41 protein-coding genes, 1 tRNA gene and 1 pseudogene are annotated in these 49,006 nt (G+C 42.2%); 20 read left to right on the top strand and 23 right to left on the bottom strand.

All coding sequences use genetic code 11. From position 1 onward, the window contains the following. Together ABKW31_RS20855 and ABKW31_RS20850 are read left to right on the top strand one after the other, a co-directional pair. Positions 1–396: transposase (locus ABKW31_RS20855; RefSeq protein WP_348618554.1), on the top strand; the 396-nt coding region annotated here is incomplete at its 5' end. A gap of 634 nt (positions 397–1,030) precedes the next feature. Further along, a complete protein-coding gene (locus ABKW31_RS20850) occupies positions 1,031–1,654 on the top strand; it encodes a hypothetical protein (protein ID WP_348618552.1) in 624 nt (207 codons plus the stop codon). A gap of 793 nt (positions 1,655–2,447) precedes the next feature. Here the strand turns inward: ABKW31_RS20850 and ABKW31_RS20845 are convergent. The 16 genes from ABKW31_RS20845 to ABKW31_RS20770 form a co-directional block, all read right to left on the bottom strand. Then, the gene (locus tag ABKW31_RS20845) at positions 2,448–3,401 is read right to left on the bottom strand and encodes a sensor domain-containing diguanylate cyclase (RefSeq protein ID WP_348618550.1); all 954 of its coding nucleotides are present in this window, start codon (positions 3,399–3,401) and stop codon (positions 2,448–2,450) included. An 802-nt stretch (positions 3,402–4,203) separates the two neighbouring features. Beyond that, a complete protein-coding gene (locus ABKW31_RS20840) occupies positions 4,204–4,641 on the bottom strand; it encodes a paraquat-inducible protein A (protein WP_348618549.1) in 438 nt (145 codons plus the stop codon). Positions 4,642–4,691: 50 nt separating this feature from the next. Further along, a complete protein-coding gene (locus tag ABKW31_RS20835; RefSeq protein ID WP_348618548.1) occupies positions 4,692–6,272 on the bottom strand; it encodes an IS66 family transposase in 1,581 nt (526 codons plus the stop codon). 87 nt (positions 6,273–6,359) lie between these two features. Continuing rightward, the gene (tnpB, locus tag ABKW31_RS20830; RefSeq protein ID WP_348618547.1) at positions 6,360–6,707 is read right to left on the bottom strand and encodes an IS66 family insertion sequence element accessory protein TnpB; all 348 of its coding nucleotides are present in this window, start codon (positions 6,705–6,707) and stop codon (positions 6,360–6,362) included. After that, positions 6,704–7,045 carry a hypothetical protein gene (locus ABKW31_RS20825; protein WP_348618546.1) on the bottom strand — a complete coding sequence of 114 codons (342 nt, stop codon included), beginning with the start codon at positions 7,043–7,045 and terminating at the stop codon, positions 6,704–6,706. Before ABKW31_RS20825 ends, tnpB begins: the two co-directional genes overlap by 4 nt. Positions 7,046–7,356: 311 nt before the next feature. Beyond that, entirely contained in the window at positions 7,357–8,526 is a 1,170-nt protein-coding gene (locus ABKW31_RS20820) for a tyrosine-type recombinase/integrase (RefSeq protein WP_348618545.1), read from the bottom strand. Positions 8,527–8,536: 10 nt separating this feature from the next. Then, positions 8,537–8,842 carry a hypothetical protein gene (locus ABKW31_RS20815; RefSeq protein ID WP_348618544.1) on the bottom strand — a complete coding sequence of 102 codons (306 nt, stop codon included), beginning with the start codon at positions 8,840–8,842 and terminating at the stop codon, positions 8,537–8,539. 216 nt (positions 8,843–9,058) lie between these two features. Further along, complete coding sequence (locus tag ABKW31_RS20810) at positions 9,059–10,459, bottom strand: VapE domain-containing protein (protein WP_348618543.1); 1,401 nt, start codon at positions 10,457–10,459, stop codon at positions 9,059–9,061. Continuing rightward, the gene (locus tag ABKW31_RS20805) at positions 10,456–10,848 is read right to left on the bottom strand and encodes a hypothetical protein (protein WP_348618542.1); all 393 of its coding nucleotides are present in this window, start codon (positions 10,846–10,848) and stop codon (positions 10,456–10,458) included. The genes ABKW31_RS20810 and ABKW31_RS20805 overlap by 4 nt, the downstream gene beginning before the upstream one ends. Positions 10,849–10,959: 111 nt before the next feature. After that, positions 10,960–11,955 carry a hypothetical protein gene (locus ABKW31_RS20800; protein ID WP_348618541.1) on the bottom strand — a complete coding sequence of 332 codons (996 nt, stop codon included), beginning with the start codon at positions 11,953–11,955 and terminating at the stop codon, positions 10,960–10,962. A 215-nt stretch (positions 11,956–12,170) separates the two neighbouring features. Next, the gene (locus tag ABKW31_RS20795) at positions 12,171–12,386 is read right to left on the bottom strand and encodes a hypothetical protein (RefSeq protein ID WP_348618539.1); all 216 of its coding nucleotides are present in this window, start codon (positions 12,384–12,386) and stop codon (positions 12,171–12,173) included. 173 nt (positions 12,387–12,559) lie between these two features. After that, complete coding sequence (locus ABKW31_RS20790) at positions 12,560–13,228, bottom strand: recombinase family protein (protein ID WP_348618537.1); 669 nt, start codon at positions 13,226–13,228, stop codon at positions 12,560–12,562. Between the two features lie 86 nt (positions 13,229–13,314). Further along, positions 13,315–13,821, bottom strand: a complete 507-nt coding sequence (locus tag ABKW31_RS20785; protein WP_348618535.1) for a hypothetical protein — start codon at positions 13,819–13,821, stop codon at positions 13,315–13,317. A gap of 303 nt (positions 13,822–14,124) precedes the next feature. Continuing rightward, the gene (locus tag ABKW31_RS20780; protein WP_348618534.1) at positions 14,125–14,466 is read right to left on the bottom strand and encodes a hypothetical protein; all 342 of its coding nucleotides are present in this window, start codon (positions 14,464–14,466) and stop codon (positions 14,125–14,127) included. Between the two features lie 148 nt (positions 14,467–14,614). After that, a complete protein-coding gene (locus ABKW31_RS20775) occupies positions 14,615–15,031 on the bottom strand; it encodes a hypothetical protein (protein WP_348618533.1) in 417 nt (138 codons plus the stop codon). A gap of 517 nt (positions 15,032–15,548) precedes the next feature. Further along, positions 15,549–16,205 carry a PEP-CTERM sorting domain-containing protein gene (locus tag ABKW31_RS20770; RefSeq protein WP_348618532.1) on the bottom strand — a complete coding sequence of 219 codons (657 nt, stop codon included), beginning with the start codon at positions 16,203–16,205 and terminating at the stop codon, positions 15,549–15,551. 678 nt (positions 16,206–16,883) lie between these two features. Here ABKW31_RS20770 and ABKW31_RS20765 point away from each other — a divergent pair. The 3 genes from ABKW31_RS20765 (at position 16,884) to ABKW31_RS20755 (ending at position 23,067) form a co-directional block, all read left to right on the top strand. Continuing rightward, positions 16,884–18,182 carry a PAS domain-containing methyl-accepting chemotaxis protein gene (locus ABKW31_RS20765; protein WP_348618531.1) on the top strand — a complete coding sequence of 433 codons (1,299 nt, stop codon included), beginning with the start codon at positions 16,884–16,886 and terminating at the stop codon, positions 18,180–18,182. 1,043 nt (positions 18,183–19,225) lie between these two features. Beyond that, complete coding sequence (locus tag ABKW31_RS20760) at positions 19,226–20,251, top strand: hypothetical protein (protein WP_348618530.1); 1,026 nt, start codon at positions 19,226–19,228, stop codon at positions 20,249–20,251. Continuing rightward, complete coding sequence (locus ABKW31_RS20755; protein ID WP_348618529.1) at positions 20,248–23,067, top strand: AMP-binding protein; 2,820 nt, start codon at positions 20,248–20,250, stop codon at positions 23,065–23,067. Before ABKW31_RS20760 ends, ABKW31_RS20755 begins: the two co-directional genes overlap by 4 nt. A 571-nt stretch (positions 23,068–23,638) precedes the next feature. On the opposite strand, the gene ABKW31_RS20750 is transcribed toward ABKW31_RS20755, so the two are convergent. The 3 genes from ABKW31_RS20750 to ABKW31_RS20740 all read right to left on the bottom strand — a co-directional run bounded on the left by ABKW31_RS20750 (position 23,639) and on the right by ABKW31_RS20740 (position 28,141). Further along, a tRNA-Ile gene (locus tag ABKW31_RS20750) sits at positions 23,639–23,715 on the bottom strand. A 199-nt stretch (positions 23,716–23,914) separates the two neighbouring features. Next, positions 23,915–25,345 (bottom strand): DUF945 family protein, encoded by a 1,431-nt coding sequence (locus ABKW31_RS20745; protein WP_348618527.1) that lies wholly within the window; start codon positions 25,343–25,345, stop codon positions 23,915–23,917. A 72-nt stretch (positions 25,346–25,417) separates the two neighbouring features. Beyond that, complete coding sequence (locus tag ABKW31_RS20740; RefSeq protein WP_348618525.1) at positions 25,418–28,141, bottom strand: choice-of-anchor B family protein; 2,724 nt, start codon at positions 28,139–28,141, stop codon at positions 25,418–25,420. Positions 28,142–28,154: 13 nt separating this feature from the next. Here ABKW31_RS20740 and ABKW31_RS20735 point away from each other — a divergent pair, with 13 nt between their 5' ends. The 3 genes from ABKW31_RS20735 (at position 28,155) to ABKW31_RS20725 (ending at position 30,537) form a co-directional block, all read left to right on the top strand. Then, a complete protein-coding gene (locus tag ABKW31_RS20735) occupies positions 28,155–29,003 on the top strand; it encodes an MbnP family copper-binding protein (RefSeq protein ID WP_348618524.1) in 849 nt (282 codons plus the stop codon). A 1-nt stretch (position 29,004) separates the two neighbouring features. Next, positions 29,005–30,108 carry an MbnH family di-heme enzyme gene (locus ABKW31_RS20730; RefSeq protein WP_348618523.1) on the top strand — a complete coding sequence of 368 codons (1,104 nt, stop codon included), beginning with the start codon at positions 29,005–29,007 and terminating at the stop codon, positions 30,106–30,108. Positions 30,109–30,207: 99 nt separating this feature from the next. After that, the gene (locus ABKW31_RS20725) at positions 30,208–30,537 is read left to right on the top strand and encodes a hypothetical protein (RefSeq protein ID WP_348618522.1); all 330 of its coding nucleotides are present in this window, start codon (positions 30,208–30,210) and stop codon (positions 30,535–30,537) included. Positions 30,538–30,593: 56 nt separating this feature from the next. Here ABKW31_RS20725 and ABKW31_RS20720 read toward each other — a convergent pair whose 3' ends face one another. Beyond that, positions 30,594–31,262, bottom strand: coding sequence for a hypothetical protein (locus ABKW31_RS20720; RefSeq protein WP_348618521.1), 669 nt, complete (start codon positions 31,260–31,262; stop codon positions 30,594–30,596). 230 nt (positions 31,263–31,492) lie between these two features. Between ABKW31_RS20720 and ABKW31_RS20715 the strand changes: the two genes are divergently transcribed. The 11 genes and pseudogenes from ABKW31_RS20715 (at position 31,493) to serA (ending at position 45,146) form a co-directional block, all read left to right on the top strand. Next, positions 31,493–31,807: a DUF3718 domain-containing protein gene (locus tag ABKW31_RS20715; RefSeq protein ID WP_348618520.1), complete on the top strand. Its 315-nt coding sequence runs from the start codon at positions 31,493–31,495 to the stop codon at positions 31,805–31,807. A gap of 322 nt (positions 31,808–32,129) precedes the next feature. Further along, positions 32,130–35,108: a TonB-dependent receptor gene (locus ABKW31_RS20710; protein ID WP_348618519.1), complete on the top strand. Its 2,979-nt coding sequence runs from the start codon at positions 32,130–32,132 to the stop codon at positions 35,106–35,108. A gap of 450 nt (positions 35,109–35,558) precedes the next feature. Next, on the top strand, positions 35,559–36,272 hold the full coding sequence (locus tag ABKW31_RS20705) for a LytTR family DNA-binding domain-containing protein (RefSeq protein WP_348618518.1): 714 nt from the start codon (positions 35,559–35,561) through the stop codon (positions 36,270–36,272). A gap of 38 nt (positions 36,273–36,310) precedes the next feature. Beyond that, positions 36,311–37,459 (top strand): histidine kinase, encoded by a 1,149-nt coding sequence (locus tag ABKW31_RS20700; protein WP_348618517.1) that lies wholly within the window; start codon positions 36,311–36,313, stop codon positions 37,457–37,459. Further along, a complete protein-coding gene (locus ABKW31_RS20695) occupies positions 37,456–38,283 on the top strand; it encodes a LytTR family DNA-binding domain-containing protein (RefSeq protein ID WP_348618516.1) in 828 nt (275 codons plus the stop codon). The genes ABKW31_RS20700 and ABKW31_RS20695 overlap by 4 nt, the downstream gene beginning before the upstream one ends. An 849-nt stretch (positions 38,284–39,132) precedes the next feature. Beyond that, positions 39,133–40,659, top strand: a complete 1,527-nt coding sequence (zapE, locus tag ABKW31_RS20690) for a cell division protein ZapE (RefSeq protein WP_348618515.1) — start codon at positions 39,133–39,135, stop codon at positions 40,657–40,659. Between the two features lie 75 nt (positions 40,660–40,734). Beyond that, a pseudogene (locus ABKW31_RS20685) lies at positions 40,735–40,887 on the top strand (transposase); the annotation flags it as partial. Between the two features lie 798 nt (positions 40,888–41,685). Further along, complete coding sequence (gene gshB, locus ABKW31_RS20680; protein WP_348618514.1) at positions 41,686–42,660, top strand: glutathione synthase; 975 nt, start codon at positions 41,686–41,688, stop codon at positions 42,658–42,660. Positions 42,661–42,662: 2 nt separating this feature from the next. Then, on the top strand, positions 42,663–43,220 hold the full coding sequence (locus tag ABKW31_RS20675; protein ID WP_348618513.1) for a YqgE/AlgH family protein: 558 nt from the start codon (positions 42,663–42,665) through the stop codon (positions 43,218–43,220). A gap of 28 nt (positions 43,221–43,248) precedes the next feature. Continuing rightward, the gene (ruvX, locus tag ABKW31_RS20670; protein WP_348618512.1) at positions 43,249–43,677 is read left to right on the top strand and encodes a Holliday junction resolvase RuvX; all 429 of its coding nucleotides are present in this window, start codon (positions 43,249–43,251) and stop codon (positions 43,675–43,677) included. Between the two features lie 239 nt (positions 43,678–43,916). After that, positions 43,917–45,146 (top strand): phosphoglycerate dehydrogenase, encoded by a 1,230-nt coding sequence (gene serA, locus ABKW31_RS20665; RefSeq protein ID WP_348618511.1) that lies wholly within the window; start codon positions 43,917–43,919, stop codon positions 45,144–45,146. A gap of 97 nt (positions 45,147–45,243) precedes the next feature. On the opposite strand, the gene ABKW31_RS20660 is transcribed toward serA, so the two are convergent. The 3 genes from ABKW31_RS20660 to ABKW31_RS20650 all read right to left on the bottom strand — a co-directional run bounded on the left by ABKW31_RS20660 (position 45,244) and on the right by ABKW31_RS20650 (position 47,763). After that, positions 45,244–46,683 (bottom strand): HAMP domain-containing sensor histidine kinase, encoded by a 1,440-nt coding sequence (locus tag ABKW31_RS20660; RefSeq protein WP_348618510.1) that lies wholly within the window; start codon positions 46,681–46,683, stop codon positions 45,244–45,246. A 72-nt stretch (positions 46,684–46,755) separates the two neighbouring features. Further along, positions 46,756–47,484 carry a 16S rRNA (uracil(1498)-N(3))-methyltransferase gene (locus ABKW31_RS20655; RefSeq protein ID WP_348618509.1) on the bottom strand — a complete coding sequence of 243 codons (729 nt, stop codon included), beginning with the start codon at positions 47,482–47,484 and terminating at the stop codon, positions 46,756–46,758. 108 nt (positions 47,485–47,592) lie between these two features. Continuing rightward, entirely contained in the window at positions 47,593–47,763 is a 171-nt protein-coding gene (locus ABKW31_RS20650; protein WP_348618507.1) for a hypothetical protein, read from the bottom strand. Positions 47,764–48,047: 284 nt separating this feature from the next. Here ABKW31_RS20650 and ABKW31_RS20645 point away from each other — a divergent pair, with 284 nt between their 5' ends. Further along, positions 48,048–48,872: a mechanosensitive ion channel domain-containing protein gene (locus ABKW31_RS20645; protein WP_348618506.1), complete on the top strand. Its 825-nt coding sequence runs from the start codon at positions 48,048–48,050 to the stop codon at positions 48,870–48,872. Positions 48,873–49,006 lie beyond the last annotated feature (134 nt).

The raw sequence follows: 49,006 nt of genomic DNA, 5'->3' as shown, positions 1-49,006 counted from the left end.
ACGCGCTTTTACCCGATAAAAGCCCCGACAAAAAGTGAACTGAATAGCCTTACTCACCGCATTAGCCAGCGTGTGGCTGGTTTTCTTGAGCGCGAGGGCCCATTAGTGAGGGAGGGTGACAATGATTATCTTGCTTTGGATGGACCGGAAGACGATCCGATGTTGCAAATTTACGGGTATTCAATAACCTATTGTATCGCTACAGGCAAACAGCAAGGACTAAAGGTCTTTACGTTGCGAACCATTCCACCTATGGCAGAGCAAGGGCTTGCGGCAGGCTTTGCCGCAAATGTGGCAGTGTTCAGTCTCCATTTATGTGTCATGAGCAACGCACAGAATAGGTGTAAACTCGAAAGGTTGTGCCGTTATATTTCCCGCTCTGGGGTACCAGAATAAATGTTGATAATAACGACTTACGGCAAGGTTCGTTACCCACTCAAAGCACCCTACAACAGTTGCAGAGACATATATCCTAATCTGCTAAAATTAGGCTTCTTGCTCCTGAATCGCTATGACCACGAACGGCCATTATTGGCACATGGCTGACGGATAGAGGAAGTTGATGTTGAAGGGTTTTAGCAGCAAAATACAGCAATATAATTCTTTGTTCGTATGTCTGCTTTGTCGGATCACCTGTCTTAAATATGACAGAAGTAAAGGGCCGCTTTTCGCTCAAAGCCGAATATCGGCCATGTGCCAGATGCGGATCTTCGCAAAGCCGTTGCCGAACGATCCCAAATAGCTGAAACCAGACTGTCAGGGGTTACTTCACAAGTTTTTTATTTTGGGTGGTTTGAGGAGGTTATATAAGTGATGCGGTGGCCGACAATGGACGATAAACGAATTATTAAATCCTAGATGATGATTATCGAGTAAAGTTGGAGCATCTATTGTTATGTATAATACTTGGTTCTTCTTGTGTTAAAAATTGTCTTTAAACAAACATCAAATTTAGGTAAATTTACCGATAGTTTTATTTTTTTTAACAGATAGAGTAAATGTTTTGACCTCATTTCAAAGAGATTAATGTTTGAATTATTATATAACATCTGAGTTTGAAATGACTATTGGGCCGTCAAGATTGGAGAGTTTAAACGGCCATCCCAGCACTGTGTATGGATTAGATTCAGATCTAAAAATTGTGTATCAAAATCCTGCATCGATTCAATTTTCAGAACAAAACAGCCACAACAATCGTATTAGCAGTGCATCGTCATTGGGAAAGAATATCTTCGATTTTATTCCTGATTTACTAGCGCCAACTTACAAAAAGCTATTTGAATCTGTCACGCATGATAAAAACCCATCTTTGATATCAAGGCAATTTGAATATGAATGCTCTAGCCCAGAGTTTTACCGCGTTTTCTCTATGCACCTATACCCTTTGAACAAAGGCGGAATTTTGGTCATACATTCCCTAGTTATAGAAGAGCCTTACATTAATTCGCAAAGCCAAGAACTAAACACAGTTGTTGAAAGCGATTACATTAATAAACACGGCAGTGTAACCCAATGTGCTAACTGTCGACGCATAAAAAACTTAGCTAAAGACGGTCAATGGGACTGGATACCAAAATGGGTTAAAGAGCCACATATCCCTACTAGTCATGGCATATGCCGCCCTTGTAAGCATCACTATTACCTTAGTGATTGAGATAAGTAAAACAACTAATCGATTTGGTGGCTCACGCGCCAATCAATATTTGACTTAATTGAATAAATGCTCAATGCCTTCTATAGGTAATTTGCTAGAAACGTGGTCATATTTAAATGTGAAGTACATGTTTTATTAATTTTTGGAGTCAATAATAGCTTGGAAATGGTTTTCACACTGCCTGCCAGTGAAACTGTTGGGCATCTACGTCCACTTGTGGCAAGTGATGCGAATGTCTGCTATCTCAGTAAACCAGTAATAGCCGAGAAAGTCTTTGACTGTCTCCTGATCGCTCAAACCAGCTAGTCAACTATCGGGCAGGTCGGTGCCAAAGTCGGCTGTTCATGTTCTATCCAGTGAATGATCCTAATTAGCAGATTGCAGACATTAACGCTTCTCAGACTTACTAAGGTTGGAAGGGAAAAATGTCTACAGATTTAGAGGAAGATCAAGGTACGGATTAGAAAAGAATCTGTCTGCCCGTTTAATACTGTATTTTTCATGTGCTGATGAGTCGATTCCTCGCCTCATAGACCTTACAGTAGCAGCATTCCCAGTCAGTAGACTATGAATGCAAGTAGATAAGATAAGTCGGGTAAGGTGCATATTAACGGTGGTAAGTGAAAGGGTATTGTTCAAAAAAGTGGTTACATTCATGGTGCTTACCGGTTGGTTTTTTGGCGATAGATCTGATCACCAAATGCCATGAATGTTCCCCAACTTTTTAACTATCTTCATGATTTGAATATATTATTCGTAGGGAAACGTCAGACACTGCCCCCAGTTATTTCCATTATTTTTTCTTGTCTTTGTACATCGCAGCGTCAGCTTCTTGGATCATTTCTTCTACCGATTTTGTTGTATCATGCTTAAAATGTTCTACACCCACACTGTATTCGATTTTGTATGGTTTGTTGATTGTTGCATTTGCTTCTGCAACAGCTACCGCAAATCGGGCTAAAATTTCATTAGAATTTTCTTGGTCAGAATTCGTCAGCATGGCAACGAATTCATCTCCGCCGAGTCGCCCTATTACGTCACTATCCCGAAATGTATCAAGCATTATTTGAGCAAACTTGGTTAATACAAAGTCACCTTCATGATGCCCATAGTCATCGTTAATGATTTTAAATTTGTTTAGGTCAAATAGTAAAAACGACATCGATACTTGGTTTCGTCGGCACATTTTTAAACTATGATCGACAAGCGTTAAAAAACCGCGTCTGTTGGAGATCAACGTCAGCTCGTCCAGCGTGGCTAATTGTATCGATTTTATTTCTTGTTCAATCATTGCACCGAGATCTTTGAAAAGCTGCTGATCCTCTTCATCCATGGTTTTTGGTGCTTGATCGATAATACATAAAGTACCTATGTTCAATCCCTCCCTAATTTTCAAAGGGTAGCCCGCATAGAAGCGAATATTAGGAGCTTCAGTTACAAGTGGGTTGTCAGAAAATCGCACATCCTCACTTGCATCTGGTATTATAAATAATCCATTTCCATTTATTGCATGTCCACAAAAGGAAATATCTCTTGGTGTTTCGGTAGCTTCAAGGCCCTGCTTAGACTTAAACCACTGACGATCCTCGTCAACCAAACTAACGAGAGAAATAGACACGCCAAACATTCGTTTAGCCATACGAGTTACGCGGTCAAATCGTTCCTCGTGTGCAGTATCAAGCACTTGTAATGTTCTCAAAGCATGCAATCGTTCTGCTTCATTTTCTGGAATTTCAGGCTTAATCATTACGTAACCCTTAACATGTAAATAACTTTTGAATAACGTAAGAATAAACGTTGCGACTGAGTTATTCAATAAGCCGAAACTTTGTTTGTTTTAGACTTGCGAAGCTGTTTATTGAACAGGGTGATTTTGAATCCTTGAGGGCATGAAATTTGGCGAACTGTGGTCTATTACTCAACTGTTTTCACATAATTCAGAATTCAAAACAAGCGCCTCACACTGTTGTTTGAGGACCAGTTTTGAATATTGCTTTGTGCAAATACAAATAAACTTATCCACACCAAGATACCAAAAAATAGGGCAACTTTAGCTTGTTGAAAAGCGTTACCTCTTGAAGCACCACAACAATCAGAGCCAAGGTAGTTAGAAGCTGTAGGTCAGAGCCGATGAAATATAATCCATTGGTAAAATCGATATTTTATTATCGACGCTCTGACTGTTCGCTTTCTTGGGCATAGCAGTCGTTCGGCTAGGTTAGCTCCAATGACCGTTGATCGCTCAAACCGGCCCATCCAGATTTCCAGCTTTTCAGGATTTCAGTTTTTCAGCCTCGGTCGTTTGCAAAAAAAAATCGAATAAACTGCGACCCCACCCACCCCTGAGTGGGCGAGTGCGGGCACCTTTGCAGGCCAGTAAGAGGGCAGGGGTCGATTTTTCGGGGCGTTATCATAATTTAACAGGATGAGTGAGCACATGCGGACAAATCTCAACCACAAGTAAAATCAGATCGACTATCGGTGGGTTTTATGCAGGAGAGTTAACGGAAAGGGGGAGGTTTAGAGGTAGGTTGCGGCAGCGTCAGGTATCAACTCTTTCGCTTGGCAAGCAACGAAATGCCCAAAGAAGTCAGCACAGCAGCGGTAAAAAGATACAAGCCCCAAGCCACTTCTATCTGCCCGATCCCGATGCCTTTTGCTATGACAATATGCAGTGCCAGAAGAAAGACGTCAGCCATGGCGAGCTTGCCCAGCGTTGATAGCACCGGTTGCGCAGCGTCCGTCAGCAGGTTGAAATGTATAAGCGCCATGCCTAAGCACTTCAGCAACGGTGCAACCAATGCGAAGAATGTCACTACCATTGCAAGCAAGATATCCGTTTCCAATAGCTTCTGAATACCCGATATCACGGTCAGTGTATCATGCTCGAATACTGTTTTTCCGCCCAGCCATGAAGGCATGTGCCATTGCGGCAGCAGTCCAGTGGTGATTAATGGTGAAAACCATGCGATGGGAAAAGCGATCAAGAGGGTTAGGTTTAAGTATTTAATGAATGGTGTCAGTCGTTAGAACCACACTAGCCTAAGTTCACTTTCCAAGGAAGTAGTTCATTTGGCTTAGCTTGTCCGAGCATCATTTTTTCCATCACATGCATAAGGTAATCATAGGGTTTGATACCATTTGCCTTCGCCGTTTCAATAATGGAATACAGCACTGCACTGGTATTGGCGCCATTTGCCGTCTGACTTATCAACCAATTTTTGCGCCCAATCACAAACGGCTTTATTGCTCTTTCTGACCTATTATTGTCTATGTCAATGCAGCCATTTTCTGTGTAACGAATAAACTTATTCCATTGGTTAATGGCATAGTGGATAGCTCTACCTATTGCACTTTCAGGTAACACCGCTAGGCTTGATTTATCGAGCCATGTTTTAAATTGTGTCAGCAGGGGCACTGCCTTTTCTTGGCGAATACGACAGCGCTCCTCCACCGATTGAGCCTTGATTTCTTTTTCAATGCGATACAGCTTTTGAATAAGATTCAGCGCCCAATCTGCTTTGCCTATTTTTGCTTGTTTGCCTTGTGCCTTCTTAGCCTCCACGAATTTACGGCGAATATGCGCCAAGCAAGCAACGAGTATCGCTTGTGTTTTGCCATAGCCCTGATAGCCGTCCACACTCAAGTAACCTGTGTAATCGCGTAAAAAGTCGACCGCACATTGACCCGCTCGCGAGGGCTGATAATCATATAGCACGATATTCGGGGTATCATCGCCGCAGATGTTGCCTTGAGGCGAGTCTGCACCGCAGTTATACACCCACATGTACGATTTGATATTGTCATCGTCCACCACCGTCATCGTGGTTTCATCTGCACGGATATAATTTTGCCGTAGCAGTGTGTCATGCCAAGGTGCATAAGTAATGGGTTTGAATAAGGCAGCGATGTTAATCAGCCAATCCGACATGGTTTGCCGTGATAAATGAATGCCCAGTTGTTTGAAGATGGCTTCTTGTCGGTATAGCGGCAAACCATATTGATATTTACTCGTGATAATTTGCGCAATTAAGCTCGGCGTTGCATAACTTTTAGGTAAAATACTGGGCACAGGTGGCGCTTGTTTGATTGGGGTTGTTGTTCCACTCTTCTGGCAAGCGCGGCACGCATACTTTAAGCGATGATGCTCGATCACTTTGGTTGTAGCGGGCACAAACTCAAGTTTTTCAGTGATATCTTTACCCATGAGGTGCATGTCGCCATGGCAGCACTCACAGACTTTGTCCGACTCGTTAATATCGTGAACGACGACTTCACGTTCAAGGCTGTCATCAAACACCTTGCGATTGCGCTTTTTACGCTTGGCCGTATATTCGGTATATTCGTCTTCCTCAAGCGCTTCTGCTTGTGCCTGTTGTGCGATATCCTCGGGCTCGTTAAACAACTCCCCCTGACCAGGATAAGCTTCATTTTTGCTGGCGAATAACGTCTGTTTAATGAGCTTGAACTGTTCTTGTAAAAAGCCTAAATGCTCACGCTGTAAGCCAATTAATTCTTTCGCTTCGTCCACCGACAAGCCATCCGCTTGGTCTTTTTCATTCAAGCGCTGAATACGCTTTTCGCGTTTATTGTAGGACTGTTCGGGGCTTAATTTCATGCCACGTATTATACCGTAACATGCCTGTAAGTTGTTGTTTTAACTTAGATTAAAAGGTGATCGTTAAACGCTGCTTATGATCGGTTGTTATAAGCCCGCCGAGGCATAAAACAACGGCTGATGACCTTCAATCGTGAAGCCGCCTAGTAAGCTATTGAGTTGTTGCTCGCTCAAGTAAAGGGACGTTTGCGTGTTGCTTGGCCACTTAAAGGTGTCTTTTTCTAAACGCTTGCTCCACATGGCTAGCCCAGTATTGTCCCAATATAAAATGCGCAAGCGTTTACGGGTGCGATTGGTGAACACAAATAGCGCCCCTGACATCAATGGCACATCAAACTGCTGCTCGACAATTAAGGCAAGGCCATTAAATTGTTGCCTGAAGTCCACGGTCTTGGGATAGAGATAAATGGCTGATGGGGCTACAAACATTCTCATACCGCCAGCTCCTTGAGCAAGGTGGCTAACCAAATAGGATCGCATTGGGTAGATAACGACAATTGTGCATGCGGGGTGTGTAACACCATTGCGCTTGTCACCGGCCTCACCTGCGCTTTAATAAACTGGCCGGTTGGCGCTGACACGGGAGTATTCGACGGTTTTGGTAACGCGTCTTTATTCGTCTGCATGGGCGACGCCAGCCCCATGGCATGTCGGCGAGAATAAAAGGTTTGTGTATGGATATTTCGTTGTTGGCAAAATTCTTTTGTTGTGCCTGCAAATTGAGCATGTGCGTCCATGATTTGCTGCCATTGTTTTGGGGTACGTTTGGTCATCGGATAGGCCTCCATAGTTGAAAACCTTATTGTCTGCTAGCCGAAGACGCTAAACTATGTGTGGTTTTAACGACTGACACAATGAATGGATGGTTTGTCATGGTTTGTTTCCTTATAGATTGAGTGAATGGTAGGTGCAGAGCCCAAGTAGATGTGCTGCTCATTACCTCCCGAGTTATAGAGGCGCTAAAATCTCCTTGCTAAAGTGCGTTACAGTTCTCCGCTCTCGAACGCTGAATCCGGGCAGGGGAGTAGCCATCCTTGGCCCCCAAAAGTCCCGTGTTGACCAGCTCTGGCACCAGATTGTGCCCTCAGAGACCCGAGGGTTGGCCCAGTCGCGGCGACACCGAGTTGGCCGCCTGCTGCAGCGTACTTGGTGCGAGATGGGCGTAGCGCTCCGTTACTTTTGGATCAGAGTGTCCAAGTAGTTGCTGTACTTCATATAGCGAGCGGCCTTCATTAACCAACATTGAAGCATATTGATGTCTCAGATCGTGTATACGAATGTTACTCAAGCCTGCTTCCTTGCGAAGGCGCGTCCAAGCTTTTTTGATGCATCTGTATTTCTCACCCGTACCTAAGTTGACGAAGATGTGCTCATAGTTGTTTTTAGTATCTACTGCACACAACACCTTCATTGCCACATCGTTGAGGGGGATGTAGCGCTGCTTTTTTGACTTAGATTGAAGCTGGGGGATGCGCCATTGACGATTGTTGTCGATATCACACCACTTGGCATTCAGCGCCTCGCCCAGTCGAGCCCCGGTAGTCAATAGGAACAGCAAGATATTGCAGACCATGCGATTCCCATCGTTGTAGAGCACTTGAAGCAGGCGGCCCAAATCGTCTTCATCAAGATACCTCTCGAGCCTATTATCTGCGTTAAACAGCTGTACTCGCGCCAAGGGATTGGCAGTGATCACCTCCCAGTCAACAGCAACATTAAGTATGCGTCTTAATAGCTTCAAGTAATGATCACAAGTCGCAGGTTTAAGTCTTTGCTCCATCAACTTTGCATGAAATCGCTGTGCATCGGCCTTTTTGAACTTGTCCAGTTGTATGTCGCCAAATACACCACGAAGATGTGTAGTAAACATCTGCTCATCGTTCTTCCATGACCGGTTATGCTGCTTAACATGCGGTAGATATTGCGATTCAAAAAATACCGCAAACGTAGTGATGGTAGATTTTTTCTGTACCTCCTTGGGGTTATAGCCTTGCAAGAGCTTGGCTTTCAGTTGCTTGGCAGTGGTGCGAGCTTCAGCCAATGTCATCTCGGTTGTGAGGCCAAGCTTTTTGTGCGCTGTTTTCTTCTGCTCATTTTTGTAACGCAGATAGAACGTGCCAGTATCACTAGTGGTCGCGCGTATTTCAATGTAGAGTCCTTTGACGCCGGCATCGCATAATTCGATACGACCTTTACCTTCAGGGCATAGTGGTAGGCTCTGAGTTAGAGCCTGAGTTAGTTGGATTACAGGCATATCAGGCCCCTTATTTGTTGATTATGTAAAGACGATGATTGCGACCGTTTTTTTCGCCAGTATCCGTCAGCGGTAAACCACCGAGCTTAACGAGATGGCGAACATGTTTGCCCAATGTGTTTCTCTCGTGCCCGTCAATGTTTTCCCATATTTCTGTTCGAAAGAGTTGTTTGAGCGTCTTTAGTAATTGGTTGTGAAAGCCCTCGTGACAATAGATATATAGCGTTAAAAGAAGGTCGATGAAAATGGCCTTATCGTTGTCTGTATGGTCACAATTGTCGATGTAGCTAATGATGTTTTCTTCATGATTTGGCATAATATTTTCCTGAGTTTTAAAATTTAGAGTTGACGGCAGAGTGATCGTAAAAACCTAAAATCCTCTGCCAAATCCAATCGAGATATTTCAAAGGTGCCGGTGGGTTGGGTGGGGTAGCAAAATTCGCCAGCTTTTTTCTCCGGGATTTGATGGTTTTTAAATCATCTAACGAAAATAAAAGTTGAAATCTGCTACCCCGTCACCCACCACTTAGCTCTAATATTTCGAGTCATCATCCTCGTCGTGTATAGGTGTTTTTTTCGGCTGATAAGGCTTAGTAGGGGGCTGCAAAGCTTCACTAATTGGTGGCACCAACCAGCGTACTTTGCCTTGCGAGCGGGTAGATTGCCCTATCCGTTGCCGTAAAAAATCGCCGCATTCTTTTGCTTGTTGATTGGTAGGGTTCTGGATACCGACAACCTTCAGGAGTTCGCCTGCTGCTAGCCGTGTCCAGCTTTCTTTAGGCGCATCAAATTGCAGCTCACTTTCTAGCAAGTCTTCGATGGCAGTGCGTTTTTTATGGTGGGAATTTAACGCCTCTAATTGGTCTTGCTCTTCATCAGTTAGCCACCATTGCGGTGATTCTTTGCCTTTAAACATCTGTTCGTAGACTTGTGCCCACATTTGTTGCATGTCGATTGTATGATTGTGGTTAATGTCAATGCAGGGGAGAGTCCACCATCTGGTATTGCCGGTGGGATCCACTAAGAATTCGGCTCCATTGACCGTGGCGGCAAATGCGGTTCGTCTCGGAAATAATGACTCGCGTTTTCCATAAGGTACGCGGATTTTATCTTCTTTATTGGTGATGAAACCTTTGAGGCGCGACACATCTTTTCTAAAGGATGAATCGAGTTCGCCAATTTCAACTAACCAATGTCTAACTGCATTTATTAAGGAATCTTTGTTGTTGGTATCCATGTGGTGGTCAAGTAAAATGCAATGACTTGCTAGCTTCTCGTCATCGATAAGCTTGCCTATCCAGCGCGTTTTGCCCAAGCCTTGCGCGCCTTGCAGAGTTAGCACCCCTCGACTACTGAAATTATTTGGCATCGCAGCGGCTGCAATAGCACTTAGTAACCACTTGGTTATCAGTAAGCATTTAAAGTCGTTTGGAAATTCGTCTGCCACTGTAATGGTTGCACAGAGTTCATAGATTCGGTCTTTTTTATCCCATTCTTTTGATTTAACCCACTGCATAACAGGATTGACTTGGTTTCTGCTGGCGATTGCAAAAATGAATCGCTCAAAGTTGGCAGAATAAATGCCATTTAGCACAGCTAAGCTAGCCAGTTCGGCTTCTGCCACATTGCGATAATTGTCGCTACTGGATTTTAAGCCCGGTATAGAAATAATAACGTCTTTTGTTATCACGTCATAGGCAACGGTCACACCATAGAACTTGAGCATATATTCAATGTTTTCTATGGTGCCGAACGGTTTGTCAGAATCGTTAAGCATGGGAAATTTTAACGGATTTATTTTTTCGGGAGCTTTATCTGCCGCATTTGGCTCAGAGGTTAGTGCTCCAATTATTTTGCCCGAAACTAAACTGCGTTTAGGCGGCTTAACGTTTTGAGGCGAGGTTGTTTTGTCGCTGGTGTCTTTAAGTTTCATAAGACACCCCACTTTATGCCTACATCCTCAGTTTGTTTGCCATCCCCTTTAGTAATAATAACGACTTTTGTTATCACGTCATAGGCAACGGTCACACCATAGAACTTGAGCATATATTCAATGTTTTCTATCGTGCCGAACGGTTTGTCAGAATCGTTTAGTAGGGGAAACTTCAACGGATTTATTTTCTGAAGAGTTCTACCTTCCGCATTTGGCTCAGAATTTGATGCATTTGGCTTTTCTTTGACTTCAGGTTTTGGGGCAAGGCTTGGCTTTTTAGTGCTTATTTCCTTGTTACCATTATCATCAGGTTGAGTTTCAGGTTTGATACGATTTGCTATCGATTCTGTGCGGGCGACATTATCTTGCAGTGTTTTGTTTCCAGTCATTGTTTTCTCCATTATATTTAATACAGAGACGCAATTTTTTGCGCTCTTATATAGTAGAGATTACTGGTAACGCGAAATTGGGTAGGTTATTGAAATATATCAGTAATTAATTTATTCATCGTCGTAGTCCTGCGTGTTACCGGTAATGTCATCTTGATACTGAACTGTTTTATTGTCATAGTTCAAGTCATATTCAAGACTTTGATGCTCTCTAAATTCCACTTTAAATCTCGGTGTGTATGGTTCAAATTTTCCCTGTTTGAGATAAAAAGGGTCGCCACTTAATCCGGTGATTTCATTCAGCAACGTTCTCAGGCCTGTGAGTGCCTTGCGATAGCTTGGACTTGTGAAATCATGTTTTCGCTTTTCTTGTGGTCTGTAGAAGTCCTCAAGTATCCCAAATAATTTATTCGGCTGAGTAAGTTTTCTTCCTTGAAATGGCGAATTTTCGCGCTCTATTTTGCACAGGACTCTCTGCGCTACTTTGAATTCCATGTACGAGAATTTACTTTCTGTTTCCAAATCCAGTCGATAAAAAATAAGAACGGTAATATTATTCCAATGAACTTTTTTCTCCTTTTTGCTCGGCTGGAGGTCAGGAAATACAGCATAAAGCGATGTTCTCTGAATAAGTACTCGCTCGAAGTCGTCTCTTAATGCATCTGCAATTAGCTGGATTTTTGTGGGACGATTGCCGCGATATTTTCTGATTTCTAATTTGAGTTGCTGATAAATATTGTCTGCTTCTTGAATTTGCTCTATCACCAACATACGGCTTCGATTTAACTCGGGTAGAAATGCGTCGATTTGTTCCTCCGTAAGCAATGTATTGCCTATAGCATCCCACTCGGTGTAAGAATGCGTATAATTTGGTGATTTATCATCCCTGCGAGGTGACTCTCTTTCCTCATCTAGCTCATCAATAAGGTCTTCACATACCTTGACTTCCATTCTTTGTATATTTTCAAAGTAGCTAACCGAAGCATCGTCATCGAAATAGGGCAAAATGAAGAGGACAGCCTGCCAGATTGATACGGACTCACTTTCACAAAATTCATCGTTGAAAGTGCTAAACCAACGTAACTCCTTTAAAGAAATTCCATTCATATGTTTTGTTTGCCTTAATAAAAGTTGCGTCCCTGCAACATACTTACTTAGGTTTTAATTACTTGTCAATCTTGAGTAGAAATGCAGGGGTGGGTGGGGAGGCAAGTTCCGAAAAGTTTTTAGCGAACAGACAGCTGAGTCATTTTGACTAAGCCACTTTTTTGGATTTTGCCGGTTTGCTACCCCACCCACCCCAGCTCAGGTTGAGCCAGAATTTACAACAACTCTCTCCTCTTGCGCTCTAATACGTCGCCCAAATACTCCTCCAAGACACCTTCTGCATATTGGTCAAACTCACTGTCCAATATCTGAATGGCGATGGATTCATACAAGTCGTACTGCTCTTGCTGGGTCATGGACGCCTCTTTGCAGTTGGCATAGGCTAGCTCCAGACGCGCAGATACCTCCGATAACTCTCGGCTATTTTTCATAACGATACGTCCTTAGTTAGAGTGGTTAGCCAGAACGGCCCAGGTGATGACAATTAATGCTAATATGGGGAAGCAATAGCAGACCATGAGGATGGCAACGACATACGCCATTTCTTTACCATTCAGAACCATTAAGATAGATATTATTATTATCATGGCGGTAGCAATGTTTATCATATCGACCTCCTAAGCTTACTGACAGTAGGCACTGAGAATGCTTTTCCTCGATGCGTAGTCAGCCCTCGTGAATTTAATGCATTTGCAATTGACTGACACGTATCGAGTTGTTCCATCTCCACCAAATGTTGTATCACCTTGACGATTTTAGATTGCCACACCCGTTGAGCTTGCACCCGTTGCTGATTGGCGTTGCCGACATCACGATTTCTCAATAGTGAAAGTTGTGGATTGCCCATCACCACCCCCCTGCGTTTTGCTTCGGTCATGGCCTGCTTGGTTCTGACTGAAATCATCCTTGCTTCATGTTCGGCCATTGCGGCCAGTATGTGAATGGTGAGGTTGTCAATCTCGGGTAGGTCACACAACTTGAACCGTATGCCACGTTTTTGCAGACTGGTGACGAAGTGTAAATCCCGCGACAGCCTATCCAGCTTGGCCACCAATAAAGTCGCGTTGGCCAGCTCGGCATAGTCGGCTGCTTTGGTGAACTCCGGCCTGTCGATGCGTTTACCGCTTTCGACTTCCATGTATTCAGCTACTAGTTCACCGCCAAACTGCTGCAAGAAGTCTTTCACCGCTTGTTTCTGAGCATCGAGGCCCAGTCCTGAACGGCCCTGTTTTTGAGTGCTCACCCGAAAGTAAGCCACATATCTAATGGACATATTTAACTCCTGATGGAAATGTTGCATATCGCTAAAGGGACCTTTTGCGTGATGTGAAAAGGCCTTTTAGCGGGGTTATGGGGAGACTACTTAGAGATGGATTTGGCGCGGGTAGCTTTTAGTTTCAGCTCGTTTTCGGCACGCACTTTTGCTTTGATTGCATCACGCTCGGCCACCACATCGGGCAGGCTGACCTTGTCCTTTATGAGTGGCTGCATACTGTCGGTAAAGGCCTCAACATCGCCAATATTATGTAAGCGTTTAGAGTCTTTGAATGGTATCAGTATGTTTTCTGCTTTTAGGGCTGCGGACAGGAATCCGGCGTTATTGGCACTTTGGGATTTATACAGCGGGGTAAATATCCGGGCGTTGAAACTCTTGTCTGGGCTGGGGCGTTTTTCGATGGCACTCAGCACGTCGGTCAGCGCTATCCATTCGCTTGAGAACAGGCCGCCGGTTTCATTGTTGGTGATACGCACAAGTAGGGTTTTGCCTGCGGTATCGTAGCCAATGTTGTAGGTTAATGTATGTTCGGCAGGTGCAGATACTTTGCCGCAGGTCGAGATTTTTAGGATGTCGATTTTTGCTGTCATGAGAGCTTCCTCTGAGGGTTACGATAAGCAACGATTGTGCTTATTCAAATAAGATACCTAGAGAGCCGCAAAGGGGGGCTGAGTTTGTCAAAAGGGAAAGTGCGGTTTTTTTTGAGCATAAAACAGATCCACGCGTGGCTACTGACGAATGATCCTATATAGCAGAATACGGATTGTCAGTTGATTTATTTAGGGGGCGGCTTCGAGCGATCAGGAGACAGTCGGCTACTTTCGTGGCTATCTCTGGTTTACTGAGATAGCAGACGTTCGACACTTAGAATATCTTGTCTGTTAAGTAAATTTTTATAACGACAATCGGGTCTTTAAAAACACAAAATAATATGGTTCTTCTTTATCAATGTCAGGTGGCGTGCACAATATTGGGACTACACATGAAAAAGATATACTATCTATATTATCCCAAATTTCGGATGGTACAGCTTTAGGGAAGCTCTCAGAAGACGACCGCGCACTAGAATTACAATCTTCAATAGTTGTGTGATTTTTTATATTTACAACTTTAGTTAAAGCTAGTCCTTTGAAATTTTTAGTCGCAAAAGATGTCACCTCAGCAACGCACGCAAAAGCATTATTTGTCCTAAAAACAAATAAAATAATTAATCCTAGGTAATGTATTTTTTTCATGAAAAGTCCCTATAAATATTTTATGTGACATTTTAAGGCAAAAATTCAACACTAAAGGCGTTAAACAAATTTCAAATATTTTTACTCGCAGGAGCGTTTAACTGAAGTTGCATATATTTGAGCCCTAGACAAAGTAAAGTGTGAAAAACTACCTTACTGTGCTTTTTGCTAAAGCTTTCTCAAACTCTGCGAGAACAGCTTCTACGCGACCTTTTGCTGCGACTCCATTGGCGATCATCGTTCCCCAACCGCCATTGCTAGAAACTGCTGAAACAACAGGTATGTTGCTCTTCATAAGTGCTATGTCAGCCTGCATAGTTATACCTGAATCCACAGTGAATCTAAGCTCGAAATCCGCCTTGTCATCATCATCTGTCACTGTGAATCCGAACTTGAAAAGGATTTTAGAAACCTCTGGAAGATATTGTGTAGCCCAACCGTCAAGATGTTTGGGAATGTAAACTATCCTATTGCTTGAGCTGAAATCAAAGCCACTTGTCATGCCACTCGAAGTGCAACCTAAGAGGATAGCTGCACACAAAAAGAGTATTGAATTTTTAATCATCTGTTTATTCTCACGTTCTTAAGATTGCATGACAGAACTGCTTTTATATTGGTAATTATTTTGCCAGTCAACTTCTAACTAGAACTAATTTGGAATAATCAGGTACAGAACCACATTTATTTAAATGTATATTTGGACGCAGGAATAACCGCTGATTTAATAAATAGTATAAATTGGCTATTCGTGTCAGATGTTCTGCCGACATCTGTCCCTTGTGCGTCTGCAATATACAATAACTGCTAACTCGGCTAGCGAGCCATGATTGGCTGCAAATGGCACTGAGCCGAACTTCGGCAATGAGCGATAAATGGTTATACGCGTTGGCTAAGTCGTATGACAAGTTCACGTCCACACCTGCCTTTGAAATACAGCAAGACCGGCGGTTATAGAGTTCAGCATGCAATGTAATTTAACTCCGCATTCAAAAATGAAATATTGCAATTAGCGCTCGTTAGCATTCTCAAATTATGGGCAATAAAAAGCCCGCACGAAGCGGGCTAGTCACTAAGAGTGCTGTTTACGCTTTTCCGCGGCGCGACCAACCAAGGCCAGCGAGGCCAAGACTGAATAGTGCGAGGATGCCAGGAGTGGGTACGTGTGATGATGAGTTTACATCAAATGCAATTTCTCCCAAGGTTGTGGTGAGACCGGATCCATAATTTGAGATGACTTGGAGGCGGACATATGAACCAATTGAGTCAGTGAGGTCAAACACTTGTGCTGCCTGCGACGACTGGACACCATTAAATGCACCAACTGCTGTTGCTGCTGCAAAAGAACTGTCTACGGAAGTAAAGATTGCAAAGCTGTTAATAGCTTGCCCGGCGTTCGCCTGGCTCCAGAAAGCTAGCTGCTCAATCGAATACTGGCTGCCAAGGAAAAAGTCTATTACACCGATAACGACATTATCAGCGCTTGCCCAGGCATTAGAAAAATCGAAACCAGCGTGGCTTGGATTTCCAGAAATATACGTGGCAAAGTCGGTTGTGCCGCTAACAAACGCAGGTAAACCAGAACCATCGGAGAGGAAATCAACAGAATTTGCCGGAATTGAACTAAAGACACCTAATGTATTATTAGCAACACTCTCGGCGGACAAAATAACGCCCGCAGAAGCACCCATAGGCCATAGCAGCGGAGTCAGTATCAGCAGCCGTTTAATAAAACTTTTCATTACATTTTTACTCTTGGTTAGTGTTAGTAAAACCAACGTGCAACTATCATTCCAATCGCCATACCTTGGTGCTTCCAGTGATTCCAGCCTACGTTAGAAATAGAAGTTGTAAAAGAACCTGACACTTACTAGATGTCACAAAAGAGGTGAAAGCGGAATTGCCTAATTTCGGCTTCAATTCCCATTTGAGTCAGTCAACAAACGAATGACGAGTAATGACACAAAGGGATGATTAGAGAATGACATCTGACTGTCTGCATACCTTAGCAAAACAGAAATAGTCTAAAAAATCCTGACAGTCCGCAAGTGGCACAAACGCGAAATTCGGCTTTGAGCGATCTATAGTCGACGACGTTCAGGGCTATTGCTGGTTTACTCAGAAAGCGATCATAGGTCATTCAAATTTGCACTAGAAGTTTGTGCAAATTGCGGTCATTTGATATCCGCATACTGACTGGCATAAATTACGCTAAAATTTATCGATTAATTATCTCCCTGATCTTTTAAACAGCATCTTGTGTATTTTAAAGATGTTGATTAGGATGCCATAGAATTATTGTCAATAACTTCTATCTACTTTCAATCAACTAAAACTTCTGTATATGTTCTATATGCAAATTATAAAGGTCCACTTACCTTATTATTCAAAACAGTTCATTTTCGCAAGGTGGTAATGTCATGTTTTTTTCAAAAAAAAGTATTGATTTTAATGTTTATGAACAGACTCAAAAGAAATGCGCTCAACTTGCTTTTGATTTAATAGCTGTTAAAACAAACACAGCCTTCATATCTTTTACCCCCGACGGCAAAATCATTGAAGTGAGTGAGAAATTCTCAAATATCGTTGGTTATAGCAGCGATGAATTAGTGGGTAAAGAACACCGTTTTCTGTGTACGCCAGAGTTTTACAACTCCCCTGCTTACTCGGCCTTTTGGTCAGATTTGTCTAAAGGCAATCAGCATTCAGGTACCTTTCATCGATTGGGTAAATCGGGTAAGAAAGTGATTCTTGAAGCAACCTACTTACCAGTAAAGGATGATGATGGTAGAGTTTTGCGCGTAATTAAACTTGCCACTGACATCACTGAGAAGCAACTCCACCTGTCGGATAAAATTGCAATCATTGATGCTCTAGATCGCTCGCTTGCTGTCATTGAATTCACTCCCGAAGGTATTATCCAAGCTGTAAACCAAAACTTTTTGAACACGATGAATTACCAAGAAGCTCAGGTGTTAGGCGAGCACCATTCAATATTTTGTTTTGACGCTTTTTATCGAGAAAATGCCGATTTCTGGAAAAATCTCAAAAGCGGGAAAGTATTTTCTGGCCGATTTGAACGCAAAAATATTAAAGGCGAGAGTATCTGGCTTGAGTCAACATATAATCCAATTAAAGATGAAACAGGTAAGGTTTACAAAGTTATTAAGTTTGCATCAGATATTACCGCAAGAGTGTTAGCAGCAAATCAGGCAGTGGATATTGTTGCGGCGACCTCCGAAGAAACATCCCAAATTACTCAAAATGCAAGCAATGCATTGGAAAATGCAGTACGTTCTTCTGAAACTATTGCCGTTCAAGTAAAAAAAGCCAGCGAAATAGGTTCACAACTAAGCCTTCAGTCTAAAAGTATTGCTGACATCGTTAGCACTATTCACGGCATTGCCGATCAAACTAATTTACTCGCGTTGAATGCTGCCATAGAAGCAGCTAGGGCTGGAGAATCCGGCCGAGGTTTCGCAGTAGTTGCTGATGAAGTTCGAAAACTGGCGGGTAGGACAGCTGAAGCTACTAACGAAATATCCTCCGTCGTAAAAAAAAATTCAGATTTAATCAGCCAAATTGATTCACAACTTTCTGGAATTAATAGTATTAGTTCAGAGGGTCAGGAGAGAATCATGGAAGTATCATTAGGAATTACAGATGTTGCCCGAGGAGTCTCTAATTTTGTGGATGTAATACAAAAATTGAGATTATAGTTCAATTTTAAACTTTGTATGATCAGTTTAATATCTTCCTATTCTTTAGACACATTTACCTTAGCAATTTAAGTAATATAAACGTGTTATGAATAAAAATTTTACTGAAGCTATACGTTATATTATGCAGTTAAAATAACTAACCATTGGGTTCAAAGAACAACTTTAAATAGAATCGATTGAATTACCACCTTAATTTGTTCGCACAGAAGTTCTGTGTTGAGATAATCGCGCTCAGCAAAAGATACAAAAACCCTAGGGCTGTTATCGAGAAAATTAAAACTTGTGAAGTAAACCCTGACAGTCTCCTTTCTGCTAATTGGGATCGTTCATTGGGTAGAACGTGAACAGCCGCTTTTGGCACAAACTACTCATTCAACTCAAACAATAAAGCCGCTCTTCAACGTCATTAAAATGAATATTTACTCACAGCCCATGCAGGTCATTCAGTTTTTCAGCTTTTCAGTTTCTCGCCACCCCACCCACACCCAAGTCGTCGAAATTTCAGCAGCCCAAAATCCACAACAAACCTCACCGCCTGTGCTCCACAGTCACGCCCTGCGCCAAAATTCTGCGCGCTGAGTAAGGTCTGTGATGGGCCGAGTCGAAAATCACGCAGCGGGCCACTGAGCAGAAAATTGCCGCAGATGGATGTTTTTGAGAAAAAGTAGTGATCCAAAAGATATTCAGTCACCTGAATACAAAAAATGACGATGTCGTCGAGCTATTGCCCCAAAAAGTCGAGCACCGCCTCAGATAAGTCTGTTTGAATAAAAACCGTTCATCATCATAAGCAATATTCAGAACTGGTTTGCACAACAGCGGGAAGCGCTTGTTCTAAATTCTGAATTATGTGAAAACATCTGATTAATAGACGAAAAATAGCCGACTTTCACTCCCTTTAAGATATAAAAGAGATGTAAATATGGAAAATATGAGGCAAGATGTATTTTTATTTTATGAAAAATGACGTTTTATCCTACCTATACTCAGGCCTAATTATCGAAGCCATACTGAACAAAAATTCCGCGAGAATACAGTAAATGAATAAACCTGAATCGAAACAATGCAGTGATTCGGTAAAACAAAGTCTAATAGCAGCCTTTTGGAAACATCATCCTGTAGCAGACCAAACTGCCGAAGAACTTTGTGCTGAAACATTGACGTTTTATGACGAGGTGCAGTCTGACGTCATTAAGCTTACGCCAGCCGGAAACTATCAGGTAGCGAAACGCGGCGGTATAGCGCATTGGAGTGGCGATGCGATGGGCCGACGCACATTTAGCGAACGCTACGTGCAAAGCGAGCACGAATGGCAGGCAATTGCTGATCTACCTGTTTCACTTACCTCAATTGAAACTGAAATTGTGCATGCTGCCGAACTTTTATTGGACAGGCGCCGTTGTAATCGACCTGTTTACGTGACTGTATTTTCACCGCTGACCCAAGCGTTTATGCTAGCAGGAGAGTTAGAGCTGCAACGCTGTTTGCAACAGCATCCCCCGCTATTGCGTGCCGTTTTAGATAAACTTACCAGAACAACCCTGTTATTGTTACAAGCTTACCGTGACATTGGCGTGACACATTTTTATATTGCGATGCAACATCGTTCGCATGCAATACTTCCGCAGGCTATGTATAAGGACCTTAATGACTCCTCTGATGTATGCTTTTTAAATGCCGTGTTGAGTGGTCACGGTCAGACTCGGTCCCAGCAATCTGCGCTTTTCCCAACAGCTATCTTACACCTACATGGTAGCGAGGTTTATTTTGACACTCTACCTGCACACCCTGAACTTGCTGTGCATTACGAGCTTACACCAGAAAATCCAAAGCCTCACAGCTTCGTTGAACAACACAATAACTCACTGGTATTGGGTATACCTCTAGACGTATGGCAAACAAGTTCCCCTGCTGTATTCGCTGAACAAGTGAAGCCAATACGCGCTGTCCTCGAGCAACCTAGCATATTATTTACGACGCCTTGCGTGGTTCCGCAGGCGGTGCCTAACACGGAGGTCGCGCGCTGGGTGAGATTATTTCGTCAATATGCCAATAGCTTTCAATGAATCGACTGTGTCCAAATAGTCTATCTACCCCGACACCTTGGACGATGGGAGATCTTGAGCTAGGCGTTTTCCAGCGAGTAGCGAAAATAGCTAAGCAGTTTGCCGATGAATTCGCTATTTATGACACTGACGAGAGAGTTACGTATCGTCAATTATTGTTAGAGGCTGAACTGCTAGCCGCTCAGCTCAATGAAGTACTCACATCATATACCGCTGCATCTATGAAAAATCATAGACCCGATGAGCTTGCACCCATTGGCTTATTATTACCCCCTGGGGCCAATATGGTAAAGGCTATGTTGGCGATATTAAGGTTGGGGCGCCCTTATGTTCCACTCGATACATCCTATCCGCGTGAACGTATTCTAGCCATTGCGCACCATGCTGGTTGTGCGCTCATTTTAACCGATCGGCAAGGTAGTTTAGTTGATGACATTAAAGTCGTGTGCCCGGTGTTGTTATGGCCAAAAGCGATAGAAGCGGGTGTGGAGGTCAATGTATTACCTACCTTACCTAGTGCACTTTGCAACGCTTATATTTTGTATACTTCGGGCAGTACTGGCAAGCCTAAAGGTGTATACCAGGATCAGCGTGGTTTGTTGCATGATGTAATGCAATATAGCCAAGCTATTGGCATCAGCCATAAAGACTGCTTTACCGGTTTTTATTCACCCAGTGTGAACGGTGCTATCCGCGATATCTGGGCAGCTTTACTCAATGGCGCCTCACTCGTACCAGCACAGCCACAAGTCTTGGGTTTTGTTGGCATGGAGGACTTGGTTGCGAACTATGGCGTTACTGTTTTTCATGCCATACCGCCCTTACTGCGCGCATTTTTGGCGAGTGAACCTGACCCCAGACAACTGTTATCTGTTCGTGTATGTTACATTGCAGGAGATAAGTTTTATGCACGAGAGGTCGCCGATTTATATCGCGTTTTTCCTTCGCATTGCCAAATTTATACCGGTATCGGTTCAACTGAATGTGCCACCCTCTATCGACATTGGTTATTGGACGCAACAACATCACTAACCACTGAACTTTTGCCCGCTGGCTTCGCTATCGAAGACCGCACAACATACTTAATTGCTGAGCCTATAATCAATCCATCTGCAACCGAAATAGAAAAGGGTGCTACTGGATTTGTGCAGGTAGGCAGTGCATATTTGGCGCGCGGTTATTGGCATGAACCAGACCTTACTCAGCAAGCATTTTGCCAAGACGCGGCGCAAGATAAAGTGCGTTGGTTTATGCCGGGAGACCGCTTTCGAGAATTATCTGATGGCTTATATGAGTATCTGGGTCGCGCTGACAGCCAAATAAAAGTGCGTGGTTTTCGAGTTGATGTAAGTGAATTAGAACGTTTCAGCCACGCTTGGCTCGCTGATAGAATGGGTGTAACACATCCTGATGTTTGTAAAGTGGTAGTGTGGCAGCCAAACGTTCTGGAGGAACCAGCATTGGTTTGGGTGTTTGCCACCGACGTTTTAGATGTGCTGGAGAGCGAGACACAACAACAGAAATTAGCACAGGAGCTTCAAGCCGTCCTTGCTACCCAGTTTAGCCATGCTGCTCAACCGCAAGCCCTGTTGTGGCATGACAAGCTGCCACGATTGCCGAATTACAAACTTGATCTACAGGCATTGAAAGACTGGGTGAGTCAACAACTGATGCAAGTTTACGCTAGCAAACAGCGTGTAAGCGATCAGTTAACGCTTATGCAGCAGGTATTAGATGGGTTTCAAGTTGCAAAAGAAAATGCAACGTGGGCTCAACAGCTTATCACCACCTGGTGTGATTTTTTTAAAGTTGGCCTCACTTCCGATATGGTTTCCCACAGTTGGGAGCAAGTCAACGCAGACTCACTTTCAATAATGAATTTTTTTTCCGAACTAGATAATCGCCTGGGCATCCGCACGGCTTATCAGGATATTCCCTTGCCGTTTAGTTTAGGCAAGCTATATGACTTTATTGCCGAAAATTACAACTTTTCAGAAACAAACAAGCTTATCACGGCTGATCTAGTAGTAGTGCCACCGTTTGTGGGCTTGGCAGGTTTACCCGAGTTTGACCATTTACTTTCCGCTAATATTTGTTTAACCAAAGTGCCAACCACGGCGCTTTATAACCCTATTGGTGAAATGCAACCAGATTTAAATGAAGTTGTGGATAAGTTAGTCACGTACATACAGCAACTACGCCATGAACGACCAATATATTTTTATGGTGTAAGTAGTGGTGCAAAACCGGCATTTTTCGCCGCATGCCGACTTCAAGACTTAGGCATAGATGTACGGACTATTTTTGTTGGTGACGCTGGGCCACTTGGACGTGCCCAACATTTTGGTTCTGAACGTTTGCGCGCATTTTCATGGTTAACCTCAGATATACCAAAATTTGAAGGTAAGGTGATTGAAATAATTGCCATGAAAGATCGTCCTGAACCCAAAAATGGCATGCCAATTGAAGAATGGAATCAATATTCACCTCTGGGGTGGTTTGCCTATGCACGCGACATAGCTTACTTACCTGTACCTGCAGACCATGTGGCGTGTTTGACAAGTTTGCGTGTGATGGATGCCATTAATGCAGAAGCAACAGAGTCAACGACAACACAGGTTTCTTATTTTTCCACTGACGTGTCGGCAGCCCCGGCGATTAAAGCTTACGCCCATAAGTTGTTACTCGCGCAAAATGCTCTCCAACAAGCTGAAGCGGTTTGTTGGTACGAACAGTTTTTTATGCTTTCCCCGGAACTGCGCCATATTTACCAGTTTAATCTGGCGTTAGCGCGTAGACGTGCTAATCGATTCTAAACTGACGTTTAAATAACACGATGGAACCACCAATACTCTACTATGTTTCAATATCGAAAAAGCTAAGTCAGTTTTATCGATACTCTTTACCTTATGAATAAAATCCTTGTAATTCAATTCTTCGAAAGCAACTTATCGGTGTTATTATTTAAAACCCATAAAGTACTTTATGCAGCGAAAGCCGCTGGTCGCAATAAAACCGTCGTTGTCTGATGCCACTATTAAAATGAAGTAGTTAACAGTCAACCTAACACTTATTTAATTAAATGTGACACTAAACCTCTGGGATGGTCATTGGCCCAAACCGTAATATCAACACCACCACAGCCGAAAGTGGCAGTTTTGCCGCCGCCCAAAATCCACCACAAACCTCACCGCCAGCGCTCCGCAGTTACTCCCTGCGCCAAAACTCCTCTCGCCTCATACGTCTGTGATGGTCCGAGTCGAAAATCACGCAGCGGGCCACTGAGCAGAAAATTACGGCAGTTGAATTATTTTAGTGAAAAATAGTGAGACCCGAAATCTATAAGTCGGCGGGTCTGAGATAACTCTATGATTTGTAAGGTAAAAATGGTGGCCCAACCCTGACTTGAACAGGGGACCTGCCGATTATGAGTCGGATGCTCTAACCAACTGAGCTATTGGGCCATTTTGTATTGCAGTTTGTCTGTTAGTTTGGCGCAATAAGGTGCCTGAGCTAACAAAGCGGTGCGCAGTATAAGCAGTTTTATTAGCCTTGTCATTAGTTTGCGCGTTAATGACTGACTGTTTGGTGGATTTTTGTGCGCTTAGTGTAATTAAAAGCCACCTGCGTAACAGGTGGCCGGCACAATATTGGTTTTGCGTTTTATGGTATCGGTAAGGGGATAGGGTTGCCGTTTATATTGGCTTGGCTATCTTTCAACTCTGCAACAAGTTGGTATCCTTCTGCCGTGGCCTCTAGTAAGCCCTGTTGCACTAGATTTTGCAGCATTATTGGCGCTTGTTGCATAGCAATTTCATTGATTTGCTCAGGTGTTGCTTGAGCTAATTCTGGATTGGCTTTTAGTTGTGATTCTAGTACTAACACAGCAATCATCTGAGCAACACTTTGTTCTATTTCAATATGAGTACTGGCTTGAAGATGACTTAGCCAGAATGCATTGTCGAGTAAATTGTCTGGCAAGTGGGTGATGTTAACCAATTTGGTGAAAAGCTGACCGTTGAATTTACCTTGTTCAAGGTTGCCACTGACTTGTGCGATGTTAAATTCAGGTGAGGCAATAAGTAAATCAAGCAGGTTATTGTTCAAGAAATCCATTAATTGTTGCTGCACTACGTTTGGATCGCTCTGTGGATTTTTTACGACATTTTGTATTTGTGCTTGATAGGCTTTAATAAAGTCTGAGCTTAGGTTTTTCATATCCACATTGAGGCGCAAGTCTTGGCCTACTGAGCCCATCACGTCATAGTGCTCAACGGAATACGAAGAAAGAATATGGAATATCTTTTTGTTGCGGTCAGTGACGCTCTCACCACTTAATAAGGTATTTTGAATATTACTATTCAAGGAGGGATTTTCACTATCCGTAAAACTCATACTCGCGATAGTGACTTTCACTAGGGAGTCATACATTTCACCAGAAAAAATTTGTTCCATGTTAGCTTTGAGCTGAGAATCGACATGGATATTATCAATTTTTGCTTGTTTGCTAGTACTATCGATACTGACTTTATCAATATTGGCAATATAAGTGATATTGTTGCCATGTACATCGCCACTGCCTTGGTAGCCGCTAAAGCTCAAGCTGACCGGCTCGTCATTCTCAGTGGTTTGGATGTTAAAAGGCACGATATGGTCGCTGATAGCCGTTGAACCAAGTAAGTCGGTTTTGGCGTTAAATACATAAAATGCTTGGTCTGCGGCAAAATCTAGATTGCTACGCAAATTTTCGCCCTGATAACTTAGGCTCCATGCTTCTCGGCCAAACGTTAGGCTTTCACCCATTAAAACCGGCCCATGTTGGGCATCAAAATTTAGGTCAAATGTAAAGGTTTGCTGCTCTGCGTCCATTTCGGGAAAGCTCACAGATACTGTTATTACGGCGCTTGAATTGAACCAGCCTGATTTAACTTCTTTTACCATCGCTTTGTATGGAGGAATATCATTAATTTGTGCGACATGAGCGTTTAAGCTGTCGATGACCGAGAGGCCGATAATTTTTGGTGCTATGGCAATACCAGTAACGGCGGCCACTGCAAGGCCAGCCCATATGATGACAACAGGTGATTTTTGCAAGTGTATTTCCCTATATCGTAGGTTAGGTTAATAAATTGGGTGAGTAATATTAATTGCGTTTTTGTAAGGTTTTTAAGACGGTTGGGACCGCTTCCATCGAAGCGCTAAAATTAGCATAGCTAAGCCGAGTAATGCAAATAGACTGCCGCCTCCAGAAGAGGAGTTTGTATCGTTGCCAGTGCTATCAATCACATTAATTTGTACGCTATCTGTCGTACTAAGACCAAAATCGTCAGTAACGGTGAAGCTGAAAACTAAGGTACCAGCGCTTGCCGGTGCGGTAAAATTGCTATTTGCCGTTGTTGCATTGTTCAAGGTAACCGCGGTGCCCGAGGTTTGCTGCCATAAGTAACTGACTGCACGGCCTTCAGGATCACTGCCAGTACCTCGAAGTTGGCTAACTTGGCGCGGATTGAGTTGCAGGTTTTCGCCCGCGTTAGCTACCGGCGCTTGGTTAGACTCATCGTCGTAAATGGTAACGCGCAGGGTATTTTGTTCGCCTAAAAAGCCACTGTCTGCAGACTGTAGCACTAATAAAAACGATTCATCTGTTTCAGCCAGATTATCGTCAATCAAACTAAATTGGAGATTACGCAGACTGCTATCACCGTCGTCCCACACGAGGCTTCCGGCAGTGAGTATTACATCTTGATCAAGCACTGCGGAGTCTGACTGAACAAAATAGTTGATAACAATTTGCCCACTACTGCCTCCCAAGCGTTCTAATTGTATTTGTACCGCGCCGTCATTTTCTTTTACTTCAAGCTCACGTTGAACAAAATTGATGTTACCGGTTCGCGCTACACCATTGATTTTGACTTGGATAATGTTTGGATAGCTCAAAGCCAAACCGTTACGAGGATTGACCAGTCGGACAAAAAAGACCTCTTCTGATTCTTCAACATCATCAGTATTGATGGTCACCGGGATAAACTGTGGGGCGTTATCATTGGCAGACCAACTTAATTCGCCTTGGGATATTTGTCTATCAGCTGTGGTTGCTGAACCACTAATAATTTCATAAGCCACACTGCCACTGTCAGAACCGCTTTTATTTACTGTGATTTGGTTAGACTCGCCTTCGTCAAGACTTAACTGACTAAGTGAAAAAGCGACGCTGTTATTGTTGGTCGTTAGGGTATCGTCACGTAATACAAACAAACCACTATTAATATCACTGACTAAAATTATACCACTGGGTAAAAATGGATAAACGCCCCAAGCGCCATTAAAGGCCGCATTATTTGACACAGGATAGGTATCGAAGAAGCCAATTTGGCTTGGGCTTGCGGCTTGAGTGATGTCGAGTACTGTCATACCACGTTCATAATTTGACATAAAATAGTGATTACCGCGCACAAAACCATTGTGATCGATGGCACGGGTGGGGCCTGTCCAAGTGCCGACTAAGCTAGGCTGTGTAAGGCTGCTAATCTCAAAGATGTTCAATGTGGTATTAATATTATGACGTTGCTCATCTAATTCATCGTGGACAATCACAAATTGTTTGTCTTCTGTCCACCAACCAGAGTGGGTATATTCCGCTAAGGGATAGTTACTACTGCTTAGCTCTACCGCTTGGTTGGCACTGCTGTGATCCCAAATTCGCAGAGTGTTTTCATTAAAATCTAATAAGACATTGCAGCCTATATCGGTGGCGTTAACACAGTCAGTTTGCGCGCGACTGTCTGTTATCAACAACGAGGAGGCGTCGTGAGTGTAATCATTGCGACTGGCGCCAGCCATTTGGTATTGCAAAGAAAGTGATTCAGGGTTGAGCAAACTGTAGGATCTGAATGCGCCGTTTGAGCGATTAGAGCCTGCAACGTGTAACAAGGGCTCAGTTCCTGTCAGTGCTATATTCAAGCCGTAATCAACATTACTAATATAGACATTGTGAGCTGAAGCATCGAGAGTTTGGCGAGTGACTAAACTGATACTTTGCGGCAAACCAGATAAATTAATGATGGTTAGCCCTTCACTTACGTTGTCTGCAGTTGCATAGGCGTAAGCCTGCCAGCGATTGGCGTTGCTATCGAAATATTGCCATACTTTTATATCGCGCCACGAGGTTGCTTGGCCACTAATGCTGCCGACAATAACCGGGCTTTCAGGTTCGCTGACATCAACCACACTAATGGCATTGCTCAGACCAATAATGGCATATTCTTTACCGGTGTTTAAATCTATGTGACCCCATATGTCATTGCCCGCGTTTGGTGAGCTAGGAAATTCGCTTAGGGCAAGGTGAGATAACAATGAGATGTTTTCACAGGCGAAGCCAGCGGCACTGCCATTGTCACAGTTGCTGGCAGTTTGACTTTTTTGCATTAGATTTAGCGCACTAAATCCTGAGCCTTTTGCCAGTAAATTTACTTGCGGCAGCGACTTACTATCACGTATTACATGAAAGCCTTGCTGGCTTAGTTGCTCAGCAAAGTCTGCAGGAACCCCACTGAGGCTAGTGATAAAAGTATCCGGATTTTGATTTTGATACTGATCAATTTGATCAAAGCCCCCTAATACCGTTACAACTTGGCCACTGATGTAGAGTAAATCTTGTTCTGTACTTATTTGATACTGACCTTGAGCGACCAGTATTTTATCGCCCTTTGCAGCTTGTTGTGCAGCATAAGTTACTGTTTTGCATGGCCTAAAACGATTGTTACAAAGACCTTCGTCAATGCCATTATTGGCAACAAATCTCGCTTTGTCATGTTCAGCATGAGCCAGAATACCTTGACTGAATGCTAGGGTAAGCAGCATTATGCCGCCTTTGAATAAACGTGTTAGCACAGTTATTACCTAAATGATTAAGCAAAATATATTATCAATAAGACCGCAGAATTTACATAAACGCTTCAAATATAGTTTGTTATTACTGTTTATTTTTCTGTCCACCAGTTGCACCGACGCTGCAGACAAACCCAAGTTAAGTGAGATTAATGTGCAAGTACTTTATAAGCAAGAGGCTTTAAGGTGCGCAGAAGCAATAACGATTGGTGAACGTAAGTGGGACATAGAGCGCTTGGCTTTTTTTGTGAGTGAGCTGAATACTAGCCAAAATGGTATCGAACAAGCACTACTACTGCATGATAACGAATGGCAAAATGATGGTGTTGCCTTGCTAGAGTGGACTGATTGCAGAGCACAACAAGCAGATTCTGAAGATCCAGCGTCTCCATTGACGGCTGTATATCATGCTAAGTTGCAACTCGCCCATCCGCAGGACTTTGCTCTAGGTAGTCATTTAAGGTTTACGGTGGGCATTCCCTTTGAATTAAATCATCTCAATCCACTTAGCCAAAAATCTCCCTTGAATATACCTTCTATGTTTTGGTCGTGGCGGGCAGGGCACAAATTTTTTCGGGTTGATATGCAAGGACAACAGCAAAGTTGGGTGTTTCATTTAGGGAGTATTGGTTGTGTGGCCGATTCAGCTATGCGCTCGCCAAGTATGCAATGCAAAGAACCAAATCGAATCGAATTTGATTTGCAGAAACAGCAGCAGGGCCAGGTTTTAGTTTTGCATCTAGACCGGCTATTAGCAGGGCTTGAGTTAAATAATCAAAGTGCATGTTTAATGCAGCCCGAGCAGCCAAGTTGCCAAGTATTAATGACAAACTTACGTGATAATCAGGTATTTGAATGGCGTTAGCATGGTTAAATTAAAGGCTGGATTTGCGTTTATATTAGCCCTAGTGTTGTGTTTGATGGCCTGCAAACCCGCACCACAATCCTATCAATGGCATTTACCTGCGGGTTTTCCAGAGCCCATTGTGCCACTGGATAATCCGATGAGCGAGGCTAAGGTTGAATTAGGTAAACGTTTATTTTTTGATGTGGATCTGTCATTTAATCAGTCAACTTCTTGTGCTTCTTGTCATCAGCCTCAATTTGCTTTTGCCCAAAACAGTCAATTTTCTGTTGGCTCAACAGGCCTGGTTTTGAGGCGTAACTCACAAGCTTTAATTAATGTGGCCTATAACAGTAATCTTACCTGGGCACATTCTGGTTTAAACAGCATCGAACAACAAATTTTGATCCCACTATTTGCCGAAGATCCTATTGAACTGGGGATTACAGGACATGAGGATGCAGTACTTAGTCGATTTGATAGCCCAGCCTATCAAACTTTATTTAAGCAAGCTTTTGGCAATGAAGGTGCCAGTTTTGCGTCGATTGTCAATGCGCTTGCTAGCTATGTGCGCAGTTTAACTAGTTTTAATTCAGAATTTGACCGTTATGCTTACCATGCTGAGGATGATGCCATGAGTGAGGCGGCGAAGCGGGGTATGGATTTGTTTTTTTCTGAGAGGTTAGAATGTTTTCATTGTCACGGTGGCTTCAACTTTACTCAGTCTAGTCAGCATCAAAATCAACGACTCGATTTACGTCCATTTCATAATACTGGTTTGTATAACGAAGATGGTTTGGGGGCATTTCCAGCAAGTGACCAAGGATTATTTGAAATCAGCCTCTTAGCCAAAGATATGGGCCGCTTTAGAGCACCAACCTTAAGAAATGTTGAGCATACTGCACCTTATATGCACGATGGCAGTTTGGCCACATTGGCCGATGTGATTGATTTTTATGCCGCAGGTGGGCGCGGAGCTGGAACCGAAAGCCCTCTAAAGAGCCCATTTATCAGAGGTTTTGATTTACAAGGTAGTGAAAAACAAGATTTAATAGCGTTTTTAGCGAGTTTAAGTGACGAAGGGTTTTTAACCGGTAAACCCTCAACAACTAAAGAAGCCGATTAACAGCACAACAATAAAGTGCAAGGCTGAAAAAACTTTGATATCTTCTTAACAATTATAGACTAAATTTATTTAGCATCCCGGCGTAGTTTGGAGAAAACGATGAATGAAAAACCTTTTTTGGTAAGTGGCCGCAATACACTTATTCATAAAATTAGAAAATTAGATTTATTGGTTACCAATGGTGAGGATCAACCCGCCGTTATTGTGACCCACAAAGCAATTAAAGAATTTACCGGCGAGATCCCTGATAATAAACGTGACGCCAAAATGAGAGACATGGAATTAGTTGATGTCACCACGCTGGAAATTTTTGGCGAAGAAAAAACCTTATTATTTATTCAAACCATTAATGGTAAAGAATATAAGGTTGATTACAGTAAACATGGCACCCCCTTGTTTATTAAAATTCATCAAGAGAATGCTTTCTAAATTTCACTAATTCTGCGTTGATAGCCCTAATTTTTGGGGCTTTTTTATGTCTTATATTAAGCAGGCTGTACAGAGTTAAACCCTAAAATAGGCGTTTTAAAGCCTCTTATTTGAGTGTAATTAGCTTGGTAGATGGCTAGCTGACAAATATCGATTGGGGTACATTCAGAGGCGTTAATAGAATGCAGTAATTTGCTCATGCGCAGAGCGACCGCGATTAATTCTGAACAAAACCACTGCGACAAATCTTCAACGTTATAACTAAGATATTTAAAAAATGGCAGATTATCAGTGGCATCAATAGTGGAGCCAAATAATTGCCAAATGTCATAAGGTTTATGCAGTTGAGCGCGCAAAAATGCCATACATTCGCTCTGGTTTAGGCTAAAGGTATGGCGATTCTGTTCACTCAAAGGTAGCCACCAAATATTGCCATCATAACTTGCAATTCGCTCGCACAGACGATTAATCATAACGCCTGAATTACCGCCATAATAAGTTGATTCAAAAATTTGATGCACAGGCTTTTGAGGGTTATCAGAAGGCGTTTTAGTTTCAATTACGATGGCTAAATGGGTGACGACAGAACGAGTCGTTAGTTTGGCCCAGCGTGAAAAAATGCTATTACCCCCAAAAGCAATAATATCGCCAGGCCGAATGAGTTGTTCAAGTTGTTGATAATCTTTGCAGTGAAACTCAGATATCAGAAATGGTTGGCTTGGCAATGATTCGCCTCCTTGTGTTGTAATGAACAAATGTAACAAAAACACCCTACTGTGCGACAAGGTAACAGATAAATGCGTTGGTTAATCACACCAAACTTGCTTTTTATACCTTGGTCTCAATTAGCCGCTACTCGCCTATTTTAGACCAACTTTACTCACCTGAGCATCTACTTTAGATAGGACCCCGCAACAAAGTCTGCGGTTTTATTTAATTAATATCGAGGTGCAAAATGAAAAAATCATTGTTGATAGCCAGTTTACTTACCGGTGTCTGTTTAGTGAATATGACTCAAGTTCATGCAATGGATAAAAATATGGAAGAAAAGTTGGTCAAAGTATGTGAAGCCGCCAAAAGTGATAGTCGAATTAAGCTACAGCAAGCCATTTCGAATGTATCGACAGGGTATAAAGAAATCGCCGAAAGTTTAGTGTGTAACGGTGTGGATCCTATCACTTTTGCCTTAAATAACGGCGCAGTAAAAACGGCCAAACTGTTGGCCAGTCGTAGTCACAAAGATTTTGACGAGATGTTGGCTAAATTATAAATGTTGGGCCATTTTATCTGCACTCTGATAATAGAATTTAGGGAGTGCAGATAGCATTTTTGCTAGTTTGTTTGTTGGATTCTTTAATTACGACTAACATCTTACAATCTTCTCCATGAGTGCTATTTTTTCACTGCCGTTGAAACCCACTATTTCATTAAATTTTTAGCCCTCAAACGTTTGGTTTTAGCACACCGAGCGCTGGTTTTATCCCTAATCCCGCTTCTGAATTGAACTTTTTGTTAGCGTCGCACCATTGCCTAGCTGCTAATACTGCTAAGCGATCAAACATAATTAAAAATATTCATTCAGGGAGTTTTCCATGGGAAAAATCACATTTAGAAAAAGTTTAGCGGCGCTCGCCGTCGCGGCTTCTATCGGTCTATCTGCTTCGGCCTTTGCGGCTGACACGGGCGGATTAAAAATTAAAATCACTGATGCAAACGGCAATGCAGTTGCTGGTGCCACAGTTAAAGTTAATACCCCAGAAAGTTTAACCAGTAAAGAAGCAGTGTCTGACGCTGATGGTTTTGTTCGTTTAGTCGGTCTTGACCCCTCTCACAAATATCACGTTGATATTGCAGGTTATGGTTATCGTCCATTAGCCGCCGACCAAGTACGTGTTGTAACCGGTAAGAACTTGAACTTAAATTATGTTCTTAGCAGTGAAGATATGGAAAAAATCGAAATCACTGGCGGCCGAGTGGCAACTATGGATACCACCTCTTCAGTAGTGGGAGTCGATATCACCTTAGATATGACCGAGTCTTTGCCAACAGGACGTAGTTTTCAAAGCTATTTGCAACTGGTTCCGGGTGTTAAGCCCAGTATTGGTGGCAACCCTGCTTCTAAATCTGGGGTTAACTATTCTGACGTTCCCGATTCACGTTATGGGGCTGCCGGAAGTTCTTCAGATAACGTTTATTACATAGATGGTGTTAACGTAACAGATAACTCCACAGGTACCTTCGGAGCAAACTTTAACTCTGAAATTATACAGGAACAGCAAATCATCACTGGTGGTATCCCTGCCAAGTATGCTGGCGGTTCGGGTTTGGTTTCTAGGGTCACCACTAAATCTGGTAGTAACGAGTTCCACGGATCTGTTAACTACTATATGCAAAATGACAGCTTAGTTTCTGATTATAAGCCCGACAGTATTGCAGACAAAAGTTTCAAAAATTTTGATACAGCAGTTACGCTTGGCGGCCCCTTAATTGAAGATGAATTATGGTTTTTCGCTTCTTATCAAATTAAGAATGCAAAAACAGACGTACCGGACCCTGCTACTGGAAATGTGGCTCGCTCAGTTGAAAATGAACAGAAACTAGGTTTCGCTAAGTTAACTTGGCAGGCTACTGATGATGATCGTTTGACTTTGACTTACTTCAACGATCCAACAAGTATTAGTGGTTCTGACGTAGTTACTACTGCCAATAACCGAGACAGAGCAAGAGAACAAGGTGGTGACAACTACAAACTTGATTATTCTCATTCTTGGGATGACGTCATTATTAATTTAGGTTACCAAGATCACGAAGGTGAGTTGTCGGATATTGCTGCTGACCAGTCCACTTTAAATGACGTAGCATTTTTAGGGGGAAATTCCACACAAGCTCAGCAGGATTTAGGTGGTTTGGGTTCAAACACCGTGCGTTTCCGCAATAAAACCGGTGGTTATGTCAACGTCGAGTACTATCTAGATACCGCGTATGGTGAGCATAGTTTCGAATTTGGCTATGAAAGAGAAACTAATGAGAACTTCAGTAACTCTATATATACCGGTGATGGCGCGCAATATACTTCAATTGCCGCACAAAATGCGGGCGTAACTTTAGATCAGTATACCGGTCCAGGCTGGACAGGTGTTAAAGATGTGGCGTCTGCTGACTATGAGCGTATTGTTGGAAAAATGTTAGAAAGCAGTGATTCTGGTTTCTATCTTGATCTACTAGACAGCAATGCGGATGGTAATATTAGTAACGCTGAACTAGGTGCTTTGACATTTACCAGTACTGCCGGTAACCCCAATGGTCAGGTCAATAACTACCGTATAGCTCAGACTCAACAGGCTCCGTCAAAACTTCAAAGTAAGGGCCAAATATTTTATGCACAAGACAGTTGGACCTATGAACAATTCACTGTTGTAGCGGGTTTACGTGGCGAAAAATGGGACCACATAGCAGATACCGGTGAGAAAGTATTTACTTTCGACTGGGACTGGGCTCCACGCTTAAGTCTTGTATATGACATTGATGGTGACGGCGAGAGCAAAGTATGGGCGTTTACTGGCCGTTACTATGATCCAGTGCGCACTAACATGACGTCTTTCGCAGGTACATTGGCGGGAACGGTTAGAGAAGAGCAAATATATGTTGAAGATCGTTGGTTAACATTCCGTACCCGTGGCGGTGCGAAAGAGCCTGATGCGATTTTTGCACCAACCACTAAAACGCCTTATACCGATGAAATCATGTTGGGTTACTCAAAAAACATCACTGATGATATGAGCCTGACAGCGACCTATACCGATCGTGAAACTAAAGACATATTGGAAGATTACGATCTTGATTTATACACAAATGTGTACAAAGACACCTTCCTTGAATTGCCTTTATCTTATTTCGGTTACGACACTGCGCCTGCTGCAAACTATTTCATAGCCACCTTAAAAGGTGCTGTACGTAAGTATCAGGGCTATGAATTGACCTTCCGTAAACATCGTGCATTAGATAATTGGACTTTGTTGGCGTCTATTACTCATAACGTTGCAGAAGGTAATAGTAACTCTGATAGTAATGCTGATTATCAAGGTGATTGGAGTGTACTCGACCCGCGGGCTCCTAACCAATATGGTAAGCAACCTGGAAACATCGATAATCAATTTAAACTTGCTGGTAGTTATTTCTTTGACAACGGTTTTGAAGTTGGTGCGATTTATAACTGGAACTCAGGTGTAAGGTACAGCGAAACCATGGCAGTAGGTAGCCGTCATTTACCAATCTTAACTGATACCGCCTATGAATTTGGTGGTTGGACTGATACTTGGATTGCAGATGGAGCTGTGGGTTCTCATACCACTCCTTCATATGGCACTCTAGATGTACGAGTTAAGTACACTATGGATGTAATGGAAACGTATAAGGCAGAATTCTTCCTTGATATATTCAATGCATTGGATGATCAGGCTGTTACTCGTGAACAAGATCTTGTAAACGGTGGCGGTGGATTTGAATTTGGTGAAGCTCAAGGATGGGTTGAGCCAAGAAGATTCTATTTAGGGGCTAGGTTGTCGTTTTAATCATTAGTCCAGTTTTTATATAGTTAAAGATAAAAACCCGATAATTTTATCGGGTTTTTTTTAGGTTAAATTTAGTCGCATCCTTGATTCTGATTTAATTAGCCTAAAATTCAGCGGCGTTTGTACCTCGAAGTGAGTAATTCGTCACATATCAACATACACAAATTAAAAAACGACTAAACTTAAATTGTCGGAGTAGTGACCCGATGAATACATACTAATTTTAGTAACTATGTATTGATTCCTGGAACAGTCTGGGCTGAGTTGTAAAACTTGGCCCATTCTTTTTGGTTAAAGTAGTACTAATTATTATCCTAAAAAGCTTTTTATATATTCATTTTGTGGATTCGCGGCAAAGCCGTCCTAGATTTCCGTCATTCATCTCATTTGTATTCGATATTAGTCCCAAGATTTGTATAGTTAATCCCATCAAATTAAACGGATATTGATATGTACAACTGTATTGTCATAGATGATGAAAGATTGGCTAGGGAACGCATTGTGTCATTTGTAAACGAAAGGGCCAATTGGCAAGTAGTGGCGCAAAGCGCAGAATATGAAGAAGCGCAGGAGTTGATCACCAGATTGCAACCTGATATGTGTTTTATGGACATCAATATAATTGGTGGTAGTGGGGTTGAGTTGGTGAACTCTTTGCGTCACATCGTACCATGTCAATGGGTCTTTACTACCGCACATAGTGAATTTGCCTTGCAAGCTTTTAATATTGGTGCTCTTGATTATTTGCTTAAACCCTTTGAAAACTCGCGATTAGAGACAACCTTGCAAAAGGTAGAACGATTCAAACAAGCGCCACAAAAGAAATCGAAAAAATTATTGGCAGTAAAATCAGTTGGAGCCGTCGAGTTTGTTAATGTCGATGATATAATTTGGATTAAAGGCTCTGCCAATTATGTTGAGTTACATTGTAAGGAGCGCATGTTATTGCACCGAGAAACGTTGGCCAACTTAGAACAACAATTGAGTCCAGAAAAATTTGTCAGAGTGCACCGTTCTGCCATGGTTAATATAGAGAATATCAATTCATTAAGCAGTGAACTGGGACGTTTCTCGTTACTTCATTTGAGTAACGGTGACGAGGTTAAAATAGGGCAGGGGCATCGGGCTTCACTATTTGAGTATTTAGGGATCGATAACCACTAGTCGACGTCAAATTTGCAACCACAAACTAAAGAGTTAATTTGAAAAAAAGTGCTGATAATTTCTTAACCCCAAAAAATAAACCATCCTTTTTGTTGCTGCACACATTAGGATGGTCTGCTTACGTTATGATCTTTGCCGTTGATAATTTGTTTTTTTATCGTGACTTTAATAAGTTAGGTTTAGACGTGTTTTATCCGCTATTTTTAGCCGGCTTGTTTGCATCACTCTTAACTTGGCCGTTGCGCTATGTATATCGCAAGCTATGGCGATTACCACCGCAATGGTTAATTGTGGCTATCGTTTTCTGCAGCTTAGTAGTGGCGGCAATATGGACCCCCTTAAAAAATCTTTCGATGTGGTATTTTTATGAAGATTTTAATGTATTAGGCCTACTCACAGGCGGAGATCTTGATCCACTGTTTAAGTGGTATATGTTATTTATGTCCGTCAGCTATGCTTTTTTCATGATACTGGTTTGGAGTAGTCTGTATTTTGGCATTAATTACCATTATCGATTAGTCAACGAAAAGCAACTGCATTTAGATGCTGTGAGGCTCTCTCATGTGGCACAAATTAAAATGCTGCGTTATCAAATCAATCCCCATTTTCTATTTAATACCCTAAATGCGATATCAACCTTAGTGTTGAAAGGAGACAAGCAAAAAGCCAATGGCATGTTAACTCGCTTGGCTACTTTTTTGCGCTTTTCACTGGATAACGATCCAGAAAAGAAAATTACACTTTATGAAGAATTAAAAGCACTCATGTTGTATCTCGAAATTGAAAAAACGCGCTTTGATGAGCGTTTAACTGTCAAATTTCAGATAGAGCCGCAAACAGAAGCCTTGTTAGTACCAAGTTTATTGCTGCAACCTTTGGTCGAAAATTCAATTAAATATGCGATTGCACATATGGCGACTGGCGGCGTGATTTCGATCAGTGCTTACTGCAAAAATAACTCCTTACATCTTGAAGTTGCTGATAATGGTCCGAGTAACGACAATGCACAAAAAGCATTGGCAAAGCATACGATGAGCGTCAAGAGCGAAACCAAAGGTGGTGTCGGGGTGCAAAATATTATTGAACGTTTAAGGGTGCTTTATCCCAATAAACATGAATTTCAAGTGTATAAAGAAAAACAGAAAGGTTATCGTGTTTTGATTGTCATGCCCATGGAGTACCCATGACTCGTCAATTAACGGCCTTAGTGGTAGATGATGAACCTCTGGCCATTGAGGGATTATGCATGCGCTTAGCCTTGGATGGCCGAGTTAAGGTTGTTGCGCAATGTGCATCAGCCAAACAGGCTTTGCTCGATTTTGACCAGTGGACACCGGATATTATTTTTTTAGACATAGAAATGCCAGAAATGAGCGGTTTAGAGCTGGCCAAGCATATAAAACAACATGCGCAAGTGATGCCTAAAATTGTATTTGTGACTGCTTTTCGTGAGTTTGCCATTAATGCCTTTGACTTCAAGGCTTTTGATTATCTGCTTAAACCCTTCACCGACGAGCGTTTATCACAATGCATTGATAACTTATTTGAAACCTTTGCGGATAGTGAATTAATTCAACAGCATAAGAAGTTAGGCCAGTTATTAAACCGCAAAACGGGCAACTCAATCGATGGTTTATTGCAAAATTTAGAAGTCACAAATCAATCGTCTTTAACTGAGTTACAACATACTATTTCCCTAAAAAACGGCTCAGAATGGCTTAGAGTAAAACTCGATGCCATTATCTGGATTGAGGCCGCTGGAGACTACATGTGCGTGCATACCCTTGAAGGCACACATATTATTCGCAAAACTCTTAAGCAATTTGAACAAGACTTAGATGCCAAGTATTTTCCTCGCATCAATCGGTCAGCAATGGTTAACATCACTAAATTAGTTAAATTAACACCCAATTCGAATGGCGAGTACATGGCATTGTTATCGTCGGGTGCTTCGGTCAAAGTGAGTCGAAAATACAAATTTCGTTTAGAAGAACTAAAAAAGCAGTTGTAGGATAATGCATAGCGTCGCTAGTTCGTTTGTCGCTCGAAATATTCTCAAATTTTATACCCCTGTAACGGTAGATACTGATCTAAAGAGTTTTGGCTATTTGCATTCTAAGGTTGGAACAGGCCTATTTTATCTAAACTCAAAAAGGGTCGAGGTGGTTGGATTTAGACGATTCGTACTACTTCTTTGTGCCAAAAGCCGACATAAGGTTCTAGTCTAGAAAAGGCTTAAATCGACCTAAAGCTGACGTTAGAAAATTCGAACTAACAGACTATATTGAGCGAAGAATCATCATACGATTAATCAAACTTGACCTCAGATAAGTCTGTTTAAATAAAAGTAATATTCAAAACTGGTTTGCACAACTTTAGGAGCCGCTTGTCTTGAATTCTTAATTACGTGGAAACAGTTGATTAATAGACGAAAAATAGCCGACTTTCACTCCCTTAAGAATATAAAATAGATGTCAATATGGAAAACATGAGGCATCATGTATTTTAATTTTAGGAAAAATGACGTTTTATTTTACCTATACTCTGAAGCCTAGGCGTTGCCACATTGTACTAAACAGGTTGTCGACTTGAATATCGGCGCGTGTGAGCAAATCTGTTGTTAAAAATAGAGGGGGTTGTGTCAGGGGGCATTTTATAGCCCTTGAGTGGTTTCGTGTTTTGTCTAGATAACAAACATTTTACCATAATAAGGCTATTTTTATTTATATTATTCAGTTGGTTATGCTGAATTTGGCGTTCAAGTTGAACTCCGAAACTTGAGTCTCTAATACAAATCCATTTGATACCCATACAGAAATCTAGCGTACCATACCATCATGTTGATAAACTCATCAGCTCCATGATGAAGATGATGAAGACGATGAAGACGATGATGATGAAGACGATGATAGCACAACATCGCGTCGCTCGGCGGTGCTTCTCGACAGGCCCCGTGGCAGCGGCTTATGAACTCAAGGTGGACGCGGGGGAGGTGCGACGAGATGACGCGCAAGTCGCTCTGGCGGCAAAATTTGATGCCCTGCACGAGTCTCTTGCCTCGCTCCCACCAGTACCCGTACGCACCGACGATCCGACAGAGAGCAGTTGTACAAGCAGCAGTCCACTGTTACTGTTACTGGCGCGATCCCTGGCATCCGCCCAGTCCTTTCTTCGAAAGAAGTTCCATTTGTGGTCTTTTGGTCCACCACCGCGAGGCATGTACATTCATGGACCGGCCGGGGTCGGCAAGAGCCTTCTAATGGATCTCTTTTACGCGTCGGTTACTGTTCCTGATGATGATTCTTGCTGTAATAATGACAGCCACAGCCACAGCCACAGCCACAAACACGCAAAGATTACCAAACGCCGCGTCCACTTTCATGAATTCATGCTAGACGTCCATCATCGAATCTTTGTCTACAAACAGAAGCACCCTCGAGGTGATGCGATTCCCATCATTGCGCAACAATTGGCACAAGAAGCCCAACTCCTCTGTTTCGATGAATTTCAAGTGACAGACATTGCCGATGCCATGATTTTGAAGCGACTGTTTTTACTATTATTATTGGATTGGAATGTCGTGGTGGTGGCCACCTCGAATCGACCCCCCGATGCCTTGTATGAGGGAGGCATTAACCGATCCCTCTTTTTGCCATTCATCGACATGTTGAAACACACGTCCGACATTATTTCCATGGAGGGTTCCCGCAAGGATTATCGACTCGAACCTCGAGCGGGTGGTCAATCCTATTTTTGGTCAAACAAGGATGTTCATGGCGATAATAATATTAATAACGACATACAGGCGCAGTTGGAAGAAATATTTGGTGGCACTTCATCCGGAACTGAGGCCGAGATCATTCCCGTCCTCTTTGGTCGCACCGTCCAGGTCGCCCGATTGAATGACCGGTGCGCCTGGTTTGACTTTTCCGAGTTGTGCTACCAATCGCTCGGGGCGGCCGATTATACTTCCCTCTGCTGCCGATTTCCGGTCCTCATCATGGACCGAGTCCCCCAACTGGACGCCAATCACCTCAACGAAGCGCGACGATTCGTGACCCTAATTGACGCGTGTTATGAATCTCGCACCCGCTTGGTGCTGGCGGCACAAGTCCCGCTCGACGAATTGTTTGTCGATTTTGAAGCGCAAGTGCAAAGCAGTGATGGAGATGAAGAATTGTTTGTCAGTGAGAAGGGGGGAAACTCGAGTTCCTTTGCGACGACCATGATTCGCACCAAAGAGGGGGAATATTTCGAGTGGTCGGCGACGGGTCTAATTGGCGTGTCACTGGCACAATTATCGTCCGCCAATGATCTCGCCTTTTCCTTTCGACGAGCCGCGTCTCGGTTGGTAGAAATGGGTGGAAAGGAATGGGGACGGCAATGACGAAAGGTCTTTACCTTGCAAACCATTGCACCTATAGCAGAGCAAGGGCTTGCGCCAGGCTGTGCCGTAAAAGTGGCAGGCTTCCGTCTCCATGCAGGTGCCATGATGAGCAACGCACAGGATAGAAGTAAACTCGAAAGGCTGTGCCGTTATATTACCCGCTCTGGGGTATCGGAAAAAAGGTTGGCAATAACGACTTACGGTAAGGTGCCCTACCAACTAAAAAGTGCCTTACATCAGTTGCAGAGACATCATCCTAATTTGCTAAAACTTAGGCTTCTTGCTCCTGAATCGCTATGACCACGAACGTCTGCAATTGGCTCAGGTTGTGTAAAAACTTCAACAACCCAATTAATTACGCAATGCTACGTAAAATGTAAGTTTCCTTAGTTATGAAACTTGGTCAGATTTTAATGTAAGATACATATTTACATCTATTTTTGTTCAAATAATGGGCTGAAAATAGTTTTTACACAGCCTGCGCTCAAAGCCGACCTACCAAGATTTGCACAAAACAGATGTTTTTCCAAATTAGCATAAATTGTGATTTCCAACCCTAGAATGCAAATAGCCAGAGTTTTATCACTGCTAGCTGAATCAATATGTTTAATTCTTGATTTTTAAGGATATCTGCAAGTTTAGTTCAAACCATAGTAATAATTATCGGCTCAGAATACATAAAGCGACCTTTGAACTGACATCTTTTATTTTTACCTAGCTACTCCGGTTTGAGCTATGGACTGGGTTAATTGTTGTTTGTGCTTCTCAATTCTTTAGAATGCGTTTAGTCACAGCGGCATAGAGTAAGTGAAAATAGTACTAAACTAATAAAATCGATAAGTTAGGTCAAATATGGCATACGCATAAACTACGGTTATTTTAGTGTTACAAGCTTGCTTGCTCAGTGTAAACTGGGGAGATTAAAAGTGAGTCTAGTGTATTGAATTTTTGTAATTCAGCACAAAATAGACCAACCTACACATCATGATTTTCACTTACCCATTTTCGCAACGTTAAGGATTAAAATTGACTATTAAACTCGGTATTGTGATGGATCCTATTGCCTCCATCAATATTAAGAAAGATACCAGCTTTGCCATGTTGTTAGCTGCTCAAGCAAGAGATTACGAAATCTTTTATATGGAAATGGCCGATTTGTACTTGCTTAATGGTAAACCTATGGCGACGATGAAGCGTTTGTCGGTGCAATATGATGCGCAAGATTGGTATCAATTTACCGGTGATATTACACAATCTTTGGCTGAGCTTGATGTCATCTTGATGCGCAAAGACCCGCCATTTGACGGTGAGTTTTTGTATGCAACTCAGATGTTTGAATTAGCCGAACAAGCCGGTACATTGGTGGTTAATAAGGCACAAAGTTTACGTGATTTTAATGAGAAACTGTTTACTTCATGGTTTCCAGACCTTATTCCAGATACCTTAGTAACCCGCAATTCGAGCTTGATCAGAGAGTTTCATCAGAAGCATCAAGATATTATTTGTAAACCCTTAGATGGCATGGGCGGTACGTCTATCTTCAGAGTAAAAGAAGACGGCAACAATTTAGGCGTTATTATTGAAACCTTGACTGAATTAGGGTCTCGGTACGCGATGTTTCAGCGTTATTTACCAGAGATTAAAGATGGTGATAAACGTATTTTGATTGTAGACGGTCAAGTGGTTCCATATTGTTTGGCACGTTTGCCCACTAAAGGTGAAAACCGTGGGAACTTAGCGGCTGGTGGTACGGGCAGGCCACAACCTTTATCTGAGTCAGACAAAAAAATAGCCGAGGCGATAGCGCCTCTGTTAGTAGAAAAAGGCCTAATATTTGTTGGTCTGGATGTTATCGGTGACCGCATTACTGAAATTAATGTGACCAGCCCTACCTGCGTGCGAGAAATAGAGGCCGCTTACGACATCAGTATTACCGGTATGTTATTTGACGCCATTGAAGTGCGTTTGCAGGCTAGTCCGCGTCTTGGGAGTCAGTCATAATTATGCAAAGTTTGCAAAATCACTTGTTGATCGCCACCCCAAGTATGGACGACCCTTTCTTCTCACGCACGGTAACCTATATTTGTGAACATAATGAAAATGGCACCATGGGCTTAGTGATTAATCAGCCCATTGGTATGACATTAAAACAGTTGATTGCTCAAACTGATGAAGACGCTATCGTATTAGAAGAAAAAGCCAACGATATTGTTTTATCTGGTGGGCCGGTAAGTCAGGAGAGAGGCTTTATTTTACATACGACTCAGTCAGGTTGGGAGTCTAGCTTGTCGCTGACAGACGATATTATGGTGACGACGTCTAAAGATATATTGGGCTCTTTGGGCAATAGCAATGGTCCAAAAAAATCGTTGGTGGCCTTAGGATATGCTGGCTGGTCAGCCGGTCAGTTAGAAGAAGAGTTGCAAACTAATTCATGGTTAACGATTGAAGCTGATTTAGATCTTTTATTTGAAGTACCCATTCACAAAAAATGGGAAGCTGCGGTACATAAATTAGGTATCGATATTTGGCAACTTGGTCCTGATGTGGGTCACGCTTAATGACTCATATCATCAAGAGCAATATGACATGACGAAGTTAGGACAACGCACCGTGCTTAGTTTTGACTTTGGTACTAAGAGTATCGGTGTCGCTGTTGGGCAGGAAGTTACTGGCACAGCATCGCCTCTTGCCGCTCTAAAAGCCTTAGATGGTATTCCGAATTGGGATGATTTAGCACAAATATTTGCTGAATGGTCTCCGCATTTGGTGGTTGTGGGTTTACCCTTAAATATGGATGGCTCTAATCAACAGGTAACCTTTGCGGCGAAAAAATTCGCCAATCGACTTAATGCAAAATATCGTGTGCCGGTAGAAACCTGTGATGAGCGGCTGACCACAGTAGATGCCAAAGCTCGACTATTTGAATTAGGTGGCTATAAAAAGCTGGATAAACAAAAAGTCGATAGTGTGTCGGCTTGTTTGATTTTTGAAAGTTGGTTCGAGGCACAATTTTAACCAATAGCGTTCATTAATTTCTGCTATTTAGCTTCAAGCCGCATATTACTTAAAATGCGCAAGCGGTTCTGAGACACCGCGATGAGCATAATGCATAATTCATAACTAAAAATCTCAGAATATTTGGCGCTTTTGCCCCTCTATGTCTTTCTAATTGGGCTAAATTCTGCTATTTTCACAACAAATAGACGTCCAGATGTCTGAATGTATATCCTCTAAATCGTAACGCGGAAACCCTAATGAGCAAAGTGTCACTGCCAAAAGATAAAATTAAGATCCTATTACTTGAAGGCTTACATCAAAGTACTTTAGATACCCTTAAATCCAATGGTTATGAAAACATTGAGTATTTAAAAACGTCACTACCTGAAGATGAATTGATAGAAAAAGTAAAAGACGTGCATTTCATCGGTATTCGTTCTCGCACCCAACTCACTGAAGCTGTATTTGAAGCGGCTAATAAATTAGTGGCAGTAGGCTGCTTTTGCATTGGCACCAATCAAGTTGATCTAGACGCCGCACAGAAGCGCGGTATTCCGGTATTCAATGCGCCTTTTTCCAATACACGTTCGGTTGCTGAACTCGCCCTTGGGCAGATAATTTTGCTACTACGTGGTATTCCTGAAAAGAATGCCAAAGCGCATAAAGGTATCTGGGATAAATCGGCCAATGGTTCTTTTGAAGCGCGTGGTAAGACCTTAGGTATAATTGGTTATGGCCATATTGGGACTCAGTTAAGTATTTTGGCTGAACATCTTGGTATGCGAGTGCAATTTTTCGATATTGAAGACAAGCTTGTTCTGGGTAATTCAACCCAAGTAAAAACATTAAAACAATTACTTAAAACTTCTGATGTGATTAGTTTGCATGTACCTGAAACTGAACAAACACAAAATATGATTGGTGAAAAAGAGTTTGCCCTTATGAAGGATGGCGCCATTATCATGAATGCTGCCCGTGGCACTGTCATTGATATTGATGCCTTGGTGGCAGCCTTAAACAGCAAAAAACTCTCTGGTGCAGCGATTGATGTATTTCCAGTTGAACCTAAGTCTAATGACGATCCCTTTGAGTCGCCATTAATGGCCTTTGATAATGTTATATTAACGCCACACGTTGGTGGCAGCACGCAAGAAGCGCAACAGAATATTGGTATTGAAGTAGCGGGCAAACTGGCCAAATACAGCGATAATGGTTCAACGTTGTCAGCAGTCAATTTTCCAGAAGTATCATTGCCTTCACATACTAATCGTTCAAGGTTATTACATATACACCACAATACACCAGGCGTATTGACCAAAATTAACCAAGCTTTTGCTGAAAAGGGCATCAATATTGCCGCGCAATATTTGCAAACTAAAGGCAATATTGGTTATGTAGTCATTGATGTTGAAACCGATGATGCTGCAGAAGCTTTTGAACAGTTAACCTTAATTGAGGGAACCCTCAAAACCCGTATCTTACACTAAGCATTGAGTTGATTTTCAAAGGCCCAGTAACATGATGTATCAAGTTACTGGGCCTTTTTCGTTTTTAATACTGCGATACTAAGTGATGGTACAAGATCTAAAGCGGAAACTGGATGCAGAAATGCACACCCTTACCCAGTGAAGAGTGACAATCAATATTTCCCTTAAGGACTTTCATTACGATATTGTTGCAAATATGCATGCCTAAACCTGTTCCGCCTTTATCTCGTGCTAAAGTAAAAAATGGTTTATAAATATTCTCAATCGTGGTTTCGCTCATGCCAATGCCGTTGTCATGGTAGTCGAGTTGAATTTTGGGATTGTTTGTCTCTGTGTGCAACAAGCTAGCCTTGATATGTATACGTCCATTGACACCGATCGGAAAGGCATGTTGAGCTGAGTTCATAACTAAATTAATTATTATCTGACTGATAGCCCCAGCATTGCTGGTGATGCTTAGCTCAGTGGGTATATCAATACAAAACTTATGCGGTTTTGACTTTAAACGAGGTTTAAGCGAAAGCAATAGCTCAAAAACATAGTCACAGACGTTAAACGTGCGAATATCTTGACTGTGTTGGTCCACTGACAGCTGCTTAAAAGATTTAATCAATAAATCTGCACGGCTTAAGTTGCGAGCAATAATAATTGACGCTTCAGCGGCATCATTAAAATAATTGATCAACTCAGACTTTTTTAAATTTTCACTATTTAACTTGTTGAGTATAATTTGTTGCGTATCGGTCATATAAGTTGATGCCGTTAATGCAACGCCGATGGGCGTATTCACTTCGTGAGTTAAACTCGACATCATGGTACCCAGCTCAGCCATACTCTCTAATTCAATCAGTTGACTTTGAACGCGGGTACGTTGCTCTAAGGCCTTTTTAACTAAGGTATTGGATTCACGTAATGAAACCTGTCGAGCTTCTAATTGCTCATGTAAATTAACATGCTTGCGTAAATCCATCGCCTTTGTTTTAGCATGAGTGAGCAAAGCAGCAATAGTGCGGGCGCCTTGTTGTAAGACCGCTAATTTTTCGTTACTTGGTACTATTTTTTTAACAGAAAAAATGCTGATTAAAGCAATAGCAGAGCCGACAGAGTTAACAACGGGCAGGGTCCAGTTTGACTGGATATCACACTGATTCGCGGCGTCAAGCAAGCCAATCCAAGCTTCTGATTGAGTAAGGTCACCATGAATCAACAGTGATTTTTTTAAGGTTTCACCATCTTCTTCTATATGATTTTGCGCATAATAGTGCCTAATACATTGCTGCATAAAACCATTGAACTCAGTTGACGTTGCACCTAATGGTCTAAAGGACTGCTGGTGGCTAGAGTACAAAACTACCTGACAAAGACTACATTCAAGTATTTTCTCAAGGCACAATGTAATTTTAGTAATGCCTTGCTCTAACATCCCACCATTGAGGATTTCTTCCATGGCAGACACACGAGCTTGATCTAAAAAACGCTGGCTAGTAGGGTTTATTTTAGTGTTAGCATTATTGCTAACCAATTGTAAGGAGTGCATGTTTTCTTTTTATTTTTATTACATGTAACACTAAGTTAACAGATTTAGTTGATATGTAAAGATTGCAGAAGGTTATAAATCTCCATGTATCGCTTGCAATGCAGCGATAGCGGCCACTGCAGCGGTTTCAGTCCTTAAAATGCGAGGGCCCATTTGAATGGTCTGAAATCCTGATTCCTCGGTTTGATAAATTTCTTGTTCTGAAAATCCTCCTTCTGGGCCAATTAAGAGTCTTACTCCTCTATTCGGCACCCGCACATGCCGAAAACTACTTTGTGCCCTTGGATGTAAGGTCAAACGAAGTTGCTCTGTAGACTGGCTAATCCAAGCTTGAAATTCAACTGGAGGATTTAGTTTAGGTAATATATTTCTGCCACTTTGCTCACAGGCAGAGATAATTAATTTTTGCCATTGTTCATGTTTTTTTAACCATCGTTCACTGCTCAGTTTTACACCACAACGTTCGGTAATTAAGGGGCTTATCTCACCCACGCCCAATTCAACAGCCTTTTGGATAACCCACTCCATTCGATCACCTCGTGAAATACCTTGGCCCAAATGAACAACTAAGGGTGACTCAACTGAAAGGGATAGCTTTGAATCAATACAAACAATAACTTTACGTTTAGTTATGTCCACCACATGGGCACTGTATTCGGTCCCATCACCATTAAATATTACCAGTGCTTGGCCCACTTTTGCCCTTAAGACATTAGCCAGATGATTGGTGGCATCTTCTGATAAAACGATGTGCTCGTCGACGGTCATTAAACCAGGGTGAAAAAATCGTGAAATACGCATGTAAGTTAAGTCTAAGAGTGGCAATTGCTAAATGTTATCAACAAATCGGCAGGAGGTTAAACGGAATAATCCCGCTAAGGGTTCCGACTTAGCGGGATTAAATAAGTGTTAGTTAACTTCTATTACATTGCTTGTGCGCATGCTCACATGTGAATGTGGTTTTTGGGCCATGGCGTCAGCCCCTTTACGCGCATGCTTGGTATTCTTACCTGTTTCTTTTGAAACAGAAAAAGCCAGCAGTACAACAATAGAAAAAACTAAAAAATATATTAGCAACATTTTCAATTCCTTTAAAAACATTAAGCTGCCCGAAATTTTCGGAAACAGAAGTATACCACTAACATTTTAGATTGCTCAAAAATGTTTATAAAAAAGTGCCGACTTAACAAAATGTGTTTATTTAATCGACCAGTACAATTTAAGCTAAGTTAATGACGATTTTATTAATCTAATAAAATTTATAAGCATGGCATTTGTTGTTTTTACAGTTTCTTTATTATGCTTTAGAATGCCCCTGCAAGACCCAAACACCTTGGAAGTAGCACTTACAACTGGAGTAACTTATGTTTGATTTTGATCCACAAGAGGTATCTGGCTTAGTTGATACCTATGTCATCCCTTGGTCCATTAATATAGTAATGGCCCTAATAATTTACGTTATCGGACGAATTATCGTCAAAATTTTGGTCAACTTGTTTGGCAAAGTAATGGCACGCTCCAAATATGACGATATGTTGGTGGATTTTGTTAAAGCCATCTTAAACGCCATATTGATGTTATTTGTAATAGTGGCATCCTTAGATAGATTAGGGGTTGATACCACTTCATTGGTGGCTATTTTAGGTGCAGCTGGTTTAGCGATTGGCTTGTCACTACAAGGCTCACTACAAAACTTTGCAGCTGGCGTTATGTTGCTGGTTTTCCGTCCTTTTAAAGCGGGAGACTTTGTTGAAGCAGGTGGTACAGCTGGGGTAGTTAAAAGTATCAGTATTTTTACTACCATAATGACAACACCTGATAACAAAGAAATTATTGTTCCCAACGGGTCTATTTATGGCGGCAATATCACTAATTTCTCGGCTAAACCTACCCGTCGTGTCGATATGGTTATTGGCATTAGTTATGACAGTGATTTAAGAAAAGCGAAAGCTATTTTGAATGAAATGGTCGCGGCAGACGAACGAATTCTGAAAGATCCTGAGCCAAAGGTTGCTGTGTCTGAATTAGCCGATAGTAGTGTTAATTTTATAGTGCGTCCTTGGGTTGCATCGGCAGATTTCTGGGCAGTGAAATGGGACTTTACTGAGGCAGTTAAACTAAGATTTGATCAAGAGGGAATTATTATTCCTTACCCTCAAATGGATGTGCATTTGCATAAAACTGAATAAATTCAGAGCAATAAAAAAGCCAGAACTGTTGTCAGTTCTGGCTTTTTTTTGTTTTTATGTCCCATCCTGAAATACGTTGACATAAAGAGGACTTCTTTATGGAAACATCAAGTAATAAAAGCGCTAGACGGTCA

The organism is Paraglaciecola sp. 25GB23A (assembly GCF_040012495.1).
Lineage (GTDB): Bacteria > Pseudomonadota > Gammaproteobacteria > Enterobacterales > Alteromonadaceae > Paraglaciecola.
This window is presented reverse-complemented; position numbering and strand designations above follow the sequence as displayed.

Excerpts from the sequence above, each read along its gene's own strand:
- ABKW31_RS20845 (WP_348618550.1), bottom strand. The coding sequence starts at position 3,401 with ATGATTAAGCCTGAAATTCCAGAAAATGAAGCAGAACGATTGCATGCT.
- ABKW31_RS20835 (WP_348618548.1), bottom strand. The coding sequence starts at position 6,272 with ATGAAATTAAGCCCCGAACAGTCCTACAATAAACGCGAAAAGCGTATT.
- tnpB (WP_348618547.1), bottom strand. The coding sequence starts at position 6,707 with ATGAGAATGTTTGTAGCCCCATCAGCCATTTATCTCTATCCCAAGACC.
- ABKW31_RS20825 (WP_348618546.1), bottom strand. The coding sequence starts at position 7,045 with ATGACCAAACGTACCCCAAAACAATGGCAGCAAATCATGGACGCACAT.
- ABKW31_RS20820 (WP_348618545.1), bottom strand. The coding sequence starts at position 8,526 with ATGCCTGTAATCCAACTAACTCAGGCTCTAACTCAGAGCCTACCACTA.
- ABKW31_RS20815 (WP_348618544.1), bottom strand. The coding sequence starts at position 8,842 with ATGCCAAATCATGAAGAAAACATCATTAGCTACATCGACAATTGTGAC.
- ABKW31_RS20810 (WP_348618543.1), bottom strand. The coding sequence starts at position 10,459 with ATGAAACTTAAAGACACCAGCGACAAAACAACCTCGCCTCAAAACGTT.
- ABKW31_RS20805 (WP_348618542.1), bottom strand. The coding sequence starts at position 10,848 with ATGACTGGAAACAAAACACTGCAAGATAATGTCGCCCGCACAGAATCG.
- ABKW31_RS20800 (WP_348618541.1), bottom strand. The coding sequence starts at position 11,955 with ATGAATGGAATTTCTTTAAAGGAGTTACGTTGGTTTAGCACTTTCAAC.
- ABKW31_RS20795 (WP_348618539.1), bottom strand. The coding sequence starts at position 12,386 with ATGAAAAATAGCCGAGAGTTATCGGAGGTATCTGCGCGTCTGGAGCTA.
- ABKW31_RS20790 (WP_348618537.1), bottom strand. The coding sequence starts at position 13,228 with ATGTCCATTAGATATGTGGCTTACTTTCGGGTGAGCACTCAAAAACAG.
- ABKW31_RS20785 (WP_348618535.1), bottom strand. The coding sequence starts at position 13,821 with ATGACAGCAAAAATCGACATCCTAAAAATCTCGACCTGCGGCAAAGTA.
- ABKW31_RS20780 (WP_348618534.1), bottom strand. The coding sequence starts at position 14,466 with ATGAAAAAAATACATTACCTAGGATTAATTATTTTATTTGTTTTTAGG.
- ABKW31_RS20775 (WP_348618533.1), bottom strand. The coding sequence starts at position 15,031 with ATGATTAAAAATTCAATACTCTTTTTGTGTGCAGCTATCCTCTTAGGT.
- ABKW31_RS20770 (WP_348618532.1), bottom strand. The coding sequence starts at position 16,205 with ATGAAAAGTTTTATTAAACGGCTGCTGATACTGACTCCGCTGCTATGG.
- ABKW31_RS20765 (WP_348618531.1), top strand. The coding sequence starts at position 16,884 with ATGTTTTTTTCAAAAAAAAGTATTGATTTTAATGTTTATGAACAGACT.
- ABKW31_RS20760 (WP_348618530.1), top strand. The coding sequence starts at position 19,226 with ATGAATAAACCTGAATCGAAACAATGCAGTGATTCGGTAAAACAAAGT.
- ABKW31_RS20755 (WP_348618529.1), top strand. The coding sequence starts at position 20,248 with ATGAATCGACTGTGTCCAAATAGTCTATCTACCCCGACACCTTGGACG.
- ABKW31_RS20735 (WP_348618524.1), top strand. The coding sequence starts at position 28,155 with ATGATTAAGCAAAATATATTATCAATAAGACCGCAGAATTTACATAAA.
- ABKW31_RS20730 (WP_348618523.1), top strand. The coding sequence starts at position 29,005 with ATGGTTAAATTAAAGGCTGGATTTGCGTTTATATTAGCCCTAGTGTTG.
- ABKW31_RS20725 (WP_348618522.1), top strand. The coding sequence starts at position 30,208 with ATGAATGAAAAACCTTTTTTGGTAAGTGGCCGCAATACACTTATTCAT.
- ABKW31_RS20715 (WP_348618520.1), top strand. The coding sequence starts at position 31,493 with ATGAAAAAATCATTGTTGATAGCCAGTTTACTTACCGGTGTCTGTTTA.
- ABKW31_RS20710 (WP_348618519.1), top strand. The coding sequence starts at position 32,130 with ATGGGAAAAATCACATTTAGAAAAAGTTTAGCGGCGCTCGCCGTCGCG.
- ABKW31_RS20705 (WP_348618518.1), top strand. The coding sequence starts at position 35,559 with ATGTACAACTGTATTGTCATAGATGATGAAAGATTGGCTAGGGAACGC.
- ABKW31_RS20695 (WP_348618516.1), top strand. The coding sequence starts at position 37,456 with ATGACTCGTCAATTAACGGCCTTAGTGGTAGATGATGAACCTCTGGCC.
- zapE (WP_348618515.1), top strand. The coding sequence starts at position 39,133 with ATGATGAAGATGATGAAGACGATGAAGACGATGATGATGAAGACGATG.
- ABKW31_RS20675 (WP_348618513.1), top strand. The coding sequence starts at position 42,663 with ATGCAAAGTTTGCAAAATCACTTGTTGATCGCCACCCCAAGTATGGAC.
- ruvX (WP_348618512.1), top strand. The coding sequence starts at position 43,249 with ATGACGAAGTTAGGACAACGCACCGTGCTTAGTTTTGACTTTGGTACT.
- serA (WP_348618511.1), top strand. The coding sequence starts at position 43,917 with ATGAGCAAAGTGTCACTGCCAAAAGATAAAATTAAGATCCTATTACTT.
- ABKW31_RS20660 (WP_348618510.1), bottom strand. The coding sequence starts at position 46,683 with ATGCACTCCTTACAATTGGTTAGCAATAATGCTAACACTAAAATAAAC.
- ABKW31_RS20655 (WP_348618509.1), bottom strand. The coding sequence starts at position 47,484 with ATGCGTATTTCACGATTTTTTCACCCTGGTTTAATGACCGTCGACGAG.
- ABKW31_RS20650 (WP_348618507.1), bottom strand. The coding sequence starts at position 47,763 with ATGTTGCTAATATATTTTTTAGTTTTTTCTATTGTTGTACTGCTGGCT.
- ABKW31_RS20645 (WP_348618506.1), top strand. The coding sequence starts at position 48,048 with ATGTTTGATTTTGATCCACAAGAGGTATCTGGCTTAGTTGATACCTAT.